Genomic DNA, 57,671 nt, shown 5'->3' with positions numbered 1-57,671 from the left:
GTTTGGCTCTTGAAGAGCCTAATGCGGATGCGCCTAATACCATTTCAGATGCAAACTTTGCAACCATCACGGTTAAAGTGACGGATGAAAATGACGATGCTGTCGTAGCAGAGGTTGTTGAGTTTTCAGCAAGCCTTGGTGTTCTAGACCCATTCACTGGAACCGCATTAACGGATAAAGATGGTATTGCGACCATCACGTTAAAAGCGGGTAGTGTAAAAGGTGCGGGTATTGTTACCGCGAAATTGCGCTCAGGTGAAACCGATAACTTAGGGTTTGAAACCTTAGGTGATACTGTGCTTGTTGAAGGTAACAAAGTAGCGCTTGATATTGAGCTACCACAAGACAATCCAAGCATTACAGATGACAATAAGAACAAGATAAACGCGAATTACAGCGCTACCATCGTTGCGAAAGTGACTGATGAAAATGGCGATGGCGTTAAAGGTGAAGTGGTTGAATTTTCATCATCGCTTGGTTTGCTAAGTCCAGTCTCGGGTACGGCATTAACCGATATTTCGGGTGAAGCCAGAATTACGTTAAGTGCAGGTACCATTGAAGGTGCGGGTACGGTGGTTGCAACCTTAAGCAACTTTGCTACCGACAGTATTGGTTTTGAAACCGCAGGTGATGAAATCATTGTCACAGGACCAGAGCCAACAAAAGTGACATTAACATTAACCAAACAGTCAGATGTTGATACTTCAAAAACTACTGTAACAGAAGTAACGGGTGAAGAGTTTATTTGGGTAAATGTGAAGTTAACCGATAAGGTTGATGGTTTTGAAACTCCAAGAGTAAATGAAGTAGTGACCTTTGCCACCGACTTAGGCTTCTTGTCGCCATCATCAGGTACCGTACTCACTGGCTCCGATGGTACAGCACGTATTCAGTTACACGCAGGAGACGTTGAAGGTGCGGGTACGATTACCGCGGTTATCCCATCGGGTGCGGTAGGTCAAGTGAACTTCGCATCAAAAGGCGATGGCAATGCAGCGGTTACGGGTAAGCAAATTGAGATTGTTGGCTTAGTTAGTAAGAACACCGGTTTGTTTATCAGCACCATCAGTGCCACTGAAGAGGCGATTGTGCGCGTTAAAGTGAGCGATGAAAAAGGTGCTGGTCTTAACGATGAAGTGGTTAACTTCTCAAGCAGCTTAGGTGTGTTCGACCCAGTATCGGGTAGTGCATTAACCAAAGACGGTGGTATTGCTGAAATTACTTTAACAGCGGGTACGGTAAAAGGTGCAGCACTTCTTACCGCAGCGCTTGCCAGTGGTGAATTTGACTCGATTGGATTTGAGACTGAAGGTGATGTGGTCCCTGTTTTAGATAAGACGGTTACGCTAGAGTTGATAGATTCACAGGGGCAAGCAATTGGGACTAATGCGATTAGCAAAACCAATGTTGCGACGTTAAAAGCAACGGTTACTGATAGTGATGGCAATGCCTCTGGCGAAGTAGTGAATTTTTCATCAACCCTTGGTTCATTATTCCCAACGTCGGGTACGGCGTTAACCAATGACAGTGGAGTTGCGTTTATTAAGCTTGCTCCAGGTACTACTCAGGGTGCGGGTGTTGCGAGCGTAACACTTGACAATGGTGCGACGGCATCCGTTACTTTTCAAACCCTAGGCGATCAATTAGCTGAAGGTAACAAAGCGGTTTCACTGAGCATCTCTTCTTATAATGTGAGTGCAGAAAACCCTGCAACAGTTACTGCATATGTCACTGATTCGCAAGGTGGTGTACCCTATGAAGTCGTTAACTTTTCTACCTCGTTAGGTGTGATAAATCCGACGTCTGGCAGTGCGTTAACCGATGAAAACGGCTATGCAACCATTAATATTTCGGCTGGTGAAATAAAAGGTGCCGGTTTAATTCGCGCGACGTTAACGACGCAAGAATTTGATACCATAGGTTTTGCAACAGAAGGCGATGAGTCTAAAGTTGTTGGCAAGGATGTACAAATTCATATTTCATCATCCTCAGTTACGCCTACTCAACCAGCAACCTTAACGGTACTTGTTACAGAAAACACGGTGCCAATGGCTGGTGAAGTGGTCAACTTTGCCTCTACATTAGGTCAGCTCTCACCAAATTCTGGAACAGCACTTACCGATGATTTGGGGGTTGCTACTATTACTTTACTCGCAGGTTCTGAAAACGGTGCTGGTGTCGCTACCGCAACGTTAACGAATCAAGCCACAGCCTACGTTGATTATGAAATAACTGAAGCTATACCTTCAGTACCTAACACTAAAGTTGTAGCGATGAGATTATCATCACTTGAGCCTATTAGTGATGCACAACCTATTGAAGTGATTTTTAAAGTAACAGACGCTGCTAACATTCCAATTTCAGGAGAAGTAGTTGAGTTTTCATCCAGTATCGGTGTGTTTTTTCCATTCACCGGGACAGCTATGACTAATGCATCAGGTGAAGCGAGCATAACACTTAAAGCGGGTAGCGTTAAAGGTACAGGTATTGTTAGCGCTAAATTAGTTAGTGGTGAAAGCGACAGTTTAAGCTTTGAAACCTTGGGTGATACTCCAAAAGTGATTGGCAAAGAGATCCTTCTTAGCATGCCGGTTACGCATATTGATGCGAAGAGTCCAGCAACGGCTAAAGCTAGGGTTTTTGAGAATGGCTTACCCGTTGCACGCGAGATTGTAGAGTTTTCTGCAACAATTGGTGAACTGGATCCATTTTCAGGAACAGCCTTAACCAATGAACAGGGTATTGCTGAAATTACCGTCACCGCTGGCTCGATAAAAGGAGCTGGTATGTTGACGGCAACATTATCAACAGGGGCTAGTGACAGTTTAGCATTTCAAACAGAAGGCGATGCAGAAGTCGATACCGCGCCAATAGGGACATCTTTAGAGTTGAAGCTTCTTGACGATGCAGGTAATGAAACGTCATCTATTGACAAAACTAAACCTGCAAAAGTAATCGCCATTTTGAAGGATGCTAATGGTGATGGCATTAATGGTGAAGTTATTGCCTTTGAAACTGTGTTAGGTATTCTCGATCCAGTTTTTGGTACCGCATTAACCCAAACTGTTGAAATAGATGGTGTGCTGACTGATGGTGTGGCATCGATTACTCTAACAGCGGGTGCTGTTGAAGGTGCATCAGTGCTAACGGCTACGAGCAAAGACGTCAAAGGTGCCGTGAGTTTCTATACTAAAGGTGACCAAACCACCGAAATAACTGTTGATGTGGTCATGGTAACACCAGATACAACTGATGAAATTACAGTGATTAATACAACCACCCCTGGGCAACTTATTGCTACCGTAAAGGGGATTGATTCACCGGTTATTGTGACCTTTAGTAGTGACATTGGTGAAATCCCTATCCCAACGGCCATCACTGACGAAAACAATCAAGCGATTATTGATATTTTCGCAGGTGATAAACTAGGTGCAGGGACTATAACGGCGAGATTAAAAGATGGCGAATTTGGTGAAGCCTTGATTGTGGTCGGTGCAACTAATCTAGAAATGGGTAGTGGCACACCATTTGTTAAAGGCCAAGCAGAGCTTGGAGAAGCAACAATATCAGCCGGTGGTACAACCTCTGTAAGTGTTGATATATTGGTTCCTGAAATAGATCCTGTAACAGGAGAGCAGGCTTTAGACAGTATAACTGGCGAGCCTATCTATACGCCATATAACTCGCCAGTTGAAGTATTCTTCAGTTCTAATTGTGCGATTTCTGGTGAAGCAATATTAAGCTCGCCGGTAATAAGCCGAGCTGGAAAAGCATCGAGTACTTATCGAGCCGACGGTTGTGTTGGTGATGATCAAATTACTGTAAGCGCCAATGCTGGTGGGATTAATTTAACCGCAACAACGGCCGTTAAAATTGAACCGGCAAGTGCTGGCAGCATTCAATTTGTTAGTGCGACACCTGAAAATATATCATTGCAAGGTGTTGGCGGTAATGAAACATCAACTGTTATATTTCAACTTTTAGATACCAACGGCAAACCTGTTTCAGATACTGATGTCGATGTTGATTTTAGTCTAAATACGGATGTTGGTGGTATAACCCTAGACCCGCCATCAGCAAAACCTGACGAAAATGGTTTCGTACAAACTGTGGTTAATTCAGGCACGATTGCAACTTCAGTTCGAGTTACTGCAGAGATCCGAGGTTCATCACCACGAATAGCGACTCAATCAAGCATGCTGGTTATTTCTACGGGTATTCCAGATCAAGACAGTTTTTCATTGTCGGCTGAATACTATAATGCTGAAGCTTGGAATATTGATGATACCACCGTAGAAATAACAGCGCGTCTGGGCGATGCATTTAACAACCCCGTTCCTGATGGCACAGCGGTATATTTCACCACCGAAGGTGGAGTTATCGAACCTTCATGTGTGACAGAAGATGGTCGTTGTGTTGTCACTTGGACTGGTCAAAACCCACGTCCAATAGATGGTCGAGTGACTGTTTTAGCAACCGCAATTGGTGAAGAATCGTTTGCAGATTTAAATGGAAATGGCCGTTTTGATTTAGCAGACGTGGACGCCTTTAAAGGTCAGAACGGTTATACCGGCAAAGATGTTAGCGGTACCCCATATGATTTACCGGAAGCCTTTTTAGATAGTGATGAAGATGGCCAGTTCGACGAAATAGCCTCTGATGGGCATGACGATTTTGTCGATTTCAACAAAAGTGGTACGTTTGATCCGGCCGATGGGAAATACACGGGTAGTTTGTGTGCTGCGGATAATACGGGTAATTGTACAGATAATTTCAAGTCCTTAAATGTTCGCGGCTCTTTTGTGTTAATAATGGCAAGTGGTGAAGCCCTCATATCAGCAGATCAAACGCCAGATGATCACGAGTCGATTGATAACTCAAGCGATACAGTCGTTAATATTACAGGTGAAGGCACAGCAGGCGCCAGTGTGTTTATTTCTGACATTAATAGTCAACCAATGCCATTTGGTACGACAGTGAAATTCTCGACCACAGCAGGCACTATAGAAGGTCCAGACTCATTTGTTTGGCCAAGTGAAAACACTAATGGTGGGCGTATCTTCGCTGTATCAATTGTCGGTTCTGAAGAACCTAAAAATGGTAAGTTAATCGTAGAAGTAGTCAGCCCTAGTGGTATTAGTACTGTCTATCAAGGAATTGATGTTGAAATAACAGCGGCAGCACCAGTGACACCTTAAAAAAATGGACAGTTAGTTAAAAGGCTTCTTAATAGAAGCCTTTTTTGTTTAAGGAGAAAGGTTTAAAGCTAAACCTTGCTTATGTTTAATTTATAGACAAACAGTTATGAAAATCAGAAAAAATCGAAATATTGCTTTAAATCTAACTAGGTTCTTTATTATGATGGCGCCGAGAAAAACACTGAAAATGAACCTTTTATTGAAAAAAAGAAATTCTCAAAGTGAAAATAATTGCTTGTAACTGGGAAATTTTCCATATATACCTAATAGCAATTCATAAATTTACAGCTGATTGATTTATTTACTCTGATAAACAGAAATTTATAGAAACAGTAAATAAGCAAACCTGATGAACAGGAAAGAATACACTTATGGCAAAATCTCTGGTAATTGTCGAGTCGCCAGCTAAAGCGAAGACAATTAACAAATATCTTGGTAAAGACTACATTGTAAAGTCCAGTGTAGGGCATGTGCGTGACTTGCCAACAAGTGGGACCGGTAAAAAGGCACCTACCAAATCTCCGGCCGAGGTCCGCAAGATGACGCCAGCGCAAAAGGAAAAATATAAGAAAAAGCGCGACAAGATTTCTTTATTTAACCGCATGGGCATTAATCCGGAAAAAGATTGGGAAGCAACGTATTCTGTATTACCGGGCAAAGAAAAGGTGGTGAATGAACTAAAAGCTTTGGCAGAAAAAGCCGATAAGGTTTATCTCGCAACCGATTTGGACCGCGAAGGAGAAGCCATTGCTTGGCACTTGAAAGAAATTATTGGTGGCGACGAAGAGCGTTTTCGCCGTGTGGTATTTAATGAAATTACCCAAAGTGCTATTCAACAAGCGTTTAAAGAACCAGGTGAGCTTAATATTAATGGGGTTAATGCCCAACAAGCGCGTCGCTTTTTAGACCGTGTTGTGGGGTTTATGGTCAGCCCTTTACTGTGGAAAAAAGTAGCGCGTGGTTTATCTGCCGGGCGCGTTCAATCGGTGGCGGTAAAGCTGGTTGTTGAGCGTGAGCGTGAAATTAAAGCCTTTGTTCCTGAAGAATATTGGGAAATTGAAGCAGACACCTTGTCTAAAGATAAGCAAGCGTTAAAGCTTGACGTTACCCATTTCAATGGCAAAGCTTTTAAGCCAAACAATGAAACTGATACCAAAAATGCTGTTCAAACCCTAGAACAAGCCCAATATCGAGTCAGTAAACGAGAAGACAAACCGTCTAAAAGTCAGTCTTCAGCTCCTTTTATTACCTCTACCTTGCAACAAGCGGCGAGTACTCGCTTAGGTTTTGGGGTAAAGCGGACTATGGGCTTAGCACAACGTTTATATGAAGCCGGTCATATTACCTATATGCGAACAGACTCAACCAATTTAAGCAAAGATGCGGTTGATAGCTGTCGTGATTATATTTTGAAAAACTTTGGTGAGAATTACTTACACGATAAACCAAAAGTGTATGGTGCTAAGTCTAACGCCCAAGAAGCGCATGAGGCTATTCGTCCATCGAATGTGTTTGTTGAAGCCGCCATGCTTGATAATATGGAAGCCGATGCTCGCAGATTGTATGATCTTATTTGGCGTCAATTCGTTGCTTGTCAAATGACGGCTGCTCGTTATGATGTTAGTACCATAACCGTTAGTGCAGATAAATATGACTTAAAAGCGAAAGGCCGAGTGATGCGCTTTGATGGTTGGACCAAAGTACATAGTCTTGCTGCCAATAAAACTGGCAGTGAAAAAGATGTTCACTTACCGGATTTAGCCGTTGGTGATGCGCTCACCTTAGAGCACCTTGAACCGACGCAACATTTTACCAAGCCAGTGGCTCGCTACGGCGAAGCATCTTTGGTAAAAGAGCTTGAAAAGCGCAGTATTGGTCGCCCATCGACCTATGCCTCAATTATTTCAACCATTCAAGACCGTGGTTACGTGCGCTTAGAGGGTAAACGTTTTTACGCCGAAAAAATGGGCGAGATTGTTACCGACAGTTTATCTGGTAGCTTTGAAGACTTAATGAGTTACGACTTTACCGCCAATATGGAAACCAAGCTTGACGATATTGCTGCCGATAAAGCGTATTGGAAGAATGTTCTTAGCGAGTTCTACCAAAACTTTACTCAGCAACTAGAACAAGCCGATAAAGATGTTGAACAAGGTGGGATGCAGCCAAACTTGCCTGTGTTAACCGACATAGATTGTCCAACCTGTGGCCGTAAGATGGGGATTCGCACCGCATCTACCGGGGTGTTTTTAGGGTGTTCTGGCTATAGCTTACCGCCCAAAGAACGCTGTACTCAGACCATGAACTTAACCCCAGGCGATGAAGCTGAAAACGTAACCTCGATTGATGAGGAAACCGAAGCCCTTCGAGCCATGCGTCGCTGTGACAAATGTGGCACGGCGATGGACAGCTACCTTATTGACGAAAAACGCAAACTACACGTCTGTGGTAATAATCCAGTTTGTGATGGTTACCAAGTTGAGCAGGGCGAGTTTAAAATCAAAGGTTACGATGGCCCAGTGCTTGAGTGTGATCGCTGTCAGTCTGACATGGAACTTAAAAACGGTCGCTTTGGTAAGTACTTTGATTGTACTAATCCAGATTGTAAAAATACGCGTAAATTACTTGCCAACGGCGAAGCTGCGCCACCAAAAGAAGACCCTGTCGATTTACCAGAGCTGTTGTGTGAAAAGTCAGACGCTTTTTTCAAATTACGTGATGGAGCCGCTGGGATTTTCTTAGCAGCGAGTACTTTCCCTAAATCACGGGAAACACGAGCGCCTAAAGTCGCTGAATTGCATCGTTTTCGTGATCGTATTTCACCTAAGTTTTATTATTTAGCCGATGCACCGCAAAAAGACCCTGATGGCAATGAAGCTATTGTGCGCTTTGCTCGTAAGACCAAAGAACAATATGTGATGACCGAAGTTGATGGCAAAGCTACCGGTTGGGTTGCTAAATATGTTGATGGTAAATGGGTAGAAGAGCAAACCAAAAAGAAAGTTGCTAAAAAGCCCGCCAAAAAAGCTACGACTAAAGAAAAGTCGAAATAATAGACAAATGATTTGACGTTAAAAGCCCGATCTAAGATCGGGTTTTTTATTTCAAATTTTAAAAAATTATTGAAACTTTTTATTTGAAAACTCGTCTTATCAGCAAAGAATGATCATCTTTTGAAAAGACTTAGTGGGATTGGTATTAAAGCGGGTTTCGATTCAATCTACAAGAACAATGAATTTCTGAGCACCTTACACATAAATAGAAGCCCCATATAAAAGAGAATCAACAAAGTTAACACCAGATAAGTAATACGTTTATTTAATGTTTCTAAAACTGGCTTTTAGCATAATTAAAGGTTTGTTGGTTGATTTTTAGGCGTTCATTTTTGGTTACAATAAGTTCAGATAAAAATTTTATTTGTTCTATATCAAGTTTTTTGTTGTTGGTGTATCATTTGGCGCAATTTTTTATTAGCTAGAAGTTATAATATGTCACACGAAAACTCTTTTACCGAATCTACGTCAAAACGTCACTTATTTATCGCATTGTTAGCACTTTTCGCTATGCCTTTGTTACCAATGTTGATGGGGTGGTTCACGCACTTTTAATCTTGGTATCACTCTAAACGCTGTCAAAAAGGAAATATTATGACCGTTAAAATACTCTTAATCGAAGATAACGAACATGTAAGGGAAGAACTTTCAGAATTACTGGCTAATTCTGGGTATCATGTAACGACAGCGACCAATGGTTTAGACGGCTACAGTAAGGTTCAACAAGAACATTTTGACTTGTGTGTCGTCGACCATTTAATGCCATTGATGAATGGCGTTAACTTTGTAAAAAACCTCAATACAATGGACAATGGCGCACCAAAGGCGGTTATTTTTTTGACCACAAAAGATCTTGCTGAAGTTGAGCCATTATTTGCGCCACAGCTTGGATTTAAGATCTTAGCGAAACCCATTTGCCAGCAACTTTTCCTTGAAAATGTGCAACAACTTGTTGGTCAATCCTGCGCGGTTGCCTAATTTCGTTACCGAATGACAACAATCATTTATAAATTCTTACTATAAAAGTTACTCATTTTCGATTATCCTGTAGTCAAACATTTTTATTTTTTATTTATGATGACAGAAAACGAAATTTCTTACCTAAAAAGCGTAATCCACGATGTTCCGAATTATCCTATTGAAGGGATCATGTTCCGTGATATCACTGGCATTTTAGAAGACACCAAAGCATTCTCTCTTTGTATCAATCGATTAAAAGAAAAGTTTGCTGACCGTGGCATCACCAAAGTCGTTGGTACTGAAGCCCGTGGCTTTTTATTTGGTGCCCCATTAGCGTTAGCATTAGGCGTAGGTTTTGTACCGGTTCGTAAACCAGGCAAATTACCTCGTCAAACGTGTGCTCAAAGCTACGATTTAGAATACGGTCAAGATACATTGGAAATTCATTTAGATGCTCTTAATGAAAACGACAATGTGTTGATGGTTGATGATTTACTGGCGACAGGCGGTACCATTGAGGCCACGACGAAGCTTATTCGCAACCTTGGCGCTCAGGTAACGGAGTCTGCTTTCGTGATTGGCTTACCCGATCTTAAGGGCCATGAGCGTTTAGAGGCTTTGGGCGTCAATGTTTATTCGATGATTGAATATTTAGGTGATTAATTCTTTCATCTTTTAGTACAATCCTAAATAACGATAAAAATAACAATACAGGGTGAAAAGTATCACATTATGAGTTATCAGGTTCTTGCTCGTAAATGGCGACCAAAAGATTTTTCTCAACTCATGGGTCAAGAGCATGTTGTTACTGTTCTGGTTAATGCACTTAACCAAGAAAGGTTACACCATGCCTACCTTTTCACCGGCACTCGCGGGGTGGGTAAAACCACCATCGCTAGGATTTTTGCTAAAAGTTTAAATTGTCAAACCGGCATTACGTCAACCCCTTGCGGTCAATGTGATGTTTGTCAGGATGTTGATGCCGGTCGATTTATTGATTTGCTTGAAATTGATGCGGCCTCACGTACCAAAGTCGACGATACCCGAGAAATTCTTGATAACGTTCAATATGCCCCGTCAAGAGGACGTTTTAAGGTTTACCTTATTGACGAAGTGCATATGTTGTCAAAAAGCAGTTTCAACGCGTTATTAAAAACCTTGGAAGAGCCCCCGCAACACGTCAAATTTATTTTAGCCACAACCGATCCGCAAAAACTGCCGGTGACGGTTTTATCCAGATGTCTGCAATTTCATTTAAAAGCATTAACCCCTCAGCAAATTGAGCAAAAGTTAAAAGAAATTTTAACAGCGGAAGAGGTGAGCTTTGAGCCCGGAACCCTCGCGTTATTAGCGAAAGCGGCTCGTGGCAGTATGCGCGACTCTTTAAGTTTAACCGACCAAGCAATTGCTCAGGGTCAAGGTCACCTTAAACTTGATAATTTGCAAGCTATGCTTGGTGGCGTAGATCAATCCTGGATTTATAAGATTTTAATCGCTCTTATAAAGCAACAACCACAAGAACTGCTTTCATTAAGCCAAACCATCGCAAGTTATGCCCCAAGTTATCATCGTTTATTAGCAGAACTGTTGCAGTTATTGCATCAAATTGCAATGTGGCAATTAGTGCCAAATTCGGTGGATGTTGACGAGCAACGTGCCACATTATTGCATAAGTTTGCTAATGCGATGTCACCCCAAGATGTACAGTTGTATTATCAAATTGTGCTAAATGGGCGCAAGGATTTACCCTACAGTGGTGATGAACAAGCAGGTTTTGATATGGTGTTGTTAAGGTTGTTGGCGTTTAAGCCTGCAACGCAAACGGACTTTGTTGACAATCGCCAGCACCCTGATGCTCAACATCAGCAACCACAGTCAGTGGTTGCAAAATCTACTGAACCGACTCCTCAAGATACCGGGGCAAACGAGCCAACACAGACTCGTACTGACGAAGATGACACATCTGCCGTTATAACCACAAATATGGCGACAGAGTCTTTGACCCCATCAGAGACTTTGGCAAGACCAACACCAAGTGAAGATATAAATTCACTTAATGCGCAGCAAGAAGAGCTTGAGTCAATGGCTCAGCAAATGAGCGCAGAGCAGTACACTGACAATGCGCCAATAAAGCCGCAATCTCAATCTGCAGAAGTTGCTCAAAGCCAAGAGCTACTTGATTCAGCACCTGTAGGTGTAGAACAAGAGCATACTGAGCAAGTTACGTCTGATAATGCTAAACCCAGTGCTGCACAAGCGCATTCAAATCCAAGCACTGATACAGAACGATTACTGCAAACTCGCAATCTACTTAGAAGCCGTAAAAAAGCTTCGGAGGGTAGGGCAAAAAAGCCTGAACTGAAGTCTCAACAACCAACGGGTAAAACCGTTGCACCTACGTCAATGTCTGCAACAGAGCACATTGAACAAGTTGAGTCTAACAAGCAACGCGACTCGGCTGTAGAAACAATACCAGAACGTCCTCATGCGAATGAACAAGCTACTAGCCAAGCAATGGAATCGCAAGAAGGGCCTCAGGTTGACACATCGTCTTTTGCCAGTCAGGAGGGCTTTCCTTTAGCTCCTTCATATAAAGTAGAAGCTGAACCAGAGTTAACACAAGCTGATCAAAATATGGTGCAGCCAACCCAAGGGCAATCTGAGGCAGTAACTCTTAATTGGCAACATCGCACGGTGTTTTCTGCAGATACAATTAACCCAAATATTATAACTCGTGCGGCCCAAATAGACTTTTGGGCTCATTTAATTGATGCGATGCAATTGGGCGGTAGAGTTAGGCAGTTGACCTTAAACGCCACCCTAGATGAGAGCAGTAACGCTCAACATTTAATCATTAATTTGGCGCAAAGCTACAGTCATATTAATTCATCTTCTGCTCTGCAAAGTATTCAACAAAGCTATAGTCTGTTAGTACAACATGATGCGCAGGTAGATATTCACATAGTTGAAGATCCTGGTTATACCCCATTGTTGATTCAAAACATTATTGATCAAAAGCGCCATGAAAACGCCATATTAATCATCAAATCCGATGATTTTGTACAACGGATGCAGGGTGAATTTGCTGCTGAGATAGATGAAACATCAATTCAAGCTAAGTAACCGACAAAACAATTAACAATCATCGGCTGATACGATATGATCAGCTCATCAGTTTTAGCCCAAACGAGAGTGTAATTGAGCCATTTTATTGACATTCTTGTTTGGTAAAAGCCTTACTTTAGAGGCATTATTTTCGGAGATTTTATTATGATGAAAGGCGGCATGGGCAATTTAATGAAACAAGCCCAACAGATGCAGGCAAAGATGCAAAAAGCACAAGAAGAAATTGCCAATATGGAAGTAACCGGTGAAGCCGGTGCCGGTATGGTTAAAGTAACGATGACCGGAAACCACAATGTACGTCGTGTTGAAATAGACGAAAGTCTAATGGAAGACGACAAAGACATGATTGAAGATTTAGTCGCTGCAGCCTTTAACGATGCAGTACGTCGTGTTGAAGAAGAAAGCAAAACTAAGATGGGCAGCGTTACTGGTGGTATGCAAATGCCTCCAGGCTTTAAAATGCCATTCTAAGAAAGAACCCCAGATAAATAGCGCCTTATGGCGCTATTTTTTTGTCTGAAAACGAATGTGTATGTTCTTAAGCAATTAAATTTATTGTATCTAATTTGTCTCAATGCGCTTTAAATTTTTATTTTGTAGATAAATAATGGTAAGTTATTAAAGCAATATGTTGCTTGAAAAGGGCCTAAGTTGAAAAGATTAAAAGGGAAATTGATTAAATGGAATGCCGATAAGGGGTTTGGTTTTATCGCTTTGCCAACTGGCGGTCCTGATGTTTTTATTCACATATCTGCTTTTGAAAATAAGCAGCGCATCCCTTCTGTTCAAGATGTTATCACTTTCTCACTAAGCACCGATAAACGTGGCCGGGTCTGTGCGGTAAGTGCAACCTACTCGGGCGAAAAGCTTAAGAAAAAAGAACCTCAAAAAGCCAATCGATTTCCTTACTATCTTTCAATAGGTTTTTTGTTGTTCATTATCGGTGCATACTTCTCCGGCCTGATCACTATTAATCTTTTGTATATCTATTTTGCAACGAGTGTTATCACCTTTATCGCCTACGCCATCGACAAATCAAAAGCAAGGCAAGGACTTTGGCGAACAAAAGAGAGCACACTGCATCTTCTGGCTCTTGCCGGTGGTTGGCCAGGTGCGGCAATAGCACAACAAGCCTTAAGGCATAAATCGAAAAAAGGTGAGTTTCGAGGTATGTTTTGGATCACCGCCTTAATTAATGTCGCATCTCTTGCGTGGTTACTTTCAGACTATGGTGCAGAAGCTTACTTCTTCATAGCTATGCTTTAATAAAGTGTACAAGATTATTAAATAAATCCTCTTACAGTTAATTTGCCAAAAGCCCTGTTTCCAAATGAGGCAACATCCATTTCATCCTAACTGCGCAAAAAATTGACCTCATTCTTGCTCTGGAATTACAGGTATTTGTGAGTAAGGGTCATATCGAGCGTCAGAATATATGCTATGCCGGCCTTAGTTAATATTATTCAAAAGCGCACAGTGTAGACTGATGCTTAGCCATATTAAGTATGCCGACAATACAATCTGTTAAATAACTGCATAAAGATGTTAGGGGTTCATGTCGTTATAGTGAATCTTTTGCTCTATAACAAAATATTATTATTTTGATTATTTTTAATAATTTCACCTAATCTAAGTTCCTCCCTATACTAGCCTCATTCACGCAACAGGCGAATTACTTTTTTTTAGGAACATATATTATGAAAATGAATCACGTAGGCATTATGGTTGGCGATATGGATGTGGCTGTTGAGTTCTACACCAAAGCGCTAGGCTTAAACATTGTAATGAACAAAACCAAAGTGGAAGAAGAACGCGAAACCGCAATTGGTAAAATGTGTATTGCGGTTTTTGGTGAAGGTTTTGAAGGCTTCAATATTGCACATTTAGTTACCTCTGATGGCATAGGTGTTGAATTGTTTGAAATGAAAAACCGTCAAGAACGTCATATTGTTGACTTTACTCGTCTTGGTATTTTCCATTTTTGTTTGGAAACAGATGATTTTGAAGGTGCAATTGCTCGTACAGAAGAGTTTGGCGGCAAAGTGAGAATGGATATTATGCGCTATCACCCTGAAGACGACAGCAAGCCTTATAAAATGGTGTATTTAGAAGACCCATTTGGTAACTTATTTGAATTATATTCACATACCTATTCTGAAACTTATTCTGCTGATTACGAATAAATAACCGTTATATTAATCAGTTCTCTTTAGAATACCGTATAAATTTTAAGCCTCAATTCTCATTTGTTCATAATTGAGAGTTGAGGCTTTGTCATATCCCTTGAGTGTTTATAAGCTCAATAACAAACCTGACTTCATCTCCCTTGTAGTGATTCTTCCTGCTTATTTATGGGTTTTATCTATTTATCGTAACTAAAACCTAAGTTCATGTTATTTAATAAATAAAAAGAAATATGGCTTTGCAATTTAGAGCATAAAATAATTATAAAAATTTTTTAATCAGCAATGGACAATTTTTATTTTGGTATAAACTGAAATGTAAGGGAGAAAAAATATACCAAATTACTTTCACCTAAAAACGACTTGTACCGAATAATAATTAAGGATAGTCATGCTAACACCCAGTTCCGTGCAAACACTCAGCGATGCCAAGCTTATTGTTGAGCAAAAAGGCCTTACTCATGTCAAAGTTGGACTTTTTGATATTGATGGAATAATGCGCGGTAAATACATCAGCAAAGAAAAATTCTTTAGTGCGCTAGAGTCTGGCTTTGGCTTTTGTGATGTGGTGTTGGGGTGGGACAGTAATGATGAGTTATACGATAATGTCGATTATACCGGTTGGCACACTGGCTACCCCGATGCACAGGTTAGAGTCATCCCATCGTCCTGTCGAGCATTACCGTATGAAGACAATATGTTGCTGTTTTTATTAGAGTTTGAACAAGAAGCTGGCAGTATTTGTCCAAGAAATGTTTTAAAGAGAGTATTAGAGCGTTGCCATAATATGGGCTATGTTCCCTTCGCTGGATTTGAATACGAATTTTTTCTATTTGATGAAACACCTGAATCCGTGCGAGCCAAAGGATTTAAGAATTTGACGCCATTTACGCCAGGCGCCTTTGGTTATTCAATGCTAAGAAATTCAGTACATAGCGAGAAATATCACAGTTTGCTGGCCTTATGCGAGACCATGAACATACCTATCGAAGGCATCCATACAGAAACAGGTCCTGGAGTTTTTGAAGCTGCACTGACCTATGACCATGCTAAAAAAGCAGCAGACAATGCGGCTTTATTTAAAACGTTCACTAAAGTTTGGGCTCAACGCCAGCAATTAATGGCAACTTTTATGGCTAAATGGAATGAAACGTTACCCGGGCAAAGTGGCCATATTCATGTGTCTTTAACCGACGAGCAGGGCCAATCGGTTTTTTACGATGCTAATAAACCACACAACATGAGTGATACTCAGCGTCATTTTCTGGCCGGCCAACAACAATTGATGCCTGAATTTTTGGCGATGATTGCCCCAACGATCAATAGCTATTCTCGCATGGTGCCGGGACTTTGGGCCCCTCTTGACGCCAGTTGGGGGGTCGAAAATAGAACCACTTCTTTGCGGGTGATTCCCGGTAGTCAAAAGTCACAGCGTATTGAATATAGAATAGGCTCAGCCGATGCCAATCCCTATTTAGCATTAGCGGCAGCTTTAGCATCAGGCCTTTATGGCATTGAGCACAAGCTTGAGCCGTTAGCACAAGTCAAAGGCAATGCTTATAAACAAACATTGCCTGAGCAAATTATCCTCCCCAATACCCTCATGGAATCCGCCATGCGTATGAAACAATCTAAAACAGCCAAAGAGATGTTTGGTTCTGCTTTTGTTGATCATTTTGTCGCGACGCGAGAGTGGGAAGAGCGAGCATTTCGTAAGCACGTGACTGATTGGGAATTAAACCGTTATTTTGAAATCATCTAAGGTAAAGCTATGGTGGCATTAGAAACTAGAAAACAAATTACCTATTCACCTATTGATGGTCGAGTGTATGTGGAACGTGAACTGGCGGATGAAGTTCAAATTCAACAAGTTATCTCACGCTCGGTAACAGCACAAAGGTCGTGGAAAAAAACCAGTTTGGCTCAACGTAAAGCCATTTGTCTTGCTATGCTCGATGCGTTTGTTGCTAATAGTGACGAAATAGCAACACAACTGTGTTGGATGATGGGTCGTCCAATTCAATATTGCAAAGGCGAAATTAATGGGGTTATTGAGCGCGCTAAATACATGATAGAGGTCGCCGAAAACGCTCTAGAACCCATACAATTGGCACATAAACCAGGCTTTGACCGATACATTACCCGAGAACCATTAGGGGTGGTATTTGTTATCGCACCTTGGAATTACCCTTACCTTTGTGCCATTAACACCATTATTCCTGCAATTATGGCCGGTAATAGTGTCATTTTAAAGGCATCGGCACAAACACCACTTTGCTCTGAGCAATTGGCGGTTGCCTTTGCCAAGGCTAAATTGCCCCCCGATGTTTTTCAATACTTACATTTAAGTCATGAAGCAACCACCGCCATTTTAGAGCATGCGCCGATTCATTATGTAGCCTTTACCGGATCGGTTGAAGGCGGAAAAATTATTGAACGCGCAAGTCGCGGTCGATTTATTGGGGTAGGGTTAGAACTTGGCGGAAAAGATCCCGCTTATGTCCGTGCCGATGCCGATATCGATCATGCGGTTGAGACCTGTGTCGACGGTGCTTTTTTTAATTCTGGTCAGTCTTGTTGTGGTATTGAGAGAATTTATGTTGCCGAAAGTGTGTACGATGAATTTGTTGAAAAAACCGTGGCTAAGGTAAAGGCGTACAAACTTGGACGTCCTGATCAAAAGAAAACAACGTTAGGGCCTATGGTTTCGGCTAAAGCTGCTGACTTTGTGCGTAATCAAATTTCACAGGCTTTAGCGATGGGGGCAAAACGACATATAAACCCAATGGATTTTGCCATGGATAAACCTGGTTCACCGTATCTGGCACCACAAGTTTTAACCAATGTTAACCATCGCATGCGGATCATGACCGAAGAGTCCTTTGGTCCAGTTGTAGGGATCATGAAAGTGAGCAATGATCAACAAGCCATTGACTTAATGAATGACTCGCCATTTGGTTTAACCGCGTGCGTTTTTAGTCGAAACGTAGAACAAGCAACAGCCATCGGCGAACAACTTGATACTGGGACGTTTTTTGTCAATCGATGTGATTATCTCGATCCTGGACTGGCGTGGACTGGGGTCAAAAATTCTGGCCGAGGCTGTACTCTTTCTGTTTTGGGTTATGATGCGTTAACCAGACCAAAATCGTTTCATTTAAAGCTACCGTCCTAAGGAGCGAAATGCAATTCAAACACCTTGATGCGAACTGGCATTTTCCTACCAATATTCGACAGGGCATTGGTCGGTTCCAAGAGCTCGCTGAATGTTGCGCTGAGCTTGGTATCAAAAAGCCACTGATTGTTACAGACCCAGGGCTTGCTAAACTTGATTTCATCAAAAAGGCTGAACAAGTTTGTCAAGGTGCGGGTATAACTTCTGGGGTGTTTTCACAAGTAAGCTCAAATCCTACCGAAGAAAATGTGCAAGCGGGCACTGAGATATTTCATCAAGGTAGCCATGATGGGGTAATCGCCTTGGGTGGTGGGTCGGCTCTAGATGCTGGCAAGGCCATTGCACTTATGGTTGGGCAAAATAGACCGCTATGGGATTTTGAAGATAAGAACGATAATTACAAGCGCGTCAATGTTCGAGCTATGGCGCCGGTTATTGCCGTCCCAACCACCGCGGGTACGGGCTCAGAAGTCGGCCGAGTAGCGGTGATAACCGATCCAAAAGCGAAGTGTAAACGACTTATTTTTCATCCCAATATAATGCCTAAATTGGTGATATTAGATGCCGAACTCACGTTAGCTCTGCCAGATAAATTAACCGCTGCCACCGGTATGGATGCCTTATCACATGCCCTTGAAGCCTATTGTGCTACGTATTTTCACCCGATGGCGCAAGGTATTGCGCTTGAATCGATTCGACTTATTAAACAGTATTTACCTCGAGCATATGCCAATGGCCAAGACGTGGAAGCGCGGTGCAAAGTATTAGTTGCTGCAACAATGGGCGCCACGGCGTTTCAACGAGGGCTAGGCGCAATGCACGCATTGGCTCACCCACTAGGCGCTATATACAACAGTCATCATGGCTTATTGAACGCTATCTTGATGCCATATGTGTTAAAAGCAAACCAAAGCAAAATTGAGCAGCCTGTTACCCGACTTGCTCAGTATTTGGATTTACCTTTGGCCACCTTCGATGGTTTTCTAGATTGGGTATTATCTTTGAGGCATCAATTGGATATACCAGATACATTGGCGCAAATAGGAATCGATTTAAGCCAAGCTGAAATCGTTGCCAAGATGGCAATCGCCGATCCGTCTGCAATGGGTAACCCTATTTGTTTATCACAACAACAATATCACACACTTTTTGAATCGGCGGTGCTAGGACGTCTGTAATATGAGGGTGATTTTGACCGTTTTTATGCCAATGCTTGGGCAAAATGAGGCAAGCCTGCGCTGTTACACTAACCGGGTTTATAAGCCGTTAAAGCGAGGTGAGTGATGAAAGTCGGTGTATTGCTTTGTGATCATGTACAAGAACATTTGCAACCTCAACATGGCGATTACTCGCAGATGTTCGAATCTTTGCTGTTATCCGTCGACCCAAAATTGCAAATAACATTTTATGATGTGACCCAACAACATTTTCCCATTAGCCTTGATGAGTGTGATGTGTACATAAGTACAGGGAGTAAGTATGGGGTGAATGAGTCACATAGCTGGATAGACAATACACGTAAATTTATTAAGTTATTGTTTGTCAAAAATAAAGGTTTTGCGGGCATTTGTTTCGGTCATCAATTAATCGCCAAAGCCCTTGGCGGCAAGGTAGAAAAATCTGCTAACGGCTGGGGCATAGGGGTTGCAAAGACTGAGATAATTAACCCCCAAGATTGGATGATACCTTTTCAACCCCAGTTAAAATTAGCCGTAAGTCATCAAGACCAAGTCGTTCGTTTACCGCCAAATTGTCAAGTGCTGATGAGTAGCACATTTTGCCCCTATGCTATGATCCAAGTAGATAAGCACTTTTTAGGCTTACAGGGCCACCCAGAATTTTCAAAACAATACCTACATGATTTAATGCTGAGCAGGCACAGTATCATCCCTAAAGAACCATATCAAAGCGGTATTAAATCGTTAGAGCTTAGCCTTGACGGGCAATTAGTGATGGGCTGGGTGATTGATTTTTTAAAATCTACGCTTATTCGGTAAAGCAAACTTTGCTCATTGAACTTCTCAGCATCTGATCGCGTATTAAAAGCTGTGATGATTTAAACATGTGCAGCAGCGCATGATAACAGCAGCTGTGATAACGCCAATGTTCACTTTGTCGTTATCTAATAACCTGAGGCAAGATATGGCAACACGCATCGGTGTGTATTTATTTACCAATGATTTAAGAACGTATGATAACCTGTTGCTCGCAAAGGCAAGCCAAGAGGTCGATCATCTTATATGTGTATATTGCATGGTGCCGATGTCACCATTTATTAAGCACTTTTCATTGCAAACCGACTTTGGAACCAGCCGATTACAATTTTCAAAGCAATGCTTACATCAGTTAAACGCAGCCCTCAACCGTCTTGGTAACAAACTCTATGTTTGCCCAGATCTACCGACAAGAACGTTAGAGAAAATATTGTCGCAATATCAAATTACCGACTTTTACTGCACTGCCCATAGCGGCTGGGATGAAAGGTCAAGCGTTGATTATATTGAGCAAAACCATCCTAATATTCACATTCATTTGGCATCATTAACGAGCTTGTTCAAGCAGCAACAACTCCCGTTTAAAGCTCAAGATTTGCCGAAGACTTTTAGCCAATTTAGAAAACAACTTGAGATCCTTTTACCAACTATCCTAAGGACTTCTGAATTAGCGTATTCGTCTTTATTTTCACCTCTTGAGCAGGCATTGCCTAAATCTTTACCGGTGCAATTAAAGCAAGTTGAACTAAGTATAACCAAAGCCAAGCCGCTTAACTTTCAAGGAGGGGAACAAGCGGGTATAGAGCACTTACAGGGCTATTTTGCCAGCAACCATGCTAGCCGCTACAAGCAAACCCGCAATCAACTTGACGGCATGAGTTATTCGACTAAGTTTTCACCTTGGCTTGCACACGGTTGTATATCGCCAAAGCAAGTGTATTGGCTGCTCAAGCAATATGAGCAAGATAATGGCGCAAACGACTCCACCTACTGGATTTTGTTTGAGCTTCTGTGGCGAGAATATTTTTATTGGTATGCCATTGCGTATGGGCGCAAATTATTCAAATTTTCGGGGATTGCAAAGACAAGGCCTTTAACCAGCTTTTATGCGCAACGTTTTGTTATGTGGAGCCAGGGGCAAACCTCATATCCATTAGTAAACGCGTTTATGAACCAACTAAATAGGACAGGTTTTATGTCTAACCGTGGGCGACAAATTGTGGCGAGTTGCCTTATTCACGAATACCAACTGGACTGGCGCTATGGCGCCGCGTATTTTGAAAGCCAACTGATTGATTACGATGTGGCATCAAATTGGGGAAACTGGCAATACATAGCTGGTGTGGGTGCTGACCCGCGTGGCGGCAGGCACTTTAATTTAAACAAACAACAGCAAATGTACGATTCCAATAGCACCTTCATCAATAAATGGCAGGGCAATTGTCACCACCAAGGGCGCGAACATATTGACCTTGTCGACTGGCCTATATCAGCAAAGCAGTTGAGTCTGGACTTAGAATGAAATACAAAACCTTACGCTTAATTTTAGGCGATCAGCTCAATGGCGAACACAGTTGGTTTAGTCAAGTTGACGACAACGTACTCTACCTTAGCGCCGAGCTTAAACAAGAAAATACTTATGTCAGTCACCATATTCAAAAAGTATGTGCTTTTTTTACCGCGATGGCACAATTTGCCAAAGAACAACAAGACAAAGGTCATCATTATGTGCACCTAACACTTGATGATACCGAGCCATTTGCAGACTTAAATGCACTTATCTGTCATTATGCTGGCAAAGTGGATGCGCAAAACTTTCAATATCAGCGTCCAGACGAGTTTCGATTGGCTGAACAGTTACGAGCTCTTACTTTAGAAAATACCCAAGTTCAGCAAGTTGAGAGCGAGCATTTTCTCCTGCCCTTTGCCGATATAGCAAAAGAGTTTCGACCTGGCAAACACGTCAAAATGGAATTCTTTTATCGTCGGATGAGAAAGCGTTTTGAGGTGTTGGTAGAAGACGGTAAACCAGTAGGCGGTAAATGGAATTTTGACAGCGCCAATAGAAACAAGCTAAAACCTGTCGACCTAGATGCCTTACCAGGGCCCTTGTTATTTAGTCACAATATCAGCGCCATTAAAGACCGGTTAAAAAGGCATAATATTAAGACCATTGGCAAGGTGAGTGAAAGTTTAATCTGGCCGACAACGCGCAACGAAAGCCTGGAACTTTTACACCATTTTTGTCAGCTTTGTTTACCTTGTTTTGGGCGCTTTCAGGATGCGATGACCGCAAACAGTAAGGCAAAATGGAGCTTGTATCACAGCCGATTATCGTTCTCATTAAATGCTAAACTTATACACCCTTGGCAAGTGATTGATGCCGCGCTTGCTGAGTTTAAGCGTAATGAGTCAATCGATATTGCTCAGGTTGAGGGCTTTATAAGGCAAATATTAGGCTGGCGCGAGTACATAAGAGCCGTTTATTGGGCCAACATGCCAGCTTATGCGAAGAAAAATTATTTTAAAGCGAACAATTCATTGCCTGAATTTTTTTGGCATGGAAAAACCAATATGCATTGTGTCCAACAAGCGATTACCCAATCTCTTGATTATGCATACTCGCATCATATTCAACGTTTGATGATCACCGGCAATTTTTCCTTACTTACCGCGATAGATCCTAAACAGGTTGATGCTTGGTACCTTGGTATTTACGTCGATGCCATTGAATGGGTTGAAATGCCTAATACCCGAGGTATGGCACTGTTTGCCGATGGGGGGATTGTCGGTACTAAGCCTTATGCCGCCAGCGGTTCGTATATTAATAAAATGAGTGATTATTGTAAACGTTGTCATTATGACGTAAAACAACGAACAGGCGATAAATCCTGTCCATTTAACAGCTTATATTGGCACTTTATGAATAAGCACCGTAAGCAACTTGATGTCAATCCAAGGGTAGGGATGATTTATCGTACTTGGGATAAAATGGAAAAATCAATCCAAGATCAAATCATTAAAACCGCAAAAGTCTATCTAAATGATCTTAATAGGCTGTAGAACATTTGCATATAGTTCAAGATAGGATGCGCAGCTTTGCTAACATTGCTCTGTTTATGTTCAGTGAAAACTTGAGCTAAAATCAAGCAACAACACTTCTGCATTGCTACTTGATTTTATATGAAAGTTAAATCACGTTGATGTTGATTTACTGTTTTTGAAAAAACGGGTAATCGGTTAACCCTTTTTCATCGCCACCAAATAATGTCTGTGGATTGTGTTGTGCTAATGGGTAGCCATGTAAAATACGCTCTGGTAAGTCGGGATTAGCCACAAACGGTCGACCAAAACCTATCATATCTGCTAAACCTTGCAAAACAGCATCTGTCGCTTTATTAGCATCATAACGACCTGCATAAATAATCACCCCATCAAATGCTGCCCGAATAGCGTGTTTGAACTCGATGGGGGTGTTAGGAGCATCCTCCCAGTCTACTTCAGCAATATGTAAATAAACGATGTTATGTTTATTTAATAAGGCTGCCGCTGCGGTATAGGTTTCAACTGGGTTGTCATCTACTGTACCGTTTAAAGACGTAAATGGTGCAAGACGCACACCCACTTTATCGGCGCCAATGGCATCGACCATAGCGGTTACCACTTGGTCTAAAAATCGTAAGCGATTTTCAACACTGCCACCGTATTCATCTGTGCGGTTGTTGGCTTGTGAATCAATAAATTGATTGACTAAATAACCATTAGCTGCGTGTAACTCAACCCCATCAAAGCCTGCGTTTATGGCATTTAACGCCGCTTGACGATACTGGTCGATAACCTCGTTAATATCGTCTTTACTCATTTCACGGGGCTCAACTACATCAACAAAGCCTGGCTCATCAGTGCCGTTGTCGATAAAAACTTTGACCCCTTCGGCTTTTATCGCAGAAGAGGAAATAGGTTGTTCACCACCAATATTGTCTGGGTGGGTCACTCGGCCAACATGCCATAATTGCGCGAAAATAGTGCCACCTTGAGCGTGCACAGCCGTTGTAACTTTTTGCCAACCAGCGATTTGTTGGTCACTGTAGATACCCGGTGTCCAAGCATACCCTTGGCCCATTGGTGAAATTTGCGTACCCTCAGCTATCATTAAGCCAGCCGATGCTCGTTGAGCATAATAAGTTGCCATCATTTCGTTTGCGATATTACCAGGTTGTGAAGCACGAGATCGGGTCATAGGTGGTAATACAATGCGATTCTTTAGGGTGATATTGCCTAATTTTACCGGGTTAAATAATACATTTTTCATCATTTATGCCTTTAAATTAATCTTCTTGAATCAGTTCAATCTGGTAACCGTCTGGATCTTTAATAAATGCAATATGAGTACGCCCGCCTTTTAAAGGACCTGGTTCGCGAGTCACCTTGCCACCTAAAGCTTTGATCTGATCACAAGTTGTATAAATGTCGGCAACGCCTAACGCAACATGACCAAAAGCATTACCCATGTCGTATTGTGTCGTATCCCAGTTATAGGTTAACTCGATGGTTGAAGCACCTTCTTGATCGTCGTAACCAACAAACACAAGAGTGTATTTATACTGTGGATTGTCAAAGCGACTTAACTCTTTCATGCCCAAAACTTGGGTATAAAACGCAATCGATTTATCCAAGTCCGTGACTCGGATCATGGTGTGTAAAATTTTCATAAGTGACCTTATTAAAAGGGGGTCTAATGACCATACATAGCAATACTCGTATTGAATTGCTTGCAAAAGAATGAGGACAGTTTAATGATAAATTAAGGTAATAAGAAATTATTAAAACTTATTACCTTAATAATTTTACGTTATTGATTAAGGTGGGCACTAACCTTTCTATGTACTTTTGTTGGGTTATCACAATAATCACTAACCGTTCGCCCACTTTGTTGATGACTCTCTCGTTGCACTTTGAATAGCGTAGGGCATTTGCTATTGGTAAAATTGCCAATAATACTTGGTAGATAGTTTGGCATAAAACTTGGTTAGACCAATTTTCTAAACAGCCTTAAAAACCAAAGGGCTGAAGGTATAAAAGCGCAGATGAGAAGCCATATTTTCCAACTTACTGTTTTGCTGATACTGACATTTAATTCAGCTCTGATTTTTGCTCAACAATCGCCTGATGTAGAAGAGTACAGTAAGTATGTAAATATTACGTTTGAAATACATGGCTTAGGTCAGTCGGTTGAGTTACTGCAACAATCCTCACAATCACTGGCGATAGCAATGAAAAATTTAGAAAACAATAAGTCCAATTTCAGCTCTGAAGACTTAAAGCGCATCGAAATTATTGCTAGCAAGATGGAATTGATGTCCAAAAATATTGACCAAACAGTACAAGATGCCAATGGGTTAATTAAAAATGCTAAAGACCCTACGGTTGAACTCGTATCTAGTGTGATCGCCGAAACCAAGCGCCAAGCAATAGACCCCATCATGACCTCGATGCAAACAACGGCCCTAGAGTCGGTTGATAATATTAAGTGGGCTTTAATTTGGGTAGGCGGGGTGTTCTGTTGTATCTTGATTATTTTTACTCTTATTATGGTGAATACTTTAAATAAGCTACATAAGATAATGACCATTGCACAAGGTGCAATGCAACAAGGGGAATTTGTTTTTCGTTTGAAAGAAGATCCAGAACAACAAAAACGATCCTAATGTTTCTTCACTAGACGGTCTTAATTGGCCATTGTAAGTTGGTCTAATTGACAAAGCTTATGCCGACAGACTCAATGCCTTCATAAGCTAAGTTTTAACATTAATGACGACTCGCTTTAGCCGTTATCAAAAAGTTCGTTTATAACTAACACCCAAATACGTATTGTTGTAATTGTTATCAATGGTGCCAGGCAACAGTATCAAAGGTAATGTCGCGACATCGGCGTTGTGATAAAAATAATCGGCGTCGTTGTTACGCTCATAAATCAGCTGGGCTTTAACACTTTGCTGTGCTGAAATGACATAATCTATATACATGTCGACCCTGTGTTGAGTGTAATCGCTATCAGGGTATGTAGAATAGTCTTGATTGCGCTTTTGGGTGATTGATTGCGCTACATTTCCTTTGCTGTACTGATAATCAAGCCCTAGGCTAAGAACATCGTCAATTAAGGCTGGAAATTCAACGCTAAAGCCAAACTGGTCGGTATCATTGCTGGTTTGACCATACCAATTAGCTTGGCTTAAGTTGTCACTGCCTGCTTCCTCATAGCTGATTTTTTGAATTGCATAATAGACATGCCAATCTAACAATTCTGTAAAACCATTAACCGATAATTCGGCCCCTTTATCCTCGCCTTTTTGTAAACCAATTTGGGTGTCTTTGTAGTCGTCTTGCGCATAAAAGCTTGATAGCTCAAGTGTAATCCCAGAGTCAAAGCTATAACCAAGCCAAGAATTCACTTGATGTCGATGTTTGTTGGCCAAATTAAAACGGCGCAACTTTTGATTTTGCGCGCTTGTGGTGTAGGGACTGTCTTTAAATGAAGAGCCATCACGCAGGCTAAAAGCATAGTCTAGGGTAAGATCAAATTGGTCAAAGAACGTTTCTTTAACACTGACAGTGTAGGTTTGCTGGTCAATTTGATCGCGCATTTGGTTCGGCCGATCTTTATTTTCAAAAGCCGCAGACACACTCACATTGGCCCAATCCAAATGCTTAAACTGAGAGCTTAGTTTGATCTTTGCATCACGATAGTCATATAAACGGTTATATTTTTCACCAACTTGAATTCGCTGAGAGTTATTATTTCGTTCTCTATAACTGGCATTGGCACTGAGTTTTAGATCGCGAGAATAACGATGAGATACGTTCAATTTAACATTGGTTTGTTGTATCTCACCATCAAGGCTATCGTGCGAAGGCGCCAAAGTGGTGGTTAAGAATGGCATATCCTGCTCAGTAAGAGCATACTGTCCAGCAAAATAGTATACGGTTTTTTGATCACGATAACGAAGCTTTAAAGCCAATTGATGGTATTCATTATCAGGGGCTAAGGCGGTAAATTTCGATGTCAAATCAAATGGATTTTGCCAATTTACTTGAGTGTACTCGTTGTCAAAATCGATGTAGTCATAAGAAATATCGGTAAGCAGATTGTTATCAAAGTAGCTTAAACCCGTTGATACCCTTGTTGTGGTGTAGTCTATGGGATTGAACAAGGTTGTTACCGAATAATTGGCTAACGCTGACAATAGATGTTTACCTTCTTTCTCTTCTTGGCTGACATTAAGCCTAGGTCGCCAAGGAGAATGACTTTGATAACGGTAACTGGCTTGAAGCGTTTTGCGCATGGATTCTAAGTTAATATGATTTAAGGCATCATTTAGGCCCGTCATATTTTGTGTATTATAGGCTGGTTGCCAGTTAGAGGGTAAACCCTGAGTGTTACTCATCCTGATAAAAGGCGTTTGCCCTGAGTTACCATAATAACGAGGGAGTTCATCGTAGCTGATCTCAAATTTAGACCCCGCATAATAGCCTAAGCGCAATCCGGTATTTAAACCTGGATTATCGCGGTCACCATCAAGACCTAAAAACCAAAATTGTGCGTATTTATCCGGTTTTTTATAGTTAAGTCGAATACCTGTATCAACATTAAAGTCGGAATTAAGGTCAATGATGTTGTTAAACACGGGTTCATCATTGGTAATATAACCTGCACCTAAGCGCCATTCACCAGACCATGTTGCAGGGGTAATACAGTATTCACATTGCCATTTTTTGGTTTTTACTTTACTAAGATCAACCTTATCAATGCCAAAGTCAGCGGCTGTACTATGGCAAGCAATTAATATAGATATTGTCAAAAAAGAAAGTGATGTTTTCATAATGTCTATGCTCGTTTTATTTGCTGAACAAATCACCCGTCGGGTGATTAGAGCCATGAATTTGGTTATGACAATTCAAACACGATTTACCTTGCACTCGCACTCCAACGGCTTCAACATACGCCGCACTGGTGTGGCCCACAGAAGAATGGCATTGCTGGCAAAGTTGCGGTACTCGACGTTTTAATAGCATCGCATTGTTGGCACCATGGGGTTCATGACAATTGCTGCAATCTTCAATCACAGGTTCATGCTCCCATAAGAATGGGCCTCGCTTTTCGCTATGACACTCTATACAACTGTCATTTACTGTGGCGGCGATTAATGAAGCATCATTTAGGGAGTCATGCGGGTTATGACAATCGCTACAGACTTGTCGATCATTCTTGATGGGATGGGCAGAGCGTTTGTGAATGTCAATTTTTTGCTTGGTATGACAGCTGGTGCATTGCTTATTTTGGCTGGTTTTAACCAGCATAGGATCATGCAGTTCATGTACTTTATGACAATCACTGCAAGCAACATCGTTGTTGTTATGTTCGCTGTTAAACCAGCCCATTTGTTGATGATCGTTTTGATGACAACCTAAACAAACAGAGTTTTTTAACTCGCTGGTGACGTAAGAGTTTTTAGCAAAATCAATCATCGGTTCTCGATCTTGACCTTTTCTTGGACGTTTATCATGTCGCCCTAAAGGGCCATGGCATGACTCACATTGTAATTTGCTAAAAGGGCCAAGTTTATCTGTTAAGCCACCGTGGCGATTAGTGAAGATGCCTGTGCTGTCTATATCCGATTCTTGGTCATGACATTTTAAGCAACTGTCGGCGCCTTTCTTTGAGTAATCACCTTGTTCAAATTTTTCAATCAGCAGCTCTAAACGTTGTTGATCAGTCATTTCGCTGGCGTCGTCATTGGCATATGCCTGAAAGATGACAGCGCAGGCCAATGCCATTAGGAGGATGCCTTGATGTAATGGGGTTAACCAATGCCGAGTTTTCATTTTCCTTTACCCTGTTTTTAAACTGCTAAATTTGGATGCTGTGATTATTGATTTACCAATTGTGTTATTTGCTCGCTGTTATTGGGGTGTTAAGCCATGTTTTACATCAACCCCAACTAAATCGCCCAGCGCATGACAATCACTGCATGTTTCGCTATTTTGTGCAGCTGCCATATTATCGGCACCAAATACCGCATTGCCGATTTGCAACATATGCGCGATTAGGTTTTTTTCATCGTCATTTAGCGCAAACGGTTGACCGTCATTATCTAATAAAGGCTCACCTGCTTGAGTGAGTAATTGCCCTTGGGCAGAGATCAAGCCAGGGCTTACCCGCAGATGACAAGAACTGCACACTACTGTAATAGGACTGGTGTAAACCCTTGGGGCAAAAATGCCAGTGGTTGTGGTGTAAGATGGTCTTGGATTTTGCTGCAATGGCAAGTTGATTTGACTGCGTTGATGACAGGTATCGCAATTACTTAGATTCGCTGGGTAGCCTTCAACGCCATGGCCTCCGTCAGCAAAGGCATTATTTGCGTGTAACTTGTGTACCTGAAATTTTAAATCGCCAGGACGACCGGTATAAAACGATACCCGAGTGGCGTTATGGCAACTACTGCATTGGGTAAAATCTGTCGCCGCATGAGTGTTGGTTTCTTCCATATGCACTTGTAATTCGCCATGGCATTGATTACAGCCATTTATATCGGCGCCTATTTTGGGCTGATAAGTGCTTGATTCGGTTAAGCTGGTTAAATCATAAAAACCGTTTGTGACCATCGAGGGGACCCGTTCTATATCGGCATTGTCATCGCTACAGGTAATAAGAGCACTGGTATTAGAATCAATGCAAACACTTGTGTCTGCAAGCGTCACGCTTAACACCCCAAACGATAAAATCTCTTTATTATTAAGGGTGCTGGTATTCCATGAGCAAACAAACTCTCCAGTTGTATCATTGCTTTTACATTCACTTAATGGCACTTGAGCATCGGTTGGGGCTATATCTCCAAATGGATCGTAAGCGGCCTGATAACCTTGTCCATTGTCCCAGTTAACTAAGACAAGTGGATCGGCCCAAAGGTACGCTGATATTTCGGATAAATCCTTAACTTTGTTCTTGTTATTTAAAATTTCTATCGTGATGTCAATGCTCGGGGACAGACCATCTGTAAAGGCAATGCCTGTAGGCGTAAAGCTTATGGTTTGGGCCGTTTGTTTGTTTTGTTGTACGGTTTGTTGATGAAATTGATTGACCTCTGCCGACTGGCCAACGGCATGGCATGTTGAACAATCTTCTGAGCCAATCTCAAACGCTGCTTGATGCACTTGCATGTACGGGTTGTCTGTCAACATTTGTTGATTAAATGCGATGTTATCGTGACATCCACCACAAGCTTCTATACTGGCAAAAGTCTGCCAGTTATTACCATCGTCGGTTGCTTTAGCGAGAATGGCATCGTCATTGGCTTTGTCTACAATGCCGACATGACATGTTGTGCACTGTCGGATGTCTTGAGGGTAATGTACACCTGAGACAATGCCAGAGTTGTTTTGAGCATACGTATGGGCTCTGTTTCGAAAGCCATAAATGGTGTAGTTTGCGCCATCTCCTTGTGCTTTTATCCCAGCTAAGTTAGCACCCATATGTATTTTATGGATCATGGTACGAAAATCTAATGACTCGTTGCTAATGGGCTCTGTTGAACCAGGATTGTGACAGGTGACGCAGTACTTAGTATCCACGCGATTGCCACCGTGAAAGGCCAGATTTTGATGACACTGATTGCAATTTTCTATTGCGACAATGTTTCTGGTTAATTGGATGGTCTCACCAGATGGTACAAAGTCATAACTGACGTTGTAGGGAGGGGTGTTGTCACTGGCTCTGATCTCAATAACAAGTCGGTGAGTTAAATTTTCCTCAAAGGGAATTTTTTCACCGCTTAGCGGATCCGTTGCATTTAAGACATCGCTTGCAAAAATATATCGGTAAGAGCCATCGTTGTTATCGATAAAAGTGCCATCACGCTCATTGGTTGCTTGAGTGGCAGGCTTTGATTGTGGAAATTGTTCAGTTTCATCTTTAATTCGATTGATATAACTTTGCCATTGAGATGCTCTGCCATTGGCGCCAGGGATTAATTTAGCCAAAATGTAGCGATGATCAGTTAAGCCAGTGACAGGATTTCCATCAGCATTGGTGACGGTATATTCAACGCTAACAGCATCATCAACTTGAACGTTTAAAATTTCAATATTAAACCTTGAAGCAGTGGTTCCTGTGGTTACATTTTCAGTAACACCAGCGTTAGGGGGGCTACTACTATCATCACCCGAGCACGATGTTAATAAACCAACAAAAACCAAGCTTGCGAAAAAGCGACACCCACATTTAACGTGTGTTAGCAACCCGAGTTGTTTATCCATATTCCCACCCTGAACACCTTTTTGACCATACCTAATTAGCTCTAGTCGTTTGCTCTAGCCCTAAATTTTAGCCCTAAACTTTAATTGTGAATGAATCTAAAGTTGTTGTTTTTAAAGGCTTATTTTATTTTGTTGTATTGTATTTTGATACAAACCTTTAAGGTCAACGGCTAAGTCTTTTGCGCTTAAGTCTAGAATGAAATCATCAAATTTAAAGTAATACTAAGTTATTAATACCTGATCAGAGGCTAAAACTTGAACAAAATCAGAAAATTAATTGTGATTTTGACGATTTGTTTGTTCTCGATCAAACTTTTGCTAATGAACAAAGATTAACCATGTTAAAAAGGTTGCGAGTTGTGAACCGCGTTAACTAAACTAGAATTGTCTACTTATTAAGCGCAAACGTTGTGTTTAATTACAGTCAATTTTAAAGGTTAAGGTATGTATATGAACAAATTTCGCATTTTACTTACTGTGGTTTTATTCGGTGTTACTGGGCATCTTCAGGCGTCAATGGAGGATATTATTGCATCGTGCAATGATTGCCATGGACCGGATGGGGTGAGCCAACACTCGGATGTACCAACCATCGCTGGTTATTCTGAAGCTACGATTTATGACATGATGTTTGCTTTTGTTGATCAAACTCGCAAAGAAATCAGTTCAAAATACCGACATGGAGATACCAGCCGGCCAGAAAAATCCATGGTTGCTATCGCTAAAGAGCTAACCGAAGAGCAAATAGAAGCCTTAGCTGTTCATTACAGTCAGTTAGAATTCGTGCCAGCCAAACAAGAGTTTGATGCTGCTTTAGTCTCTGCAGGTGAAAAGTTACACGAGAAACAATGTCAAAAATGTCATGAAGACGGCGGTTCATCTCCAGACGATGATGCGGGCATCCTAGCCGGTCAGTGGTCTGATTACTTAAGACAAGTTTTTACGCATTACCGAAACGATGAACGAGCAAGTGAAGAAGAAATGATCAAAAAGGTTAAGGAATTGTCCGATCAGCAAATTGATTCACTTATTGCCTACTATGCCAGTATGCAGTAACGGCAAGAAAGTTTTTACAGGAACTTATTTTATAGGGACTTAGGTTCCCTAAAAATGAAAGGGAAAACGGTGATTTACTTTGCTCCTATTTGAACCAAAGCATTTCACCTAAATGTAATAGTATTGAGTCGCCCAACTCGTAGTTTTTGATGTCCATGGAGTGACTCTACTTAAGCAGTTTATTTTGCAAGACTATATGTATGTGGGGGAACCATGAAAATAAGAACGAAATGGCGGCAATGTGGCTTAATATTTTTATTAGGCTTAACTCTTGGGACCGTTGGTTGTGACGGCGATGATGGGGCACAAGGCCCAGCAGGGCCAGCAGGCGAACAAGGACCTGCAGGTGAACAAGGACCTGCGGGTCCAACAACGCCATCTGCGACACCCATCCCATCAACTTTAACCGGGGCGTTTACCAATGCCCAGGTTGCTGATGATGGCACCCTAACGGTTACGTTTACTTTAGATGGAGACAAGGCTCCATATTCAGGACTATCAGCCAGCAATGTAAGGTTTACGGTTGCGAAATTAATGCCGGGTGAAAACGGTGATGCCAGTGCATGGCAAAGCTACATTAACAAACTAGAAATAGCACCCGCTAACGATACCGAAAACCCAGATAGACCAGGCCCTGGCACGGTCGATCAAGTACAAGCCACTTATGAAAGCGGTGGTGATTTTGTCGATAATGGTGATGGTAGTTATACCTACACTTTCGCCGCGAATCTAGGCGCAGTTGAAACGCCGCTAGCCGTTAGTTGGGAGCCTGAGCTCACTCACCGCGTCGGTATGCAAATCAGCGGGGGTGGTTATCCGGTGGTAAATGCAACTCATGATTGGCAACCTTCAACCGGTGCTATTGATGGTATTTTTACCCGCAATATGGTCATTGAAGAAAACTGTAATCAATGTCATGGTGAGTTGGCCATTCATGGTGGTGGTCGGGTCGACACCGCATACTGTGTAACGTGTCATAACCCTGGTTCTGTGGATGCCAACAGCGGTAATTCCGTCGACTTTAAAGTGATGGTGCATAAGTTACATATGGGGGCTGACTTACCAAGCTCAAATAATGAAACCCCCGATGACGATTACATCATTTGGGGGTATCGCGATGGTGAGCATAACTACTCTGAGTTGCCATTTCCGCAAGATATACGTAATTGTTCAAAATGTCACAATGAAGAATTGGCCGAAACACCTGATGCACACAATTGGCTAATGGTACCCACCATTATGGCGTGTGGATCTTGTCATGAAAATGTCAATTTTGAAACCGGTGAAAATCACGTCGGTGGTCCACAACTTGACAATGAAAACTGTGTTGTCTGTCATGGCAATGATTCTACTTTAGCCTCGGTTTACGACTCTCACAAAGGCATTAAAATGTCTAATGAAATGGCGGCAGAAACTATAGAGCTTATGCCTGTATCCGTTGCTGATGGGGTGGATAATTCGGTTGATGTCACCATTAAGGTGACCAAAGATGGTGCGCCAGTTGCGGCGATTGCCGATCTTGTGCCGGTATTTAACAACGGTGGCGATGTCTATGTAATGATCAACTGGGATGATGGCACAGGTTATCAAATGGGCTATTCAAACCCTGTTAATTTTACCGCCACTAATGAGCTGAGCCTAGATACTTGTACACCTGCGGCGAATGCCGGTGAATTTGTCTGTAATTGGAGTATCCCTCTTGATGAAGAAGGTAAGCCCCTTAATTTTGGTAATACGTTTGACCGAACCAAGGGTACTTTAGCGGTGACTTTTGCCGATGCTAACGTGTGTGTTACCGGTGGTGAAGTCGTACCGTGTTCAACCGAAGGTGTTGAGTGGTTTAGTGCCAAAGTGAACAAGAGCTTCTTTAGCTTAAGTGATAAGTCAATGGCAACGGATTACGTTGAAAAAGTAGGGGCTGACATGGCAAGTTGTAATAACTGTCATGGTGGTGATGCCTTCCATGCGGGTGGTCGCAATGATCACGCCGCCAAAGATTTCGCTCAGTGTACAAGTTGTCATAACTCAACGAAAGCAGCTTGGTATGCGGGTCGACCAGGTGATTTAAAATCTCATGTGCATACTTTCCATGCCAACAGTGATCAAAACCATGAGGGCTTAGGCGAGTATTTCCCAGATTTGATTCAAGGTGAAGTCAGTGATTGTTTGGCATGTCATGCTGAAGGCCAATACGATTTGGTTAATATGCAAAATGGTGGGCCATCATTAGCAAATGCATCTAAAGCCGCTGACGGCAACTTTGGGTGGGTTAGTGGTACGGCTGTGGCGTGTGCAAGTTGTCACGTTAGCTTGCCTGTTGGTTACATCGATGAAAATGGCCAAGCGAAACTCGATGCTGAAGGTGCACCGTTAGGGGTATTAAATGCACTTGAAAAAGCAACCATTAATCATATGATAGGTAACGGTTCGGTATTTAATGCTAAAACTGAGGCGGATGCCGTCGGCAAAGAAGCGTGTGCAATTTGTCATGCGATTGGCAATGACAAAGGTGTTGATGTTGTTCACAACCTAAGAAAGTAAAGATCAAGCTTTAACGGGCTAAACGACAGCCGTTTTAAAACCACCAAAAGTGTTTCTTTTGGTGGTTTTTATTTTTAATGAGCCTTGATAACCTACCCAAATAGTCGGCTTTGTATCAACGTCAGCATATTCCCTTACCGATGTTCTGTGTTATTCTATTTCCATGTTCAAAGTTTAGTGAAATTATTATGAAATTAAGCCCGTTAGTACAAGAGCTTATAGACAGTTTAAAATGTTTACCTGGGGTTGGGCCTAAATCGGCGCAAAGAATGGCATTTCATCTATTGGAAAGAAACCGAGCCGGCGGTGAAAAACTTGCTACCACGCTCAGTTTGGCGATGGAAGAGGTTGGCCATTGTAAAAGCTGTCGTACATTTACCGAGCTCGAATTATGTGATATCTGCGCTAGCCCTAAGCGCCAGCTAAAGCGTATTTTATGTATTGTAGAATCGCCTGCTGATATATTAGCCATTGAACAAACCGGTGAATTTACTGGCCGCTATTTTGTGTTAATGGGGCATTTGTCACCCATTGATGGCGTCGGTCCTGAAGAGCTCGGCCTAGATAAGCTTGAAATATTGTTAGCCAGTGGCGAATTTGATGAAATGATTTTAGCCACCAATCCAACGGTTGAAGGCGAGGCAACCGCACACTTTATTGCTGAAATGGCGACTAACCATCATATTATGACCTCTCGAATTGCGCACGGCGTGCCAGTTGGAGGTGAATTAGAGTTTGTTGATGGCAATACGCTTTCACATGCGTTTAGTGGTCGAAAGCAGTTCAATTAAGCAAAAACATCGGTTTTTAATGAAATCAGATTTGGCCAAGATAAAAAAAGATAATTTTTTTACCTTGGCCCCTTTAAAACCTTTTCCCCATCCCCACATAGTAATCATACCCAAGCATACCTTGATGTGTGCATTCACCGTTATAAAGTAATACCCAATTTAGGAGATGAATTTTTATGTCTGAGCAAGGCCATAAAGAAGTTCACGGTTTTCAAACAGAAGTGAAACAATTACTACAATTAATGATCCACTCGCTGTATTCAAATAAAGAAATCTTCCTACGTGAGTTGGTTTCTAACGCAGCTGACGCAGCCGACAAGTTACGCTTTAAAGCATTATCGGATGCAAACTTATACGAAGGTGACGGTTCTTTACGCGTTCGTATCCAAGCCGATAAAGAAAATAATACGATCACCATTTCAGATAATGGTATCGGGATGACGCGAGATGATGTGGTGACTCATCTCGGTACCATTGCAAAATCAGGTACGGCGGATTTCTTTTCTCGTTTATCCGGTGATCAAGCCGCTGATTCGCAATTGATTGGTCAATTTGGTGTTGGTTTTTACTCTGCGTTTATCGTTGCAGAAACCGTTGTTGTGCGTTCGCGTGCAGCAGGTGTTAGCGCTGATCAAGCCGTTGAATGGACATCCAAAGGTGAAGGTGACTTTACTGTTGAAAATATTGAAAAAAGCAACCGTGGTACCGACATCATTCTTTTCCTTAAAGACGATGAAAAAGAGTTTCTTGATGACTGGCGCTTAAAGTCTATCGTCACCAAATACTCAGATCACATTTCTATTCCAGTTGAAATGCTTACCCCAGAAGTACCTGAGGTACCTGAGCGTGAAGACGAAAATGGTGAAAAAATTGCTGCCATTGCAGCCAAACCAGCGCAATGGGAAGCGGTAAACAAAGCGGAGGCTCTTTGGACCCGCGAAAAATCCGATGTGAGCGACGAAGAGTATAAAGAATTCTACAAACATGTGTCGCATGATTTTGCTGAACCTTTATTATGGGCTCATAACAAAGTTGAAGGCAGTACCGAGTACACGTCTTTGTTATATGTGCCAACAAAAGCACCGTTTGATTTGTATAACCGCGAGCGTCAACACGGCTTAAAACTTTATGTTCAACGCGTATTTATTATGGATGATGCGGAACAGTTTATGCCAACGTACCTGCGCTTTGTTAAAGGTTTACTTGACTCAAATGACTTACCGCTAAACGTTTCTCGTGAAATTTTACAAGACAATAAAGTAACTCAAGCTATGCGTAAGGGTTGTACTAAACGTGTTTTGTCGATGCTTGATCGTTTAGGCAATAAAGACGCCGAAAAATATCAAATGTTCTGGGACGAATTTGGCCAAGTGCTTAAAGAAGGTCCGTCTGAAGATATGGCTAATAAAGAAGCCATTGCGAAGTTATTGCGTTTTGCATCAACTGAAAATGATTCGTCGCTGCAAAATGTGTCTTTAAAAGACTACATCAGCCGGATGAAAGAAGGTCAGGACAAAATTTACTACGTTGTTGCAGACAGCTTTGAAGCCGCCAAAAACAGCCCGCACTTGGAAGTTTTCCGCAAAAAAGGCATTGAAGTCTTGTTAATGAGTGATCGAATTGATGAATGGTTAATGAGCCATTTAACCGAATTTGACTCGAAACAATTTCAGTCTGTGACTCGTGGAGGTCTTGACTTAGGTGACTTAGACGATGCTGACACCAAAGAAGCGCAGGAAAAACTAGAGAAAGAATTTGATGACGTGCTAAAACGCATTAAAGATGCTTTAGGTGATAAAGTAAAAGACGTGCGTATATCACACCGTTTGACTGACTCACCAGCATGTATCGTTACTGATGAGCATGATATGAGCAGTCAAATGATCAAGTTAATGCAATCAGTTGGTCAGGAAGTTCCTGAAACAAAACCAATTTTTGAAATCAATGCGGAGCATGATTTGATTTCAGTTGTCTCTAACGAGCAAGACGATGCTCGTTTTAATGAGTGGTCAGAAGTGTTGTTTGAACAAGCCATGTTAGCTGAGCGTGGCAGCTTAAAAGACCCTGCAAGTTTTGTCAGTCGCTTAAATAAGTTGATGTTAAGTTTAACTAAATAAGCACGCAAGAAAACAAAAATCGATGGGAGCGCCTATGGTGCTCCCTTTTTTGTTTAACAATCGCTTTTAAGGCTAAACCTTACGCCTTCTCAATATCCTCCTGGAAAGATGTAAATGAATTCAACCCTAAATACCCAGTCAAGTGTGGTTAAAATAGTAAAACAAAATAGCGCATTTTCGCTATTGGTTAATGGCCTTCCTTTTGTGGTCAAAGGGGCAGGGGTTGGTGATACCAGTAAAATAGTCAGTTTAGCCAACGCCGGTGGGAATAGTTTTCGCACATGGAGCACTGACGATGCAGAGCAGCAATTAGCATTAGCCAAAGAACATGGTTTGATGGTGGCGCTTGGGTTTGATTTTGGCAAAGAATTATTTGGTTTTGATTATAATAACGAAGCCGAGGTTAAAGCTCAGTTTGAACGCATTAAAGACGATGTGCAAAAATACAAAAATCACCCTAATTTATTGTGTTGGGTGGTGGCTAACGAGCCTAATCTACTCTTTGATAAGCAAGGCAACCTCGACTTCGTTAATCCAAAAGTGTACGACGCCATTGAACAAGTGGTGCGGTATATTCACCAAAATGATCCGAATCATCCTGTAACCTATACCTTTGCTGGCATTGAACCCGAGCATGTCAAAGTCGCACTAGAGCGTACCCCAAGCATTGATTTTGTTTCCGTTCAAGTATATGGGTTATTAGAGCAGCTGCATCCCTTGTTGCAACAAGCTAAAATAGAGAAACCAGTGATGGTCACCGAATATGGCCCCGTTGGTCATTGGGAAATGCCGGCGACAACATGGGGGCGTGAAATCGAAGAACCGAGTTGGGTTAAAGCGCAGAATTTAAAAACGCGTATTGAGCAAAATATCATTGATGATCCAAGTGGCTTGGTGATTGGTAATTATGTCTTTTATTGGGGGCAAAAACAGGAAAGAACTCCTACTTGGTATGGTATGTTTACCAAAGATAATCTGGCGACCTCATCGGTCGATGTAATGAGTGAAATCTGGACCGAGAAAACACCGCGACATCAAGCCCCAAAAGTCGTTGCTATCACTTTAAATGATCATCACCCTATCGATAGTGTATATTTGATGCCAGCAACTATTAATAGCGCTCAGTTGGTTGTTGATGCGATCAATCTTGAAAACCTAAAGTTTTCTTGGCAATTGCTCAGAGAAGTCGATGAGCGCAGCGATGGCGGTGCCTTTGAAGCTGAGCCACCTAAGCTTGAATTTACCATGCTTAATCAATATCAATCGTCTTTCTTAGCAGGGCGTATTGAGTTTATTTGCCCAAAAGAGCCAGGGGAATATCGCTTATTTGGTTACGTAAAAGATAAAATGGGTAAAGTTGGTTATGCCAATTTTCCTTTTTATGTGTCGCCATCACAATGACTTAAACTTAAAAACCAAAGGTATGTTAGCGTTACAGGTTAAGGTTTAACTATTTTTTATTACGTTTTTTTAAGTGTTTTATTAAGTTTTCGAGTTTTTTTAAATTTTGAGTTTTATTGAACTTCGTTTTATGGTCAAACTGTATGAGCTATGCCAGAGGTAAAAAATAATATGACCAAAGTTGTCGGTTAATTGTAAATCATTCAGGCGATAGCGGTGAATTGTCAGCAAAGATACTTGTTTGAAATTGTGCTAACCAGTATTATATGCAAAATTTTTTATTACGTAATTTACACAAATTTATTTAGGTTTATATATGCGCATTATTTTATTAGGTGCTCCAGGTGCAGGTAAGGGTACCCAAGCTCAATTTTTGATGGAAAAATATTCCATCCCTCAAATCTCTACGGGTGATATGCTTCGAGCTGCCATCAAAGCTGGCACAGAACTTGGTTTAGAAGCTAAAAAAGTGATGGATGCTGGTCAGCTGGTTTCTGATGATTTGATTATTGGCTTGGTAAAAGAGCGTATTTCTCAAGATGATTGTAAAGACGGTTTCTTATTAGATGGTTTCCCAAGAACCATTCCTCAAGCTAACGCGATGAAAGAAAACGGTATCAGTATTGATAACGTTATTGAGTTTGACGTTGCTGATGAGATCATCGTCGAGCGTATGGGCGGTCGTCGTGTTCACCCAGGTTCTGGTCGTGTTTATCATATTGTTTACAATCCACCTAAAGTTGAAGGCAAAGATGATGTAACTGGTGACGACTTGGTGATTCGCCCAGATGATGAAGAATCTACGGTTCGTAAGCGTTTGGCTATTTATCATGAACAAACCAAACCATTAGTCGATTTCTATCAACAAGATGCTCAAGCTGGCAATTGTCAATACATTACGATTGATGGCACCTTACCTGTTGACCAAGTAAGTGAAACGTTAGCTGCTAAGTTAGATTAATAACAAGCTAACCTTATTGGTTACATTACAGATATTAAAACCGGAGCTTGAGCTCCGGTTTTTTGTTTCTATAATGGCTTGATTCTATGGCTACATTTGCGCCAGAATCAACCCCATTCCGGTCATTAAAATAACTAAGAAAGTGCCAAGAGTACCGATAAATCGTTGCCAGCTGACACCCACAGACTTACCAAGACCAACGGCATGTAAGGCTCTAGAGGCGACTAAAACCCCGCCTAAAATGTGAACGTACAATGGATTTAAATAAGCTAATTCAAATAAAATCAATAAAATAAGGGCTACAGGTACGTGTTCAATAAAGTTGCCATGCACACGAATTGCTTTGGCTAATGTTTTATTGCCACCATCACCAATTCCTATTTTTAATGAGCGGCGAAGACCTATCACACGAAATGATAAGCCAAGGTGTAAAATTGCAATAATGCCAGCATAAAAGCCGGTAACAAAAGTAGAATGTTCCATAGTATATACAAAGTTGTGAATTATTTTGTACAGTCTAACCAAGAAACAAGATTATTACTATCAATAGGATAACTAATCAGGGTCTATACTTAATAGCATCGACTTGGCTAAAAGTTTCAAGTATCTTGGTTGTTAAGTCATTTGGATCTTGCAATGAAATACTTTATCTCAATTATTCTAGGAGCTTGTATCTCCTTCTTACTGTTTGCAATTATGGCAACCTTAATTGCGACGGACGAGGTATATATTGAACCACCACCGGATTATCCGATTATTGACATTGTAAAAATTAAAAAAAATGAAAAAATGCGAGAAAAACAACGCATTTTAAATCCACCACCACCACCACCGCCAAAACGCCCAGATGCAAGTGCTAATATTCGTTTCGTTAACAAGCCTGCAAAGAAGGTAAAAGCACATATTGCGGTGCCCGAAATTAAATTCTCCAAATCTCTAGAAGCGCAAAGTTTTGCTATCAATATTATTCCTAACTCTGACGCGACCCCTATTTATCGGGCGCTTCCCAAATTTCCACCTAATGCCGCCGAAAATAACATTACAGGCTGGGTAAAATTAAAATTTTCCATTAGTCGACTTGGCACGGTGGAAGATGTTGAGGTACTGGAATCGTCACCAGAGCTGATATTTGATCAAGCGGCAATCGATGCCTTAAATCGCTGGAAATACAAGGCTAAAATAGTGGATGGCAAAACCGTAAAACAAGAAAGTCTGGTGGTTCGAATTGATTTTAATAAGAAATCACACAGAACGTTATATTAAGTTAATTAAAATAGGCTTGGCTATAAACCTTTAGCCATCCGGCTGTGGTCCCTGTTATTATTGGGTGATATCTCTTTAATCTTAGGTGTATATGTTTAATAACAGCGTTGAAAGCCAGCTATATGATTTTATTAGCCAAGAAATGAAGCAAGATTTAGCCCACGATTTAAATCATGTTTTACGTGTGGTAAAAACAGCAAAACACTTATGTCAGCAAGAGCGATCTGAACCCTTAGTCGTTATCCCCTCAGCATATTTACATGATTGTTTTTCCTTTAGCAAAAATCATCCAAGTAAGCATTTAAGTTCGTTAAATGCAGCCGATAAGGCGATTCGTTTTTTAGAGTCGATTCATTATCCAAGGCAATATTTACCAGAAATCCATCATGCGATTGTCGCTCACAGTTATAGTGCTAACGTTGAAGCTAAAACGTTAGAAGCAAAAATCGTACAAGATGCTGACAGGTTAGATGCCTTAGGCGCGATCGGAATTGCTCGATGTATTCAAGTTAGCGTCAAGCTCAATCGGCCTTTATATAGCGTGCAAGACCCTTTTTGTGATTCGCGAGACCCTGATGATGCGCAATATACTATTGATCATTTTTTTACCAAGTTATTAAAGTTACCCGCATTGATGCATACCAGAGCCGGTAAAAAAGAAGCCAAAAAAAGAGCTGATTGGATGAAAATGTATTTAGCGCAACTACAGGTTGAAGTTGAACCTAGTTAAAACAAAAATATACATCCCCAAGACCATAGAGTAAGGCGTCTTGGGGAATATTATCAATAGTCTTATACAGGGTCACTCGCTTTCAAAAAATCGGTAAACCACTCCAGCTAAGACAGCGCCAACAAGGGGCGCTAACCAGAATAACCACAATTGCGACAAGGCCCAGTCCCCTTGAAATATTGCTACGCCAGTACTTCTTGAAGGATTGACCGACGTATTGGTAACCGGAATACTTATTAAGTGTATTAGCGTTAAAGCTAAACCGATAGCAATAGGAGCAAATCCTTGTGGCGCCCGTTTGTCGGTTGCTCCAAGGATAATCATCACAAAGAAAAAGGTCATAACAATTTCCGTAACGAGCGCGGCCACTAAACCATAGTTCCCTGGCGAGTGTTCGCCATAACCGTTCGATGCAAAACCTGAAGAGGCTTCAAAGCCCATTTGCCCACTGGCGATAACAAACAAAATAGCCGCACCCGCAATACCTCCCGCGACTTGAGCGAGAATATAGGGCGCTATTTCAGTCCCAGAAAATCGACCTCCAGACCATAAACCAAACGACACGGCCGGATTTAAGTGACAGCCAGAAATATGGCCAATGGCGAAGGCCATCGTTAGAACCGTCAAACCAAATGCGAGTGAAACACCTAATAAACCGATGCCAACATCAGGAAAGGCGGCGGCCAGAACCGCACTACCACAACCTCCTAGAACCAGCCAGAAGGTCCCGAGAAATTCAGCTAAAAGTTTTTTTGATAGCGACATTTTTTTCTCCTTGCCAATGATAACAACAGGGGTAATACCTTGAATCGCTCATCCCAAAACTAAGCTCGACCAATGGCACGTTTATTTGTCGTTTACGGGCTCAGATACATGAGATTTCAAGATTTCAACTAAGTGTAAACCACAATGAAAATTTTGGTTGCTTAACAGATGTTTATACACCGATAAAAAGCAGGCGTTATAGGTCAAACGCTTACCCAGAGATTTGGGGGATGGATTGGGGTTTATAATAGGTTAGGGGCTTTTGATGTGCCCCTAATGTTATAACAGGATAGAATTTCAGTGGTTTATTTAGCTTAATACATACCACGTCGGTTTTTTTCTAAAACATCAAAACCTTCATTGCGTAATAAGGCATTAAGACGAATTAATGGCAGTCCAATCAAAGTATTTGGATCATCACCTATCAATCGTTTAAACAAGCAAATACCCAAACCTTCACTTTTAAAGCTACCTGCACAATCAAAAGGTTGCTCAGCCGATACGTAATTTTCAATTTCATCGATGGTTAAGTCTCTAAATACAACTTGAAAGGGTTCAACGATGACTTGCTTATTACCATTGCTGGTATTTAATAAACACAAACCGGTAAGAAAGGTGACGGTTTTGCCACTAAATGAGGTCAATTGTTTGACTGCGTTATTAAAGTTACCCGGTTTACCTAATATATTACCATCGCAAACAGCCACTTGGTCAGAGCCTATAATCAGATGTTCGCTGAATTCTTTAGCGACGGCTTCGGCTTTTTCACTGGCTAGGCGAGCAACTAAGTACTCAGGTAATTCGTTTTCAAGAGGGGTTTCATCAATATCAGGTTTTGCACATTCAAAAGTAAGATTAAACTTTTCCAATAAAGCCTTACGAAATACCGATGTTGAACCTAAAACTAACTTGCTCATGTATGTTTCTCAGTAGATAAAAGTTTAAGCGCCAATATTTGCCTACTTCTTATATAGTGAATTGAAAACAACAAATATCGGGTTTTAAAAACGCAATTAAGGATAGTCTACCCTGATAATCTTTTGGATTGAATGACTTTTTATATTTTTTTCAATTTAATTAATTTAATTATGAATTAATTGCTAAATGTTCCGATAGACAGTATTTTATATAGGGATTCGACAGGCGTGGTATTTAAACCTAAGTTTGTACACAAATAATGCAGTTGTGTTAAAATTTGTCTTAATCTGATGGAATCCATTTATTTAAGTGAATTTTCTTTTGACAGCAGGCCTTACAGCCTTTATTATGCGCGCCTTATGCAGAACCTTAAACTTCCAGTGACAATTGACCCGTACAAAAGTGCCCAACGCAGGTTGGTGTGCGATGGTTTTTTTGAATCTGTTGGATTAAAAAGATTGCTAGATGAGTCTGAAAAGGCCCATGAGCATGTAAATGTAATAATGAAATTCGAAGTTGATGAACAAGGCTTGGTGCTGATCACCGGTGAAGCATCAACCTCAGTCTCATTAATATGTCAGCGTTGTAATCATAGTTATGAGCAGGAATTAGCAGTTAAATTTGCTTTCTCTCCTGTAAAGAACGAAGAAGATGCAGAGCACTTGCCTTCTGATTATGATGCGATTGAACTCGATGAAAATGGTGAAGTAAATTTACGCGATTTAGTGGAAGATGAGTTAATTCTCGCTCTACCGCTAATCCCGAAACATGAACCTAGTGATTGTTCAGGAGACTCTGACAGTTCTTGGGGGAAGTTACCGGATACGCTTGAGAAACCGAATCCATTTGATGTATTGAAACAACTCAAGTAACTTGTGATTTTAGGAGTAAAGTAATGGCCGTACAGAAAAGTAAAAAGTCTCGTTCAAGACGTGGCATGCGCCGTTCACACGATGCGTTAACAGCAGAAAACTTATCAGTAGATAGCGTTTCTGGCGAAACTCATCGTCGTCACCACGTAACAGCCGATGGCTTTTACAAAGGTGTCAAAGTTATCGCTAAATAAGCGGCACAGCTTTGAATAATCTAACCGTCGCGTTAGATGTTATGGGGGGCGATCGAGGCCCCCTTATAACAATCCCCGCTGCAATCTTAGCAGTACAAAATAATCCACAACTTCGTCTTATCCTCTGTGGCGACGAAGAAATCATTTATTCCCATTTAAAAACTCACCTTAACGAAGACCATACTCGCATCTCAATCTTACATTGCACCGAATCGGTTGCGATGGACGAAAAACCCAGTTCGGCGTTACGTACTAAAAAAGATTCTTCAATGCGAAAAGCGCTCGACCTTGTGCGTGATGGCAAAGCTCAGGCCTGTGTCAGTGCCGGTAATACGGGGGCTTTGTTGTTAATGGCTCACTACGTATTAAAAATGCTTCCGGACATAGAGCGGCCAGCATTAATTTCTCAAATCCCGATCACCGACAGCCCAAATCATGCTTTTATGCTGGATTTAGGTGCCAATGTTTTTTGTGATTCAAATACCTTGTTCCAATTTGCGGTGATGGGATCTGTCCTAGCCGAGGAAGTTGACGATATAGAACGCCCTAAAATTGCCTTACTGAATATGGGTGAGGAAGATATAAAAGGCAGTGACCACATAAAACAAACGGCTAACTTGCTCAAAGATCACCCAGAACTTAATTACGTAGGGTTTATTGAAGGCGATGATATATTTTCAGGCAAAGCCGATGTTATCGTTTGTGATGGTTTTGTCGGCAACATTGCACTAAAAACTTGTGAAGGGGTCGCTAAATTGGTGATGAAAAAAGTATTAAAAATCATCAATGAGAGCAAATTCACCCGAATTTTAGGGATTTTGCTTAACCCAACCTTAAAAAAAATCGTAAAAAGGCTGAACCCCGACCAGTATAACGGTGCAAGTCTGATAGGATTACGCGGTATTGTTGTGAAAAGTCATGGCAATGCCAATAAATCTGCATTTTATAATGCGATCCTAGAAGCCGTAAAAGAAGTTGAAAGACAAGTTCCTGAAAAAATTAAAAACAAGATGGAACAAAGTTTACTGAAAAGGTCTTAGACATAAATGTATGCAAAAATTGTGGGTACCGGCAGTTACTTTCCTGAACAGGTAAGGACGAATGCCGACCTAGAAAAAATTCTCGATACCAGTGATGAGTGGATTACTGAACGCACGGGTATTAAAGAGCGTCGTATTTCAGCCGAACATGAAAACGTCGCTTACATGGGGGCAAAAGCCGCAGAGAAAGCCCTTGAAATGGCCGGCATTGATAAAAAAGATCTGGATATGATAGTGATGGGAACCACCAGTTCTCATGTTGATTTACCCAGCGCCGCTTGTTATTTACAAAAATATTTAGGCACGCCACACATTCCTGCATTTGACGTTGCCGCCGCCTGTTCTGGTTTTATCTTTAGTTTAAGTGTCGCCGATCAATACATTAAATCGGGTATGGCAAAGCGTGTATTAGTCGTAGGTTCCGATGCCTTATCGCATATGTGTGATCCAAGTGACCGTGGTACCTACATTCTCTTTGGCGATGCTGCTGGTGCTGTTATTCTAGAAGCCAATGAAGAGTCAGGGATTATTTCGACCCATCTTCATTCTGATGGAGACTACGGTGCTTTACTTGGTGCAGATTCGCCTAAACGTGGTGATTTATTAACAGAAGAAAAAGCCTACATATACATGAAAGGCAATGAAGTGTTTAAATTTGCCGTAACCCGTTTAAGCGAAATCGTCACCGAAACTCTGGCTCATAATAAGATGGATAAGTCCGACATTGACTGGCTGGTTCCTCACCAAGCTAACCTTCGAATAATTCAAGCCGCGGCGAAAAAGTTGTCCTTGCCGATGAGTCAAGTTGTTGTCACGTTAGATAAACATGGCAATACATCAGCGGCGACAATCCCAACAGCGTTAGATGAAGCGGTACGAGATGGTCGGATCAAACGTGGCCAAACAATTTTAATGGAAGCCTTTGGTAGTGGTTTTACCTGGGGTTCTGCATTAGTTAAATTTTAATTAGGTAGTAACAATGAATAATAATTTAGCCTTTGTATTTCCAGGGCAAGGTTCACAAAGCCTTGGAATGTTGGCAGACTTAGCCGATAATCCTGTGGTTATTGCGTGCTTTAAAGAAGCGTCAGATGCTTTAGGTTATGATTTATGGGACGTTATTCAAAACGATCCCAAAGGTGAATTAAACCAAACTCACGTCACTCAACCTGCATTATTAACAGCCAGTGTCGCTATTTGGCGTGCATGGCAAGAGCAGGGGGGCGAGACCCCAAGCGTATTAGCAGGTCATTCTTTAGGTGAATACTCCGCTCTTGTCTGTGCCGGTGTTATTCGTTTAAGTGATGGCGTTAAGCTTGTTGAAAAACGTGGTAACTACATGCAAGAAGCTGTCCCTGCCGGTGTGGGTGCTATGTATGCCATTATTGGTTTGGCCGATGATGCCATTATTGATGCATGCGAAAAAGCCGCGCAAAACGAGGTCGTTTCAGCGGTTAACTTTAATTCACCTGGTCAGGTGGTTATCGCTGGAAATAAAGCCGCTGTTGAGCGCGCGGGTGAATTATGTAAAGAAGCCGGTGCTAAGCGCGCTTTGCCATTACCGGTTAGTGTACCGTCGCACTGCGCGTTAATGAAACCGGCAGCTGATAAACTGGCAGCCGATCTACAAGCCATCGATTTTAATGCCCCTACAATACCTGTCATTAATAATGTTGATGTCAGCATGGAATCTAATGGCGATAACATTAAAAATGCCCTTATTCGTCAATTGTACAGCCCTGTACGTTGGACTGAAACGGTCGAAACAATGGCACAAATGTCAATTGACACTGTGGTAGAAGCAGGTCCTGGTAAAGTATTACAAGGTCTTATCAAACGAACTAATAAACAATTATCGTGTGTATCGGTAAATAGTGCTGATACATTATCGAATGCACTTGAGAACTAATCAGGGAAACAGTATGTCTCAAATTTTTTCACTAGAAGGCAAAATTGCCTTAGTTACTGGCGCCAGCCGCGGCATTGGTAAAGCCATTGCAGAACAACTTGTTAGCCAAGGTGCTACCGTTATTGGTACGGCTACATCTGCAAATGGTGCTGACAATATCAGCGCTTATTTAGGTGATAACGGTAAAGGTTACGAGCTCAATGTGACTGATGCTGGCTCTATTGAAGCGCTATTTTCTGCTATTAAAGACGATTTTGGTGGCGTTGACATCTTGGTCAATAATGCTGGGATCACACGTGATAATCTGATGATGCGAATGAAAGATTCAGAGTGGGACGATATTATTGATACCAATTTATCGTCATTATTTAAAATCACCAAGCATGTTATGAGAACAATGATGAAAAAGCGTCATGGGCGCATTATCAACATTGGCTCTGTTGTTGGCTCTATGGGCAATGCTGGTCAAGTTAACTATTCAACCGCTAAAGCAGGCCTACTTGGTTTTACCAAATCGTTAGCAAAGGAAGTCGCTTCTCGTGGCATCACTGTTAACGCCGTTGCGCCAGGCTTTATCGATACCGATATGACCAAAGAGTTAAACGACGAACAAAAACAAGCCATCTTCTCACAAGTACCGGCTAATCGTTTAGGGAAACCTGAAGAGATTGCTAATACCGTGGTGTTTTTGGCATCAGATGCTGCAGCTTACATTAACGGTGAAACGATTCACGTTAATGGTGGCATGTACATGGTTTAAATAGTGTTTGCAAAACACTAAAGATTAAGTCATAAATAAAAATATCGTTAACAGGTTAGACCACAGCAAAATTGCCGATAAAAACTTGCATGGTCAGCAGATGACGAATAAACTACACACAATTTTATAAATTGCTAAGATTAGTAAAGGAACAAAAATGAGTACTATCGAAGAACGCGTAAAAAAAATCATTGTAGAACAATTAGGTGTTAAGGAAGAAGAAGCTAAAAACGAAGCATCTTTTGTTGATGATTTAGGTGCAGATTCTCTAGATACAGTAGAATTAGTTATGGCTCTTGAAGAAGAGTTCGACACAGAAATCCCTGATGAAGAAGCTGAGAAAATCACTACTGTGCAAGCAGCAATTGATTACGTTTCTGCAAACAGCTAATTAATAGTTTTTGCAAATAGGCGGTTTTCATAACCGCCTTTTTTATACCTATGTCTAGCGTCATTTGCCCTGTTTTTTCTTAATAAGTAAATCTAAGCGATTGACCGATTATACCAATGTGTTTTCCCCAAAACGTCTGTTTTAGAAATCAAAATCTTATACTAGTCTAACAAACAGACATTGGCAGATGCCAAGTTTGAAGAAAACCTATTGTTATAATCAACAAAAATATTTATGTGGAGACCTACACTGTCATGCGAAGAGTCGTAGTCACTGGCTTAGGAATGCTAAGCCCTCTAGGAAATAACGTAACCTCTACTTGGGATGCTCTATTGGCTGGTAAAAGTGGTATCAGCTACATTGAACATCTTGATACGACAGATTACACCACCAAGTTTGCCGGCATGGTCAAAGGCTTTAACCCTGAAGACTTTGGTATTGCCAAAAAAGAAACCCGTAAAATGGACTTATTCATTCAATACGGTATTGCTGCAGGTAATCAAGCCTTAGCCGATTCTGGTTTGCAAATAACCGAACAAAATGCCAACCGTGTTGGTGTTGCGGTTGGCTCAGGTATTGGTGGTTTAACTTTGATTGAAGAAGGGCACAGTAAAGTGATCGCTCAAAGTGTGCGTAAACTGTCGCCATTTTTCTGTCCATCTACCATCTTAAATATGATTTCAGGTCATTTGTCGATTAATCACGGTTTAAAGGGCCCTAATATTTCAATCGTGACTGCGTGTACGACCGGTGTACATAATATTGGCCATGCAGCTCGAATGATTGCCTATGGCGATGCCGATGCGATGTTAGCGGGCGGCGCAGAAAAAGCATCAACGGAATTAGGTATTGGTGGTTTTATGTCGGCTCGAGCACTTTCTACTCGTAATGATGCTCCAGAACAAGCTTCTAGACCTTGGGATAAAGACCGTGATGGTTTCGTGCTAAGCGATGGAGCCGCTGTTGTTATGCTCGAAGAGTATGAACATGCAAAAGCACGTGGCGCTAAAATTTATGCTGAGTTAGCAGGCTTTGGCATGAGTGGCGATGCTCATCATATAACATCACCACCGGCAGATGGGTCTGGCGGTGCATTAGCGATGAAAAATGCCTTATTAGATGCCAAAGTTGATCCAAGTTTAGTCGGCTACATTAATGCCCACGGTACTTCAACGCCTGCTGGTGATATTGCCGAAACAAATGGTGCTAAGTCGGTATTTGGCGATCACGCATATAAGCTTATGATGGGATCAACTAAATCGATGACCGGTCATATGCTTGGCGCTGCAGGTGCTGCCGAATCTATCTTTACGATTCTAGCCTTACAAAAAGGCGAAGTTCCACCAACCATCAACCTAGAAAATCCAGGTGAAGGGTGTGATTTAGATTACGTATCCGGTGAGGCAAGACAGGTAAATCTTGAGTACGCTTTGTGTAACTCATTTGGTTTTGGTGGAACAAACGGTTCAATTCTATTTAAGAAAGTATAAGCAACCGCGCTCTGACACTTGCCAATCAATGTAAAAGTCTGAATACTGTAGGTATTCGGACTTTTTTTATCGACTAGCCATTATTTAACCCATAAAAGTTGACGAGAATAATAAAAACTATGTTGTATTCTTCGGTAAATTTTAAGCCTTGCCAAACTGTTTCTGTCACGGATAGAGGGTTTGCTTTTGGTGATGGGGTGTTTACGACGGCGAAGATATTTAACTGTGAGGTTGAATATTTTCCCCTTCACCTCGCTCGTTTGCAACACGGCTGCAAAACACTGGGCATTGACAATATAGATTGGTTAAAGGTTGAAGCAGAAATGCATACGGCAGCCAAGGCGCACAACTTAGGGTGCCTTAAGGTGATCATTACCTGCGGCGAAAGTGAACGAGGTTATGCACGTGCTACGGTGATAAAACCCAACGTTGTGGTCACTGTATCTCGGTTTCCAGACCATCTAACGAACGCAAAGCAACATGGTATAGAGCTCGCGCTTAGCTCGCACAAACTTGGAATTTCGGGCATGCTTGCGGGGTTAAAACACCTAAATCGATTAGAGCAGGTGATGATTAAACAAGACCTCAACCAAATGGATGCAGACGATGTCGTGGTGTGCGATATCTATGACAACGTCGTGGAATGTAGCAGTAGCAATATTTTTTGGTATCTGGATGGTCAATGGCAGACGTCAATTATAGATAGGGCAGGAGTGAATGGTTTATATCGCCAACTGTTATTAAATTTGTGTCCAGATATTAAACAAGTTCGACTTGGCGTGGATAAGCTTAATGATGCGCAAGCCATTTTTACCTGTAATGCCATAACGGGTATTATTGCGGTGCGAAAATATCTATCAAAATCCATGGACGTCAATTTGGTAAACACCTTTTGTCATCAACTCGAGCCCTTGTTAACACAACCCCAAACAATACTTGCTCAGCAAGGGAACACGAGCAAAGCAGAAGATCAGGAAGGTCGATAAAATGATCAAAAAAATACTCGCGATAGTACTGGTGCTACTTTGCATTAGCATTAGCGCCGTGATTTATGATGCGAATAAACAAGTCAATAAAGCACTAGCGATAACGCAAACAAGCTTTTATCAGTTATCTTCAGGTACCTCGTATCATCATCTCGTTAAGGATTTGAAAAAGAAAAAATGGATTGATTCGCGATTCCCGTTTCGTGTTTTTGCCAAACTTAATCCAGAAAAAACCTTGGTAAAAATGGGCTTATATCAGGTTACTCCTGGTATGTCTTTTTATCAGCTGTTAGAAAATATGAATCAAGGGAAAGAACATCAGTTTAAGCTGACGTTTGTTGAAGGTAGTACGTTTTCACAATGGTTAGAAAGCTTATCAACAGCACCCTATGTTAAGAGCACGGTTAATAACCAAAATGTTCGTCAGATAATGACACAAATTAACCCACAGTTTCGTCACCCTGAAGGCTTATTTTTTCCTGATACCTACTCCTATACAGCAGGAACAAAAGATCTAGACATTCTTAAGCAAGCATTTGCTCGTATGCAACAAGAGCTTGCTCAAAGTTGGCAAAATAAGGCACCTGATTTACCATACGACACGCCTTATGAGGCATTGATCATGGCCTCCATCATTGAAAAAGAAACGGGCCAAGTTAAAGAGCAACCGATGATAAGTTCGGTGTTTGTGAATCGTTTAGTTAAAGGAATGCGGTTACAAACCGATCCCACTATCATTTATGGTTTAGGACAGCGTTATACGGGTGATATCACCTATGCCAACATTCGTGAGAAAACCCCGTATAATACCTATCAAATTGATGGGTTACCGCCAACACCCATTGCCATGCCAGGTAAAGCAGCGATAGAGGCAACTTTACACCCTTTAACCAGCGATTATTTATATTTTGTGAGTAAGGGAAATGGTGAGCATCATTTTTCTAAAACATTAAAAGAACATAATAAAGCGGTAGATCGTTACATTCGAGGAAATAAATAGAACATGAACAAAGGTAAGTTTATTGTTGTAGAGGGGATAGAAGGGGCTGGTAAGTCATCGGCTATTTCAGTTATCGAAACGTACTTACAACACCATAATATCGACTACGACAAAACGCGCGAGCCTGGTGGAACCGAGCTAGCAGAAAAAATGCGAACGTTGGTGAAAGAGCCAGGTGAAGAGTATGTAACCCCTGTCTGTGAACTGTTTTTGATGTACGCCAGTCGCAGCCAGTTACTGCACAATAAGATCTTACCCTGCTTAAATAAAGGTTTGTGGGTTATTGGCGATCGCCACGATCTGTCATCTCGCGCGTACCAAGGCGGTGGACGTGAATTTGATGACAGCTTAATTGATACCGTTGCACAAATTACGTTAGATGGCTTTACCCCTGATTTAACCTTGTATCTTGATATTGATCCTAATATCGGTCTAGCAAGAGCGCGTCAACGCGGTGAACTTGATCGCATTGAGCAAGAAAAAATTGACTTTTTTGTTCGTGTTAGAAACAAATACCTTGAACTTGCCAAAGCAAATGACAAGATTATTATCATTGATGCTAGCCAACCAATGGCAAAAGTACATCAAGACATTCAACACGCATTGGAACAACATCTTGGCTGATTTATTGAACAATAAACATTGGTTAAGCCATAACCAAGCGCCTTTACACCAGCACCTTTGTCAACAGAGTTTGGCACACGGTTTACTGATCTATGGTAGTGCGCAAGCAGGTCAACAAGAGCTTGCTTTATGGCTTGGGAAAAAATTGTTGTGTGAGGTTGGTGACCAGCAGTTAGACCCATGCGAGCAATGTAAATCTTGCCTTTTGGTGCACGCAGGTACGCACCCTGATTTATTTAATATTGCTCAAGAAGGAAAATCGATTGGGGTTGAAAGCATCCGTAAAGCGTCGGAATTTATTGAAAAAACAGCGCAATTGTCCGAAGTTAAAGTTGTGGTGATTAACGAATGTGAGCAAATGACGGAAGCGGCAGCTAATGCGTTGTTAAAAACTTTAGAAGAGCCGACCGCCAATAGTTATTTATTGCTTACCTGCAATGAAATAGAGCTTTTATTGCCCACCATTTTGAGTCGTTGTGCACAAATTAAAATTCACTCACCAAGTGTTAAAGACTTGGCTAAGCTACCCCATTCTGCGCAGGTCATGGATGATTTTACTAATATAAGTCAATTCCCAGAGCTAACAGATAGAAAATTACAACAGCAGTATATTGAATTTAATCAACTACTGGTTCAGTGGCTGTTAAATTTTCAACAGTCAGAGCCCTTACTTGATGCACTAAATCAACATGAACACACATTACGCTGGTTATCGAAGGCTTTACAAAACCTGATCCGGTTAAATTCTGGTTGGGGTGAGTCGTTACAACAAAGTCCTGTTTCTAAATTAGTCAATGTTTATCATTCAAATCAGCTCTGGTATTGCCTACAATTAGTTAATCAGACAAACAAATTAATAAAAACTCTGCCACAAACCAATAAGTCCTTTACATTTGAAGCCTTATTGGTAGATATTGAACATACACTCAAACAATAAATGCTGGAATTAAAGGAGCCGAACAATGAATAACCATATTTTACAATATCATAATGATCGTGAGTTATTTATGGCTTACATGCCTTTTTTAAAACCTGGTGGCTTATTTATTCCTACCTTAGAAAAATTTGAAATGGGTAAACAATTTCAACTAACGGTATTTTTACCCGGCCAACTTGATGGTATAGAAGTTACTGGCGAAGTGAGTTGGATCACTCCACAAGGTGTGCAAAATGGTACAGAGCCGGGGGTTGGGGTTTCGTTTGTACATGACCCGAATAAGTTACGTTATCACATTGAAACAGCCTTGGGGACGTTATTAAATTCAACCGATCCGACCTACACTATGTAATTGAAATAACCTAAACCTTTCTTTTCATCTTGAGCCAAAGCCAGTAAAATGCTGGCTTTGTCTTTTTTGTTACAACCATTTTTAGAGGTACACCTTGTTTATTGATTCACATTGCCATCTCGATCGTTTGGATTTGTCTGATTTTGAAAATAATTTAGATAATGTTATCAGTAATGCTGGCGAGGCTGGGGTGAACCGCATGCTGTGTGTTAGCGTGACGTTGAAAGATTTTACGACAATGGCTGCAAAGACCGCCGCCTATTCTAATGTGGATATCTCATGTGGCGTCCACCCTCTTAATCAAGAAGATATGGTCGATGAAGATAATTTACGTCAATTAGCTGATAACCCACGGGTAGTGGCGGTTGGCGAAACAGGCTTGGATTATTTTTATGCACCCGAGACCCAAGAAGTGCAAAGAGATGCATTTAGAAAACACATTCGGGTAGCAAAATCGTTAAATAAGCCGTTGATTATTCATACCCGTGATGCACAAGAAGATACCTTAGCGATTATGCGAGAAGAAGGGGCAGAACAAGTTGGTGGCGTATTACATTGCTTTACCGAAAGCTGGGAGATGGCAAAGCAAGCGATCGAAATGGGCTTTTATATTTCCTTTTCTGGCATTGTAACGTTTAAAAATGCCAGCGCATTGCGTCATGTTGCTCATCAAGTGCCCGATCATCGGTTTTTAATCGAAACCGATGCGCCTTATTTAGCACCCGTCCCACATCGAGGTAAGCAAAATCAGCCTGCCTATGTGGTTGAAGTTGCGAAAATGTTGGCCGATGTTCGAGGCCAATCAATTGAAGAAATAGCCAAGCTAAGTAAGGAAAATTATCTTAGATTGTTTCATCAGCAAAGATAAAAATAAAATAAATTTGGCTAAAAAAAAGCCCAAAACAATATGCTTTGGGCTTAGGGGAATGGCTCTAGGATGAGCCTGCGCTAATAAATTCAAAGTTATATTTAACGAATAGCTTTAATTTACATAAAGTTTAGTGCAAATTTTAAGAATTGCTAAATAAATACTATTTTAATTTAATTCCTTATAAAACAATATTTTACGCTATAAAAAAGCAGGTTTTAGTTAACCCAAACTGAACCTTCCCCACAAGGTTTTGATATCTTCCTCTTAGCTTATCCACAGCTTTATTTGTCATCATAGCTCTGCTTATTACCCTGAATTTTGACCAATCCTTTTAATCTTAAGAGGTGTTTTTTGAATACCGTATGTAGACATATTTACATAATAAGCAAAGAAAATCGCCTGTAAGCGCCTGTTTATTTCCTTTTAATACAGCAATTGTCGACAATAGTTGACATATTAGCTTGACTTCATCGCTCAGCCTTATATCATCTTAAGTAAATTAATTGTAAAAATAAGGTTGTGTTTGTTTGCTCTTAATGGGTCATAGAAACATTAAATCGTTCAACATGAGTGTTAGTAATCCAGCGCACCAAGTGGCCATCACCACCGCAGATAAAATTTTTGAATTGCTGCAATTTGATATCGTCGAGGGTCATATTGTTGCCGGTAGTAAAATCAGTGAACCAGAGCTGTCTAAGAAATATCAGATCAGTCGTTCGACCTTACGCGAGGCACTGAATCGACTAGAAAAATGTATGCTAATTGAGCGCAAACCGAATGTCGGTGCGCGAGTCGTACAGTGCAGTGTTGAAGGTTTATTAGAAATTTATCAAGTACGTGAAGCCCTAGAAGGGATGGCTTGTCGTCTCGCGGCACAAAATATGACAGATTCTGAAGTCAGTCAATTAGCCGATATCTTAGCCCAACATGGTAAAAGTGAGGACCTTCAACAAGGGGTTGGGTATTACCAAGAGGAAGGGGACTTAGACTTTCACTACTGTGTTATCCAAGGCAGCCATAATAACAATTTAATTAATATTTTATGCGGTGAATTATACCACCTAGTTAGAATGTATCGTTGTCAATTTGGGATGAATAGCCCTCGAGCGAGTCGGGCTTTTGATGAACACAAAGCCATTTTACATGCTATTGCCGAACGTGATGGCGAGTTGGCCGAAATTTTGATGCGTCGTCATATTGCGGCTTCCAGAAAAAATATCGAACAGAAAATAGCACAACAAGACCCACAACTTTAATCATAACAAGGATCAGCATGACAACAAGACTATCGCCAGGGGCAAAATTTCGTCAAGCTCTTACACACAATAAACCATTACAAATTGTAGGTACCATAAATGCTTATTGCGCCATGATGGCAGAACAACTAGGGCATCAAGCTATTTATTTATCGGGTGGTGGGGTTGCCAATGCCTCTTATGGCCTGCCTGATCTTGGTATGACGTCACTAAATGATGTCATTGCTGATGTGCAGCGCATTACCTCAGCATCAAGTTTACCCTTATTGGTTGATATTGATACGGGCTGGGGTGGGGCGTTTAACATCGCCAAAACCATTAAAGATATGGAAAAAGCCGGCGCTGCAGCTGTGCATATTGAAGATCAGGTATCTCAAAAGCGTTGTGGTCATCGACCAAATAAGCAAATTGTGTCGAAACAAGAGATGGTCGATAGGATCAAGGCCGCAGTGGATGCTAGAGTCGATCAAGATTTTTTCATCATGGCCCGAACCGACGCATTTGCGCAAGAAGGGTTAGAGCAAGCTATTGCGCGAGCACAAGCATATGTCGCAGCTGGCGCAGACGGCATTTTTGCCGAAGCGATTAAAACGGAACAGCACTACCGAGCTTTTACCAAGGCGCTCGATGTCCCCGTATTGGCTAATATCACAGAATTTGGCCAAACACCTTTGTGGAATAAAGCGCAATTAGGTCTATGGGGCTGTGCCATGGTGCTTTATCCACTTTCGGCCTTTAGAGCCATGAATAAAGCTGCTGAGCAGGTGTACAAAACCTTGTTGCTGGAGGGCTCGCAAGAATCGGTGCTCGATAGCATGCAAACAAGAATGGAGCTCTACGATTATTTGGGTTATCACCAATATGAGCAAAAATTAGATGCCTTGTTTTCGCAACAAGTGAGCGATAGCTAGAAAAATAAAAATAAAAATAAAAATAAAAATAAAAATAAAAATAAAAGTTAAAACAACAAATTAATAAGGATTAAGGCAATGGCGGAACAAAAAATAGGTGGTGCCGGTTTGCGAGGGCAAAGTGCTGGTGAAACAAAATTATGTACAGTGGGGAAGTCCGGTTCAGGTTTAACTTACTGTGGCTACGATGTCGCAGATTTAGCCGATAATGCCAGTTTTGAAGAAGTCGCTTATTTACTCTTTAACGGCGAGTTACCTAACCAATCTGAACTCGATTCCTATAAGAATCAACTTAAGACGATGCGAGATTTACCTGAGACTTTAAAGCAGGTGTTACAGCGTATTCCTGCTTCAGCCCATCCTATGGATGTGATGCGAACAGGCGCGTCTTTTTTGGGCAATATAGAACCGGAAATTGATTTTTCTCAACAGCATCAAGTGGCGAATCGACTGTTGGCGGCTTTTCCAGCCATAATGGCGTACTGGTACCGCTTTAGCCATGAAAATGTGGAAATTGATTGTGTAACGGA

At 41.4% G+C, this 57,671-nt stretch carries 48 protein-coding genes (2 of these 48 cut by a window edge); 40 read left to right on the top strand and 8 right to left on the bottom strand.

Annotated elements, in window-relative coordinates; genetic code table 11:
- The 14 genes from ACAY00_RS08645 to ACAY00_RS08580 all read left to right on the top strand — a co-directional run.
- Positions 1-5,198, top strand: the end of a protein-coding gene (locus ACAY00_RS08645; RefSeq protein WP_371372499.1) for a hypothetical protein. Its footprint begins 11,371 nt before the window's first position; 5,198 of the gene's 16,569 nt are visible here — the last part of the coding sequence; the start codon falls outside the window, past its left edge; it ends in the stop codon at positions 5,196-5,198.
- Positions 5,199-5,569: 371 nt separating this feature from the next.
- Entirely contained in the window at positions 5,570-8,251 is a 2,682-nt protein-coding gene (gene topA, locus ACAY00_RS08640) for a type I DNA topoisomerase (RefSeq protein WP_371372497.1), read from the top strand.
- Positions 8,252-8,845: 594 nt separating this feature from the next.
- Positions 8,846-9,229: a response regulator gene (locus ACAY00_RS08635; protein ID WP_371372495.1), complete on the top strand. Its 384-nt coding sequence runs from the start codon at positions 8,846-8,848 to the stop codon at positions 9,227-9,229.
- A 96-nt stretch (positions 9,230-9,325) separates the two neighbouring features.
- Complete coding sequence (gene apt, locus ACAY00_RS08630; protein WP_371372493.1) at positions 9,326-9,874, top strand: adenine phosphoribosyltransferase; 549 nt, start codon at positions 9,326-9,328, stop codon at positions 9,872-9,874.
- Between the two features lie 69 nt (positions 9,875-9,943).
- Entirely contained in the window at positions 9,944-12,334 is a 2,391-nt protein-coding gene (gene dnaX / locus ACAY00_RS08625) for a DNA polymerase III subunit gamma/tau (protein ID WP_371372491.1), read from the top strand.
- Between the two features lie 144 nt (positions 12,335-12,478).
- Positions 12,479-12,808 (top strand): YbaB/EbfC family nucleoid-associated protein, encoded by a 330-nt coding sequence (locus tag ACAY00_RS08620; protein WP_371379645.1) that lies wholly within the window; start codon positions 12,479-12,481, stop codon positions 12,806-12,808.
- 180 nt (positions 12,809-12,988) lie between these two features.
- On the top strand, positions 12,989-13,603 hold the full coding sequence (locus tag ACAY00_RS08615; RefSeq protein WP_371372489.1) for a DUF1294 domain-containing protein: 615 nt from the start codon (positions 12,989-12,991) through the stop codon (positions 13,601-13,603).
- 431 nt (positions 13,604-14,034) lie between these two features.
- Entirely contained in the window at positions 14,035-14,520 is a 486-nt protein-coding gene (locus ACAY00_RS08610; protein ID WP_371372487.1) for a VOC family protein, read from the top strand.
- A 391-nt stretch (positions 14,521-14,911) separates the two neighbouring features.
- Positions 14,912-16,282 (top strand): glutamine synthetase family protein, encoded by a 1,371-nt coding sequence (locus ACAY00_RS08605; RefSeq protein ID WP_371372485.1) that lies wholly within the window; start codon positions 14,912-14,914, stop codon positions 16,280-16,282.
- Between the two features lie 9 nt (positions 16,283-16,291).
- The gene (locus ACAY00_RS08600; protein WP_371372483.1) at positions 16,292-17,695 is read left to right on the top strand and encodes an aldehyde dehydrogenase family protein; all 1,404 of its coding nucleotides are present in this window, start codon (positions 16,292-16,294) and stop codon (positions 17,693-17,695) included.
- 8 nt (positions 17,696-17,703) lie between these two features.
- Positions 17,704-18,873 carry an iron-containing alcohol dehydrogenase gene (locus ACAY00_RS08595; protein WP_371372481.1) on the top strand — a complete coding sequence of 390 codons (1,170 nt, stop codon included), beginning with the start codon at positions 17,704-17,706 and terminating at the stop codon, positions 18,871-18,873.
- A gap of 105 nt (positions 18,874-18,978) precedes the next feature.
- Positions 18,979-19,692 carry a glutamine amidotransferase-related protein gene (locus ACAY00_RS08590; protein WP_371372479.1) on the top strand — a complete coding sequence of 238 codons (714 nt, stop codon included), beginning with the start codon at positions 18,979-18,981 and terminating at the stop codon, positions 19,690-19,692.
- A gap of 79 nt (positions 19,693-19,771) precedes the next feature.
- Positions 19,772-21,211, top strand: a complete 1,440-nt coding sequence (locus ACAY00_RS08585) for a DASH family cryptochrome (RefSeq protein WP_371372477.1) — start codon at positions 19,772-19,774, stop codon at positions 21,209-21,211.
- The gene (locus ACAY00_RS08580) at positions 21,208-22,752 is read left to right on the top strand and encodes a cryptochrome/photolyase family protein (RefSeq protein WP_371372475.1); all 1,545 of its coding nucleotides are present in this window, start codon (positions 21,208-21,210) and stop codon (positions 22,750-22,752) included. The genes ACAY00_RS08585 and ACAY00_RS08580 overlap by 4 nt, the downstream gene beginning before the upstream one ends.
- 148 nt (positions 22,753-22,900) lie before the next feature.
- On the opposite strand, the gene ACAY00_RS08575 is transcribed toward ACAY00_RS08580, so the two are convergent.
- Both ACAY00_RS08575 and gloA read right to left on the bottom strand, forming a co-directional pair.
- Positions 22,901-24,001, bottom strand: coding sequence for an alkene reductase (locus ACAY00_RS08575; protein WP_371379642.1), 1,101 nt, complete (start codon positions 23,999-24,001; stop codon positions 22,901-22,903).
- 16 nt (positions 24,002-24,017) lie between these two features.
- Entirely contained in the window at positions 24,018-24,401 is a 384-nt protein-coding gene (gene gloA, locus ACAY00_RS08570; protein ID WP_371372473.1) for a lactoylglutathione lyase, read from the bottom strand.
- Positions 24,402-24,776: 375 nt separating this feature from the next.
- On the opposite strand from gloA, the gene ACAY00_RS08565 reads away from it, so the two are divergent.
- The gene (locus ACAY00_RS08565; RefSeq protein WP_371372471.1) at positions 24,777-25,397 is read left to right on the top strand and encodes a hypothetical protein; all 621 of its coding nucleotides are present in this window, start codon (positions 24,777-24,779) and stop codon (positions 25,395-25,397) included.
- 126 nt (positions 25,398-25,523) lie between these two features.
- Here ACAY00_RS08565 and ACAY00_RS08560 read toward each other — a convergent pair whose 3' ends face one another.
- The 3 genes from ACAY00_RS08560 to ACAY00_RS08550 form a co-directional block, all read right to left on the bottom strand.
- A complete protein-coding gene (locus ACAY00_RS08560) occupies positions 25,524-27,569 on the bottom strand; it encodes an MtrB/PioB family decaheme-associated outer membrane protein (RefSeq protein WP_371372469.1) in 2,046 nt (681 codons plus the stop codon).
- A 16-nt stretch (positions 27,570-27,585) separates the two neighbouring features.
- On the bottom strand, positions 27,586-28,572 hold the full coding sequence (locus tag ACAY00_RS08555; RefSeq protein WP_371372468.1) for a DmsE family decaheme c-type cytochrome: 987 nt from the start codon (positions 28,570-28,572) through the stop codon (positions 27,586-27,588).
- Positions 28,573-28,650: 78 nt separating this feature from the next.
- On the bottom strand, positions 28,651-31,005 hold the full coding sequence (locus ACAY00_RS08550; RefSeq protein WP_371372466.1) for an OmcA/MtrC family decaheme c-type cytochrome: 2,355 nt from the start codon (positions 31,003-31,005) through the stop codon (positions 28,651-28,653).
- Positions 31,006-31,455: 450 nt separating this feature from the next.
- Between ACAY00_RS08550 and ACAY00_RS08545 the strand changes: the two genes are divergently transcribed.
- From ACAY00_RS08545 to adk, 6 genes are all read left to right on the top strand, one after another.
- Positions 31,456-32,061 (top strand): c-type cytochrome, encoded by a 606-nt coding sequence (locus ACAY00_RS08545; RefSeq protein WP_371372464.1) that lies wholly within the window; start codon positions 31,456-31,458, stop codon positions 32,059-32,061.
- 213 nt (positions 32,062-32,274) lie between these two features.
- Positions 32,275-34,602 (top strand): OmcA/MtrC family decaheme c-type cytochrome, encoded by a 2,328-nt coding sequence (locus tag ACAY00_RS08540; RefSeq protein ID WP_371372462.1) that lies wholly within the window; start codon positions 32,275-32,277, stop codon positions 34,600-34,602.
- 188 nt (positions 34,603-34,790) lie between these two features.
- Positions 34,791-35,393 (top strand): recombination mediator RecR, encoded by a 603-nt coding sequence (gene recR, locus ACAY00_RS08535; RefSeq protein ID WP_371372460.1) that lies wholly within the window; start codon positions 34,791-34,793, stop codon positions 35,391-35,393.
- A 176-nt stretch (positions 35,394-35,569) separates the two neighbouring features.
- Entirely contained in the window at positions 35,570-37,510 is a 1,941-nt protein-coding gene (htpG, locus tag ACAY00_RS08530) for a molecular chaperone HtpG (protein WP_371372458.1), read from the top strand.
- Positions 37,511-37,624: 114 nt separating this feature from the next.
- Positions 37,625-38,911, top strand: coding sequence for a glycoside hydrolase family 2 TIM barrel-domain containing protein (locus ACAY00_RS08525; protein ID WP_371372456.1), 1,287 nt, complete (start codon positions 37,625-37,627; stop codon positions 38,909-38,911).
- 316 nt (positions 38,912-39,227) lie between these two features.
- On the top strand, positions 39,228-39,872 hold the full coding sequence (gene adk, locus ACAY00_RS08520; RefSeq protein WP_371372454.1) for an adenylate kinase: 645 nt from the start codon (positions 39,228-39,230) through the stop codon (positions 39,870-39,872).
- A 90-nt stretch (positions 39,873-39,962) separates the two neighbouring features.
- Here adk and ACAY00_RS08515 read toward each other — a convergent pair whose 3' ends face one another.
- Positions 39,963-40,355, bottom strand: coding sequence for an MAPEG family protein (locus ACAY00_RS08515; RefSeq protein WP_371372452.1), 393 nt, complete (start codon positions 40,353-40,355; stop codon positions 39,963-39,965).
- Between the two features lie 153 nt (positions 40,356-40,508).
- Between ACAY00_RS08515 and ACAY00_RS08510 the strand changes: the two genes are divergently transcribed.
- Both ACAY00_RS08510 and ACAY00_RS08505 read left to right on the top strand, forming a co-directional pair.
- A complete protein-coding gene (locus ACAY00_RS08510; RefSeq protein WP_371372450.1) occupies positions 40,509-41,135 on the top strand; it encodes a TonB family protein in 627 nt (208 codons plus the stop codon).
- 91 nt (positions 41,136-41,226) lie between these two features.
- Positions 41,227-41,865: an HD domain-containing protein gene (locus ACAY00_RS08505; RefSeq protein WP_371372448.1), complete on the top strand. Its 639-nt coding sequence runs from the start codon at positions 41,227-41,229 to the stop codon at positions 41,863-41,865.
- 72 nt (positions 41,866-41,937) lie between these two features.
- Here ACAY00_RS08505 and aqpZ read toward each other — a convergent pair whose 3' ends face one another.
- Positions 41,938-42,630 carry an aquaporin Z gene (aqpZ, locus tag ACAY00_RS08500; protein WP_371372446.1) on the bottom strand — a complete coding sequence of 231 codons (693 nt, stop codon included), beginning with the start codon at positions 42,628-42,630 and terminating at the stop codon, positions 41,938-41,940.
- 314 nt (positions 42,631-42,944) lie between these two features.
- Positions 42,945-43,547 carry a nucleoside triphosphate pyrophosphatase gene (locus ACAY00_RS08495; RefSeq protein ID WP_371372444.1) on the bottom strand — a complete coding sequence of 201 codons (603 nt, stop codon included), beginning with the start codon at positions 43,545-43,547 and terminating at the stop codon, positions 42,945-42,947.
- A 360-nt stretch (positions 43,548-43,907) separates the two neighbouring features.
- Between ACAY00_RS08495 and yceD the strand changes: the two genes are divergently transcribed.
- The 17 genes from yceD to prpC all read left to right on the top strand — a co-directional run.
- On the top strand, positions 43,908-44,420 hold the full coding sequence (gene yceD / locus ACAY00_RS08490; protein WP_371372442.1) for a 23S rRNA accumulation protein YceD: 513 nt from the start codon (positions 43,908-43,910) through the stop codon (positions 44,418-44,420).
- A gap of 23 nt (positions 44,421-44,443) precedes the next feature.
- Entirely contained in the window at positions 44,444-44,614 is a 171-nt protein-coding gene (gene rpmF / locus ACAY00_RS08485; protein ID WP_138318033.1) for a 50S ribosomal protein L32, read from the top strand.
- A 41-nt stretch (positions 44,615-44,655) separates the two neighbouring features.
- Positions 44,656-45,654, top strand: a complete 999-nt coding sequence (gene plsX, locus ACAY00_RS08480; protein WP_371379638.1) for a phosphate acyltransferase PlsX — start codon at positions 44,656-44,658, stop codon at positions 45,652-45,654.
- 6 nt (positions 45,655-45,660) lie between these two features.
- Positions 45,661-46,620, top strand: a complete 960-nt coding sequence (locus ACAY00_RS08475) for a beta-ketoacyl-ACP synthase III (protein WP_371372439.1) — start codon at positions 45,661-45,663, stop codon at positions 46,618-46,620.
- A 13-nt stretch (positions 46,621-46,633) separates the two neighbouring features.
- Entirely contained in the window at positions 46,634-47,563 is a 930-nt protein-coding gene (gene fabD / locus ACAY00_RS08470; protein WP_371372437.1) for an ACP S-malonyltransferase, read from the top strand.
- A gap of 13 nt (positions 47,564-47,576) precedes the next feature.
- A complete protein-coding gene (gene fabG, locus ACAY00_RS08465; protein ID WP_371372435.1) occupies positions 47,577-48,323 on the top strand; it encodes a 3-oxoacyl-ACP reductase FabG in 747 nt (248 codons plus the stop codon).
- 157 nt (positions 48,324-48,480) lie between these two features.
- Entirely contained in the window at positions 48,481-48,714 is a 234-nt protein-coding gene (gene acpP / locus ACAY00_RS08460) for an acyl carrier protein (protein ID WP_371372433.1), read from the top strand.
- Between the two features lie 254 nt (positions 48,715-48,968).
- The gene (gene fabF, locus ACAY00_RS08455) at positions 48,969-50,204 is read left to right on the top strand and encodes a beta-ketoacyl-ACP synthase II (protein ID WP_371372431.1); all 1,236 of its coding nucleotides are present in this window, start codon (positions 48,969-48,971) and stop codon (positions 50,202-50,204) included.
- A 119-nt stretch (positions 50,205-50,323) separates the two neighbouring features.
- Positions 50,324-51,190, top strand: a complete 867-nt coding sequence (gene pabC, locus ACAY00_RS08450; RefSeq protein WP_371372429.1) for an aminodeoxychorismate lyase — start codon at positions 50,324-50,326, stop codon at positions 51,188-51,190.
- Between the two features lies 1 nt (position 51,191).
- Positions 51,192-52,190 carry an endolytic transglycosylase MltG gene (gene mltG / locus ACAY00_RS08445; RefSeq protein ID WP_371372427.1) on the top strand — a complete coding sequence of 333 codons (999 nt, stop codon included), beginning with the start codon at positions 51,192-51,194 and terminating at the stop codon, positions 52,188-52,190.
- 3 nt (positions 52,191-52,193) lie between these two features.
- A complete protein-coding gene (tmk, locus tag ACAY00_RS08440; RefSeq protein WP_371372425.1) occupies positions 52,194-52,814 on the top strand; it encodes a dTMP kinase in 621 nt (206 codons plus the stop codon).
- A complete protein-coding gene (locus ACAY00_RS08435) occupies positions 52,807-53,751 on the top strand; it encodes an AAA family ATPase (protein ID WP_371372423.1) in 945 nt (314 codons plus the stop codon). The genes tmk and ACAY00_RS08435 overlap by 8 nt, the downstream gene beginning before the upstream one ends.
- Before the next feature lie 25 nt (positions 53,752-53,776).
- Positions 53,777-54,103 (top strand): PilZ domain-containing protein, encoded by a 327-nt coding sequence (locus ACAY00_RS08430; RefSeq protein ID WP_371372421.1) that lies wholly within the window; start codon positions 53,777-53,779, stop codon positions 54,101-54,103.
- A 94-nt stretch (positions 54,104-54,197) separates the two neighbouring features.
- Complete coding sequence (locus tag ACAY00_RS08425) at positions 54,198-54,971, top strand: TatD family hydrolase (protein WP_371372419.1); 774 nt, start codon at positions 54,198-54,200, stop codon at positions 54,969-54,971.
- A 569-nt stretch (positions 54,972-55,540) separates the two neighbouring features.
- On the top strand, positions 55,541-56,230 hold the full coding sequence (locus ACAY00_RS08420; protein WP_371372417.1) for a GntR family transcriptional regulator: 690 nt from the start codon (positions 55,541-55,543) through the stop codon (positions 56,228-56,230).
- 17 nt (positions 56,231-56,247) lie between these two features.
- Positions 56,248-57,141 (top strand): methylisocitrate lyase, encoded by an 894-nt coding sequence (prpB, locus tag ACAY00_RS08415; RefSeq protein ID WP_371372415.1) that lies wholly within the window; start codon positions 56,248-56,250, stop codon positions 57,139-57,141.
- A 78-nt stretch (positions 57,142-57,219) separates the two neighbouring features.
- Positions 57,220-57,671, top strand: the 5' end (the start) of a protein-coding gene (gene prpC, locus ACAY00_RS08410; RefSeq protein WP_371372413.1) for a 2-methylcitrate synthase. The gene runs 673 nt beyond the window's last position; only the first 452 of its 1,125 coding nucleotides appear in the window; its start codon is at positions 57,220-57,222; its stop codon lies off the right edge, out of view.

The sequence above is a fragment of the Thalassotalea sp. 273M-4 genome (assembly GCF_041410465.1).
GTDB classification, from domain to species: domain Bacteria; phylum Pseudomonadota; class Gammaproteobacteria; order Enterobacterales; family Alteromonadaceae; genus Thalassotalea_A; species Thalassotalea_A aquiviva.
This window is presented reverse-complemented; position numbering and strand designations above follow the sequence as displayed.

What these genes read in the sequence shown, in the direction of transcription:
- ACAY00_RS08505 (WP_371372448.1), top strand. Translation starts at nt 41,227, where the DNA reads ATGTTTAATAACAGCGTTGAAAGCCAGCTATATGATTTTATTAGCCAA.
- dnaX (WP_371372491.1), top strand. Translation starts at nt 9,944, where the DNA reads ATGAGTTATCAGGTTCTTGCTCGTAAATGGCGACCAAAAGATTTTTCT.
- ACAY00_RS08475 (WP_371372439.1), top strand. Translation starts at nt 45,661, where the DNA reads ATGTATGCAAAAATTGTGGGTACCGGCAGTTACTTTCCTGAACAGGTA.
- ACAY00_RS08565 (WP_371372471.1), top strand. Translation starts at nt 24,777, where the DNA reads ATGAGAAGCCATATTTTCCAACTTACTGTTTTGCTGATACTGACATTT.
- ACAY00_RS08550 (WP_371372466.1), bottom strand. Translation starts at nt 31,005, where the DNA reads ATGGATAAACAACTCGGGTTGCTAACACACGTTAAATGTGGGTGTCGC.
- ACAY00_RS08525 (WP_371372456.1), top strand. Translation starts at nt 37,625, where the DNA reads ATGAATTCAACCCTAAATACCCAGTCAAGTGTGGTTAAAATAGTAAAA.
- apt (WP_371372493.1), top strand. Translation starts at nt 9,326, where the DNA reads ATGATGACAGAAAACGAAATTTCTTACCTAAAAAGCGTAATCCACGAT.
- adk (WP_371372454.1), top strand. Translation starts at nt 39,228, where the DNA reads ATGCGCATTATTTTATTAGGTGCTCCAGGTGCAGGTAAGGGTACCCAA.
- ACAY00_RS08420 (WP_371372417.1), top strand. Translation starts at nt 55,541, where the DNA reads ATGAGTGTTAGTAATCCAGCGCACCAAGTGGCCATCACCACCGCAGAT.
- ACAY00_RS08515 (WP_371372452.1), bottom strand. Translation starts at nt 40,355, where the DNA reads ATGGAACATTCTACTTTTGTTACCGGCTTTTATGCTGGCATTATTGCA.
- acpP (WP_371372433.1), top strand. Translation starts at nt 48,481, where the DNA reads ATGAGTACTATCGAAGAACGCGTAAAAAAAATCATTGTAGAACAATTA.
- ACAY00_RS08510 (WP_371372450.1), top strand. Translation starts at nt 40,509, where the DNA reads ATGAAATACTTTATCTCAATTATTCTAGGAGCTTGTATCTCCTTCTTA.
- ACAY00_RS08635 (WP_371372495.1), top strand. Translation starts at nt 8,846, where the DNA reads ATGACCGTTAAAATACTCTTAATCGAAGATAACGAACATGTAAGGGAA.
- ACAY00_RS08545 (WP_371372464.1), top strand. Translation starts at nt 31,456, where the DNA reads ATGAACAAATTTCGCATTTTACTTACTGTGGTTTTATTCGGTGTTACT.
- ACAY00_RS08605 (WP_371372485.1), top strand. Translation starts at nt 14,912, where the DNA reads ATGCTAACACCCAGTTCCGTGCAAACACTCAGCGATGCCAAGCTTATT.
- ACAY00_RS08540 (WP_371372462.1), top strand. Translation starts at nt 32,275, where the DNA reads ATGAAAATAAGAACGAAATGGCGGCAATGTGGCTTAATATTTTTATTA.
- aqpZ (WP_371372446.1), bottom strand. Translation starts at nt 42,630, where the DNA reads ATGTCGCTATCAAAAAAACTTTTAGCTGAATTTCTCGGGACCTTCTGG.
- tmk (WP_371372425.1), top strand. Translation starts at nt 52,194, where the DNA reads ATGAACAAAGGTAAGTTTATTGTTGTAGAGGGGATAGAAGGGGCTGGT.
- pabC (WP_371372429.1), top strand. Translation starts at nt 50,324, where the DNA reads ATGTTGTATTCTTCGGTAAATTTTAAGCCTTGCCAAACTGTTTCTGTC.
- yceD (WP_371372442.1), top strand. Translation starts at nt 43,908, where the DNA reads ATGCAGAACCTTAAACTTCCAGTGACAATTGACCCGTACAAAAGTGCC.
- rpmF (WP_138318033.1), top strand. Translation starts at nt 44,444, where the DNA reads ATGGCCGTACAGAAAAGTAAAAAGTCTCGTTCAAGACGTGGCATGCGC.
- ACAY00_RS08590 (WP_371372479.1), top strand. Translation starts at nt 18,979, where the DNA reads ATGAAAGTCGGTGTATTGCTTTGTGATCATGTACAAGAACATTTGCAA.
- ACAY00_RS08560 (WP_371372469.1), bottom strand. Translation starts at nt 27,569, where the DNA reads ATGAAAACATCACTTTCTTTTTTGACAATATCTATATTAATTGCTTGC.
- htpG (WP_371372458.1), top strand. Translation starts at nt 35,570, where the DNA reads ATGTCTGAGCAAGGCCATAAAGAAGTTCACGGTTTTCAAACAGAAGTG.
- fabG (WP_371372435.1), top strand. Translation starts at nt 47,577, where the DNA reads ATGTCTCAAATTTTTTCACTAGAAGGCAAAATTGCCTTAGTTACTGGC.
- fabD (WP_371372437.1), top strand. Translation starts at nt 46,634, where the DNA reads ATGAATAATAATTTAGCCTTTGTATTTCCAGGGCAAGGTTCACAAAGC.
- ACAY00_RS08575 (WP_371379642.1), bottom strand. Translation starts at nt 24,001, where the DNA reads ATGAAAAATGTATTATTTAACCCGGTAAAATTAGGCAATATCACCCTA.
- gloA (WP_371372473.1), bottom strand. Translation starts at nt 24,401, where the DNA reads ATGAAAATTTTACACACCATGATCCGAGTCACGGACTTGGATAAATCG.
- mltG (WP_371372427.1), top strand. Translation starts at nt 51,192, where the DNA reads ATGATCAAAAAAATACTCGCGATAGTACTGGTGCTACTTTGCATTAGC.
- recR (WP_371372460.1), top strand. Translation starts at nt 34,791, where the DNA reads ATGAAATTAAGCCCGTTAGTACAAGAGCTTATAGACAGTTTAAAATGT.
- ACAY00_RS08495 (WP_371372444.1), bottom strand. Translation starts at nt 43,547, where the DNA reads ATGAGCAAGTTAGTTTTAGGTTCAACATCGGTATTTCGTAAGGCTTTA.
- ACAY00_RS08555 (WP_371372468.1), bottom strand. Translation starts at nt 28,572, where the DNA reads ATGAAAACTCGGCATTGGTTAACCCCATTACATCAAGGCATCCTCCTA.
- ACAY00_RS08600 (WP_371372483.1), top strand. Translation starts at nt 16,292, where the DNA reads ATGGTGGCATTAGAAACTAGAAAACAAATTACCTATTCACCTATTGAT.
- ACAY00_RS08585 (WP_371372477.1), top strand. Translation starts at nt 19,772, where the DNA reads ATGATAACAGCAGCTGTGATAACGCCAATGTTCACTTTGTCGTTATCT.
- plsX (WP_371379638.1), top strand. Translation starts at nt 44,656, where the DNA reads ATGGGGGGCGATCGAGGCCCCCTTATAACAATCCCCGCTGCAATCTTA.
- ACAY00_RS08595 (WP_371372481.1), top strand. Translation starts at nt 17,704, where the DNA reads ATGCAATTCAAACACCTTGATGCGAACTGGCATTTTCCTACCAATATT.
- ACAY00_RS08610 (WP_371372487.1), top strand. Translation starts at nt 14,035, where the DNA reads ATGAAAATGAATCACGTAGGCATTATGGTTGGCGATATGGATGTGGCT.
- ACAY00_RS08430 (WP_371372421.1), top strand. Translation starts at nt 53,777, where the DNA reads ATGAATAACCATATTTTACAATATCATAATGATCGTGAGTTATTTATG.
- prpB (WP_371372415.1), top strand. Translation starts at nt 56,248, where the DNA reads ATGACAACAAGACTATCGCCAGGGGCAAAATTTCGTCAAGCTCTTACA.
- fabF (WP_371372431.1), top strand. Translation starts at nt 48,969, where the DNA reads ATGCGAAGAGTCGTAGTCACTGGCTTAGGAATGCTAAGCCCTCTAGGA.
- topA (WP_371372497.1), top strand. Translation starts at nt 5,570, where the DNA reads ATGGCAAAATCTCTGGTAATTGTCGAGTCGCCAGCTAAAGCGAAGACA.
- ACAY00_RS08580 (WP_371372475.1), top strand. Translation starts at nt 21,208, where the DNA reads ATGAAATACAAAACCTTACGCTTAATTTTAGGCGATCAGCTCAATGGC.